The following is a 57,671-nucleotide window of genomic DNA, read 5'->3' as shown; positions in this document are numbered from 1 at the left end:
CAGTCCCCAGACCGAGGTCCAGGTCGGCTCGCAGCAACTGCCGGACGGGCGCGTGCTGGTGGAGATCCGGGACCACGGCATCGGGATGGACGAGGCCAAGCTGTCGCTCGCGAACAGCCACTTCGCCTCGGGCGAGGCGCTCGCGCCGGACGCGTCCGAGCACATGGGCCTGTACGTGGTCGGCCTGCTGGCCCGCCGGCACGGCATCGAAGTAGGGCTGCGGGCCGCCTCCTCCGGCACCTCCGCGCTCGTCGTCCTGCCGCAGGAACTGGCCGTCCGGGTATCCCCCCGGCCTGACGCGGCCGAAGTCGCCGCCCCGACGCTCCCGGCCGGCCCGTACGCCGCTCCGGCCCGGGCACGGACTCCGGAGGAGCCCGCGACGCCGGGACAGGCCCCGCCGACCGCCGACGAGGCGGCTGCAGCCGGTCCGGCATCCCCGGAGGGCGGGCGTACGCGTCCGCCGCAGCGCCCCGATCCCTCCGGACCGGGCCGGACCCGGGCACCCCGGGACAGCGACTTCGGTGTGGCCTCCGGCTGGACCGCCGCGGCGCTCCCGCCGCTGACCGTCCCGGACGCCCACGGCGTCCAGGACCGCCACGAGGAGGCCGCCCCGCCGACGGCTGAGCCCGCTGCCGGGCAGGACGCGCCCGACGGGCTGCCGCGCCGCGTTCCCATGGCCCGGCTCAAGCCCGGCAGCGTGGCGATGGAGGACAGCCCGTATGCCGTCGAGGACGTGCACGCCCGGCAGGGAGTGCAGCAGCCGTTCCAGCCCGGGGCGCCCGTGAGCGATCCCGCGGCGCCGCGCATGGACGCGACATCGCATTTCCACAGCACGTCCGCTGCGCCCGAGCGGCTGCGCAGCCGCCTCGGTGCCCTGCACCAGGGCATCACCCGCGCCGAGGACGAAGGCCGGCCGCAGCGCCACGAAGGAGGCCAGGCATGAACCTCGAACACCGTCTCTCCCCGGCGCGCAGCGCCCCGGCCGTGCCGACCACGGAGAGCCTCGACTGGATCGTCAACCGCTTCACCGACCGGGTCGTGGGCATCCGCTCGGCCGCCGTGGTGTCGGCGGACGGACTCCTGCTCGCCTCGTCCGCCGGGCTGGCGGGCGAAGCCACCCGGCTGGCGGCAGTCAGCAGCGGGATCGTGGGCCTGAGCAGCGGCGGGGCTCAGCTGCTCGGCCGTGGCGGGGTCTCCCGAACGGTCGTGGAGATGGCCTACGGCACCATCGTGGTCATGTCGGTCTCCGACGGGTCGCTGCTCACCGTGCTCGCCTCACCGCATTGCGACCTGGGTGTCGCGGGCTACCACATGACCCGTCTCGCGCGACAGTGCGGAGAGGTACTGACCCCCGCCCGACGGGATCCCTCGACCGTGCCCGCCATGGCCTCCTTCGCGCCGGGACTGCTGCCACAGGCGCCGGGAGCCGCCGCGTGAGCACCGCGTTCGCGGACTCCGGGGGCCCGGACTCCACGGCCGGCGACTTCGGGCCACGTCCGTACACCCTGACCCGGGGCCGCACCCACGCCAGCCGCCACATGCAGCTGGAGACCCTGGTGCAGACCGCTCCCGGCAGGCAGGACGCCGGCTCGCTGCTTCCCGAACACGACCAGATCCGCACCCTGTGCTTGCACCCGCGATCGGTCGCCGAGGTCTCGGCGCTGCTGGGGATCCCCCTCGGCGTCATGCGCGTACTGCTCGCGGACCTCGCCGACGCCGGCTTGCTCCATGTCCACGAGCAGACCGGACACGGCGCCCCGGCGACCATGCTGAACCGGCTGCTGCGCGGGCTGGAAAACCTCTGATGCCCTCACCAAGGAGAAGCGAGTGAACACGACGGGCAGTCGCCTGATCACCAGCGCCAAGATCGTCATCGCCGGGGGCTTCGGTGCCGGCAAGACCACGTTCGTCGGTTCGATCTCCGAGATCGAACCCCTGCGCACGGAAGCCGTGATGACGGCGGCTTCGGCGGGCGTGGACGCGCTCGGCCACACCCCGCTCAAGCAGACGACGACCGTCGCCATGGACTTCGGGCGCATCACCATCGACGAGGAGCTCATCCTGTTCCTGTTCGGCACCCCGGGTCAGGACCGCTTCTGGTTCATGTGGGACGACCTGGTGCGCGGTGCGGTGGGCGGTGTGGTCATCGCGGACACCCGGCGCCTCGAGGACAGCTTCGCCGCCGTCGACTACTTCGAGAACTGCGGGCTGCCGTACGTGGTGGCCCTCAACCCGTTCGACGGGCAGCGGCTGCACCGGCCCGACGAGGTGCGCAGCGCCCTGGGCGTGGCCGGCTCCGTGCCGGTGCTCTACACCGACGCCCGCGAGCGGCACGACGTACAGCAGATGCTGGTCGAGGTGGTCCGGGAGGCCCTGCGGGCCCATACCGGGGCGCATGTCTAGGCAGGAGGTGACCGGCGTGGAGGGAATGCATGCAATGCAGCAGATGAACCGAACCGGAGGAACACTTTTGAACAGCACAGCCGCTCAGACCGTCGACCTTCAGGCGGGGTTCTCGGGCTTCGTCTCCCGTACCCCGGGCATCGAGGAGGGCGTGGTGGCCTCCGGTGACGGCCTGGTCGTCGCCTCCTCGGGCGGTGTGTCCCGGGACCGCGCGGACCAGCTGGCCGCGCTGGCCACCGGCCTCGCCAGCCTGTCGGCCGGCGGGTCCGCCCTGCTCGGCGGCGGTGAGGTGGTGCAGACACTGGTGGAGATGGACGGCGGGGTGCTGTTCGTGACCACCGCGGCGGGCGGCGGGGCGCTGGCGTTGGTGGCTGAGCCCGGCTGCGACCTCGGCGCCGTGGGCTTCGAGCTGTCGGTTTACGCGCAAGGCGTGCCCGCCTCCTGACCGGCCGCGCACCGAAGCCGCCGACGGGCCGGATGAACCGGCCGGTCGGCGGCTTTTCGGCGTACCGCCGGGCCCGCTGCCGCCTTCAGCCGATGCGGACGCTCTGGTGCCCGGCAACGATCTTCCCGTTGGGGGCGGGCACCGGGTCGCTGCACGTCAGCACGGTGTCGCCGACGCGCGCCGCGGGCTTGCCGCCGATGCGCACGGTGACGCTGCCCATGAGTACGGTTCCGCTGTTCTGGGGAGGCTTCGGGAAGATCGCCGACGGCGGGGGGACGTGCGGGGGGCTGATCGTGGCGCTGGTGTCCTTCGTGGCCGCGGGCTTGCCCCCGATGCGCACGGTCGGACAGCAGCCCCCCGCCAGGCCGGCCTGGAAGACGAAGGGCAGGCACTGGATGAGGGGGCCGGCCGGCGTCTGGAACTGTACGAAGTGGTAGTCCGTGCCGACGACTTTGTCGCCGAGCCGTGCTGCCGGGGATCCGGGCATGGAAGATGTCCTCTCGCTGAAATGGCGGGGGTCGACGGGCAGTCGGGTCAACTGGTGGTGATCTTGGTGCGGAAGAGCGCAGTGGGGGTGCACGAGACGCTCGCCGAGCGGCACTGAACGGCCACCACGATCGAGTCCCCGCTCTTGAACTTCTCTCCGCCCGAGAACACGTGCCGCTTGTGTGTCAGGGTGGCGAGATCCTCTCTGAGCAGCACGGTGCTGTTCCGGCGGATCTCCAACGTGCCGGCGGAGCCCGTCGGGTTGTCGAGGATGACCTCCTGGGCGGTGATGGTCTGCCCCGGCAGGACCACGCGCTTGCGGGTCATGAACGCCGCGCTCTCCGACGTCGCTTGGCCCTGCAGGCGGATGTTCTCGGTGGTGGTCTCGGGGTCCCCGCCCGACGACCCGCTGCCGGTGGGACCGTCGTTCGCAGAACTGCCGTTCGTGGAACCTTTGTTCGTGGAACCGCCGTCTTTGGTGCCGCCCGAGCTCTGGGAGCCCTTGCCGCTGGCGCCGTTCGTTCCGCCGTCGTCGCCCGATACCGGCGACGCTTGTCCCGCGCCCTTCTTCCCTACGCCCTCACCCTTGGCGTCGTCACCCTCCGGCGGGTTCGAGGGGGAGCTGCCCGGACCGGGCGACTGCGAGGCACCGGGCGGCGGCGGAGACTGACCGCCGGGCGGATCCGAGAGCTCCTCACCGGTGATGGCCTTCGAGGTCGGCTCGGCATCGAGGACGCTGGGTCCGAGTACGGCCAGCAGGACCACACCGGCCACACAGAACGTCAGGGCCTTGGGCAGCCAGCGCGGCAGCAGGGCGGGCTGGACCACCATGCCGGCCGTCTCGATCTTCGTGCCGTCCGAGGCCGTCAGGCCGATCTCGATCGGGAACGTCTTGGGCTGCCCCGTCAGGAAGCGTCGCTTCATCCGCATGCGCAGCGGGATCAGCTGGGTGGTCCCTCCCGCCACGACGGTCTGGACCGGCTTGAAGCGGAAGTCCACCGCCCCGCTCTCGTCCTTGCCGGTGAACTGGACCGTGACCGGCCCGTTGCCGAGGTTGTCCACGGCCAGCTTCGTGCGCGCGGTACGGGCCCCGCGAACGGTGCGCGGGACGAGTTCGGCCGCCACCTCCGAGAAGCCGCCGACCTCGACGGTGCCCTCTTCGATCACCGAGCCCTCGGTGTCCTCCTGGGCCATGATCCGCAGGGCGAAGGCCTTCTTCCCGCACGGGATCTCGGCGGACCTCGGCGGCGCGAAGGTGACCATCACCACCGCGTCGTCGCCCGGGAAGACGTTGACGGTCTCCGGCTCCACCACCGTCCACTCGGCGACGTCCCCGAGCACGTCGAGGGTGAACGTGTCCACCGTGCGGCCGTTGTTGTGGAGGCGCACCGGGCAGGTGATGCTCTCGCCCGCCTCGACGGTGACAACTCGTTCGTCCAGCGATGCGATGACTCCCATGGAGCAACTGTCACAAGCGTCGGCGCCCGCGGAAATCGGCGCCCGGTCAATACGACGGGCACGCCTCCTTCGCCTTCAGGCAGGATGGCGGTCCGGCCCACAACAAGGAGGGCCCGCGCGGGGACAATGGGCTCATGGACATACGAAACGACCAGCCCACGACCTGGAACCCCGCCCGGCTCGTGGAATTCGACATCACGAGCAACGAAATCCGGGACGGACTGGTCGCATTCGAGGCCGACACCCTGGCATTCCGTTTCACTCCGCGGCCCCAGACGGGGCGCCTGGAGTGCACGGTGGAGCTCCGGGAGTACATCGGCGGCGGCATCTCGGGCAACGTGATGCTCGACGGCCGCACGACGACGGTCATCGAGCCCGACCAGACCGGAGAGATCTGGCTGTCCTTCGGCGGGTTCGGCTGGCAGGACGAGGCCCGCACCAGGCCGGTGGGCCTGTGCCACTACCGGGTGGAACTGGACGGCGACTCCACGGTACGGGTGGCGATCGACGGCGAGGACATCCTGCTGTAGCGGCTGCACGGCTGGCCTCCCGAACGGACAATCCTTCGCACCGGTTGCTCTAGCCTCCGCTTAACCTCCGCGGGCACACCATGGATACACCAACCGGGGATTGCGGTCCCAGCGGACCTCTCCCGGTGGTTTCTCCTCAGTACTCCGCTTCCGAGAGGGACTTCATGTCGCAGAGGATCGCTGTTTTCGTACAGGCCCTGGACTCCATTTCCGAGCTGGGCGTCATCGCCGCCCTCCGCATCCGGCCCGAGGTGCACATCGTGGACCGCCGCGACGCGGACCCCGAGGCGATCGCCGTGCTCGTCGTCGACGAGATCGACGACAACGCCATCGCCCTGATCAAGTCGACCCGGGGCCAGGGCACTCAGCGCATCGTGCTCGTCGCTTCGTCCCTCGAGGACGACGGCGTGTTCGCGGCCGCCGAGGCCGGCATCAGCGGCCTGGCCCGTCGCAAGGACGTCACCGCCGACGGACTGGTGCAGGTGATCAGCTCGGTCGACCGCGGGGCCGGAGTGCTCCCGCCCGACCTCGTCGGGACGCTGCTCAAGCAGGTGTCCCGGCTCCAGCACCAGGCGGCTGTCCCGCGGGGGCAGCGCTACTCAGGCATCACCGACCGCGAGGCCGACGTCCTGCGCCTGGTATCGCAGGGGCTGGACACCAATGAGATCGCCCAGGAGCTGTGCTACTCGGAACGGACCGTCAAGAACACCCTGCACGCCATCAACAACCGGTTCAACCTGCGCAACCGTCCCCACGCCGTCGCCTACGCCATCCGCGAGGGCCTCATCTGACCGCGACCGCCCGGCCACGGAGCGGGTGGGGCGGCAGAACAACCGTTCTGCCACCCCACCCGCTCCGGTGCGTACGGCCTTTTGACTCAGGGCGCCCGTGAGCGGGGGCCGTACCCGGCTCACGGAGCTGGGCGTAGGAAACACGGAAGCGTGCCGGACTGTCGCCGACCGGCCCAACCGACGCACGCGCAAGACGCCCGGCTGGGAAACCCCAGCCGGGCGTCTGCACAGACTCCTCGCGTCAATCGGACCGGTCCGCGGCATCACGGCCCCGGACCCGCACCTCGCGTTCGTGATGCCATCTCCGCAGCTCGTGGCGGGACTTCCGGCAGGTGCGCCAGTGCCGGTACATCAGTTGGATCATGATTCCCACGGCTGTTCTCCCTCGGTCGTGCGGGCCGCGACGGCCCGGCTGTTCGTCTCGCAGCGCAGTGCCTGCGGCCGGTTTCCGGAGCGGCGGGACACCACGGGCCCGCCGAAGGCGACGGTCACCCGCGCTCCCCCGGACGGCGCCGCGCTGAGCGTCAGGCGGCCGCCGGAGATCGTCGCCGTACGGCGGGCGATGTCCAGCCCGAGGCCGCTCGACCCGCCGGTGCTGCGCCCGCGTTCGACGACGCGGTGGTCGGAGAACCCCGGGCCGTCGTCGTCTATGGTCAGCTCGGCACCGCCATTCGCGGCCGCCCGCACCGTGATCCGCAGGCCCGCAGCCTCCGGGGTATGGGTGAACACGTTCTCCAACAACACGTCCACGACGGCTTCGAGTTCGGCCTGCTGGACGTACACCTGGCAGCCGGAGTCACGGATCGTCAGTTCGCAGGCACGTCCCTGTTCTTCGGCCAGGACCGTCCAGAACGCCACCCGCTCCGAGACGACCTCGTCCAGGCTTGCCGTCAGACCGCCCTCGGAGGCGATCGGCTTGCGGGCGTGCCGGATCACCCTGGTGACCTCGCTGTTCAAAGCGTCGAGGCCTGCGAGCAGCCGGTCGGCGCCGGGTTGGCCCTTGAGCGCCTCGGCCTGGAGCACCAGTGACGTGATGGGAGTGCGCAGCCTGTGGGACAGGTCCGCGAGCGACTCACGTTCGTTGGTGACCAAGGCGTCGATCCTGGCGGCAAGCGCGTTCAGCGTGTCGCCCAACTGGCGTAGTTCCGGCGGGCCTTCCCCGCCGAACCGGGCGTCCAACCGCCCCTGGCGCAGATTCGCCGCCACGTCGGTCAGTTCCCTGACCGTACGCACCAGCGACCGGGCCAGCCGGTCGGCGAAGGCGGCGGACACGGCGGGCAGGATGACGGCGGCAGCAACCAGGAAGGCCACGACGCGCAGTGTCGCCTCGTTCGCCCCCGCGGTGTTCACCGCCACGTCGATCTGGGCCTGGCCGCCGTCGGGCATCGCCACGGACAGGCTGGCGACGCGGTCACTGTGACAAGTCCACTGTTCGAGGTCGCCGGGGCGGTCGGGCTCCGGCTGCGGCGTGCACGGCACGGCGGCGCCGTAGCGCGTGCCCGAAGGCATCACGACCGTGGGGCGCACGGCGGCCTGCTGGTCGGCGATCCAGGAGCTGATCTGCTCGGTGCCGAGCTCGGGTGACTCGCGGGTCAGGGTGGCCAGGGTCTGGGCCTGCATGACGGCGTCGTGATCGACCTGGGCCACGTGGGCGTGGCGGGCGTAGAAGGTCAGCGGGACGGCCAGCAGGATGACGGCCAGGAGGGTGGTCAGCGCGCTGACCAGCGCGAATCTCTTCCTCATGCTACGCGGTGGGGTCGACGATCTTCACTCCGACGCCGCGCACGCTGTGGAGGTAGCACGGCTCTGCCGCGGTCTCGCCCAGCCGGCGGCGCAGCCAGGACAGGTGCACGTCGATGGTCTTCTCGCTCGCACCGAAGGCGTCGTCCCAGAGCTCCCTGAGGAGCTCGTCCTTGCTGACCACCCGACCCGCGTTGCGGGTGAGGTACGCCAGCAGCCGGAACTCCTTGGGGCGCATCTCCAGCTCCCTGCCGTCCAGGGTGGCGGTGTGGGCCTCAAGATCCACGCTCAGCCCACCGACGTGGTACGCGTTCTCCTGGCGGCGGTCTCCGGTGCGCCGCAGCACGGCACGGATCCGGGCGTCGAGGTGCTCGGCGGAGAACGGCTTGATGACGTAGTCGTCGGCGCCCAGGTCCAGGGCGCGGACGATGTGGCTCTCGTCGTCGCGGGCGCTGGCCACCAGGACCGGGGTGCTCACCGTGGCGCGGAGCATCTTGAGGACGTCCAGGCCGTCGATGTCCGGGAGCCCCAGGTCGAGGATGATCACGCCGCCCGGGGCGGCCGATGCGGCATGGCTGAGGCCGTCGGTACCGCGGGCCACCGCGTGCACGTCGTACTTCATCTTCCGCAGGGAGGCCGACAGGAACTCGCGGATCTCCGCGTCGTCCTCGATCACTGTCACGCGCGTCCAAGCCATGCCCGTCTCCGTGCCCTCGGTGGCGCCCGATCGGCACCCTCAGCAACAGAGTGCGCTCGGGAGGGTGTGCTCCGGATCCCGTGATCGAGGGAGCCGGACGGAGCGGCGAGGCCCTCCGGCCGGGGGGGCCCGGACCCCCCGATCGGCGGATCAGGGGCCGCACCGGCGCAGCCTCAGCCGTCACGCGGGCGGGTAGGTACGGGGGCGGGTAGGTACGGGGGCGGGTAGGTACGGGGGCGGGGCAGGATTCGGGACGGGATTCAGTCCAGCAGTCCGCGGCGCATGCCCTCGGCGACGGCGGCGGCCCGGTCCCTGACGCCCAGCTTTTCGTAGAGGTGCTGGGCATGGGTCTTGATGGTGCTGGGAGCGAGGAACAGCTTCTGCGCGACCTGCGGGATGCTCATGCCTTCGGCGAAGTCGCGCAGCACCTCCAGCTCCCTGGCCGTGAACACGGGACCGCCGGACTGCGCGCGCATCCGGATCTCGTCCGCGATCCCGCCCGCGAGGTCCGGGGGGATGACCGTCCTGCCGAGAGCGGCCTGGCGAACCGCCTCGACCAGCTCGGTCCGCTTGGCGTCCTTGAGCAGGTAGCCCGCCGCACCCTCCTCCAGGGCACGGAAGACGAGCTCGCTGTTCTGGAACGCGCTGACGATGACCACCCGAGTGGCGATCTTCCACTGGGCGACCGACCGGGTCAGGGCGATGCCGTCCATGTCCGGCATCCTGAAGTCGACCAGGGCGACCTCGGGCGTCAGCTCCTTGATCATCTTTAGGGCTTCCCGGCCGTTTGAGGCTTCACCCACCACGTCGATGGTCCCGCTCCAGGCCAGCGCCCTGCGCACACCCTCGCGGTAGAGGGGGTGGTCGTCCGCGATGACCACCCGGATCCGTTCCGTCATGGAGGAATCACCTCGGACTCGTCGGCATACGGCGGGGCGCGGGTGCGCACCTTCGAGGATAGTCCGCAGAGCCATCGTCGGCCTGGCAGCGGATCAGCGGGTCAGGGCCAGCCCCGCTGCCTGGCGGTCAGACCTCCCCAGATCCCGAAGGCCTCGCGGTTCTTCTCGGCGTACTGCTTGCACTCGGCACGCACCGGGCACCCGTGGCAGATCGTGAGGGCGACCGCGGAGGTCCTCATGGTCGTGGCGAAGAACGCCTCGACGTCCATGCCCTGGCACGCGGCGGCATCCGTCCAGTCGCCGTCGCCCCATCCGTCGTACCCCATGGCCGCCTCGCTTCCTTTCCGCTGCGCTCGCCGCCCACTGTGCAGGTCAGACGGCCCGCCCGGGTCGTCCGACCGGCCAGCAAGCAGGGGGACCTCCGGGCTCCACCTCTCGGCCCGGACCGGCCCGGCCGCCCACGCGCGCCGGTGGCCGGCGGCCCGACCGGACCGCCGGCCACCGGCGGACGAGGCATTCACTCGTGCCGCCCCCGCCGCTTCCCCTCCAGGAGCGGGGGCAGAAGGTGGATGCGGGCGGTCGGGTGCGGTGCCGGCGGCGGCTTCGGGAACAGCCCCAGCATCCCCAGGAGGGTCTCGCAGTCGGTGGCGTCGCGGGACCGGGAAGCCACGACGACGCGCGCGGCCTGCTCCTCCTGCTCGTCCGCGGGGCGTACCCGCAGCATGTCCTGCTGGAACATGTCGTGCCGGATCACTGTGCACGCTCCCCTTCTCAGCGGTTTGCGGACGCGACGCCATGGGACGCCAGGAACGCTTCCGGATCCATGCTGCTGGAGTGCGTGTCGGCCCTAGAGCCGACCTCGAAGTGGAGGTGGGCGCCGGTGCTGTTGCCCGTGCTGCCCACGAGGCCGATCCTCGTGCCCGCCTTCACGGGTTTGCCGACTTTGGTCTTGAACTCGCTCAGGTGTGCGTATCTAGTGAATTCCTGGGGCCCGTGCTGGATGACCACCGTCTTGCCGAAAGCCCCCTCCCAGCCCACGCTGTGCACCTTGCCGTCCACCGGGACGTTGACCCCTCTGCCCGCGGGCGCCGCGTAGTCAATCCCCGTGTGGAAGCCCAGGGCGTAGTTCCCTGCCTGCTTGTAACCGTTGGTCATCGACACGTCGGGACCGTCGACCAGTGCCACGGGCTTGCGATGCTTGCCCGGTTTCGACTCGGCAGGCTTCGTCTCGGCAGGCTTCGTCTCGGCAGGCTTGGACTTGGCAGGCTTGGACTCGGCACCCTTCGGCATGACGAACTTCTGCCCGGGCCTGATCTCGTTCGGGTCCTCGATCTGCGCGCTGTTCGCCTCGTAGAGCGGTTCCCAGCGGTCCATGGCGTGGGCCAGGGCGATGGCGGACAGGCTGTCGCCCGGCTTGACGATGTACGTACCGTCGGCCCGGTCCTTGCCACCGTCGGAGTTCTCGCCCGGGGCCTTCTCCTTGGCCCCGGACTGCCCGGACTGGTCCGAGTCTGCCGGCGGCTGCTTGTCGGGTTCTGCCGGCTCACCCGAAATGTGCTCCTGGCAAGCTCCCCAGGCACCGGCTCCCTGACCGGCGAGCACCTTCTCCGCGACGGCGATCTGCTCCGCCTCGGTGGCCTGGTGGGCGAGCGGGGCATATTTGTCGCCTCCGTAGGCCAGCCAGGTGGGTTCGGAGATCTGCAGCCCGCCGAAGTACTTGTTGCTGGCGTCTACTATGTCGAACCTGCCTCCGCTCTCGCACTGGGCCAGGTTCTTCCAGGCCTCGGCGCTCGCCGCCTCCGCGGTTCCACCGAGCAGCAGGGGAAGGGCTATGCCCGCACCCGTCACACCGGTCGCGGTGGCGACCCTCTGCGTACATGTGGGCTTCGGGCGACGGCGCCGACCAGGTCCTTTTCCGAGCATCGGTTCAATCCCTCCTGTGCCGCGGACGCGGCGTTCGTACCGTGGGGTGGTCACCTCCCCCGCGCAGTCAGCTGCGGTGTGTGAAAAGTGACTTGATGCCAAACTAGGCACTGGCGCCTTAACGGCTGCTTGCCCGGGTGCGGTCCGCGCCCCAACACGGTGCTCGGCCGGCTCAGAACAGGTATCCGCGGGTCGTGGTGGAGAATTCGAGCTCGGACAGGGCCACCATGCTGCCCGGACGGGAGCTGTACGTGCTCACGACCCGGACCTTGACCCAGTCGGCCATCCCGCGGGAGTCGAGCTTCACTGCCTGCGGCTCGCGCGCGTCGTCCAAGCTGACGGTCTGCTTGCGGCCGTTGGAGTACTCGAGCTCCAGCTGTCTGGCCCGGTCATAGGCCTTGAAATCATCATGGACACCATTGCGCACCACGAGGTGCGTCAGGTCCACCGGCCGGTCGAACTCCAGCTTGACGCCCTCGCCGTCCTCGGCCTCGGAGAGCCAGTAGGTGTCCGAGCGCAAGTCGAAGGCCATCGAACCCGAGTGCCTGGGGTCGCCGGATCCGTACTCCTCCACCCCGACGGGGTTCACCGGGGCGAACTCGGGCTTGACCGTCGCCTTCAACCGGGACTGCACCTCGGTCGCCTGCTGCGTCACGTGCACGCGGAAGGGTTCGTGGACCATGTACAGCGTGGTCACGGTCAGCAGTGCGACACTGCCGACGAGTCGAGTCGGGCCCACGAGCACGGACGGGCTGAAGCGCCGTTTGTCCCGCACGCCGGGCTGGCCCGGCCGCTGACCGGCTTCCAGAACGGCCGGACCCGGGAGGAGCCTGGCCCGCAGTCTCGGCCACCACGGCATGGTCGCGAGCTCGGCCTGTTCCAGGGACGAGCCGCACCTGCTGCAGAACTTCCGTTCCTCGTCGTTGTTCTCATCGCACTCGGGGCAGACGAGGTCCCCGGGCAGGGCGGACCGGGTGGCCCGCTGCCTCCGCGGAACGGGTCTGCGGCTCTCGGGTTCGGCCGGCGCGACGAGGCCGGGCTCGCGGTCTTCCTCCTCGTCGTCGGACCCGTCCTCCTCGTCGTCGTCCTCGTCCTCGTCCTGTACGACGTCGCCTCCGCCGTCCCCGTTCTCCTCCTGGTCCTCCCTCAGGAGGTCTTTCAGCCAGTCGTCTTCCTCCTCGTCCTCGGCAGCGACGGACTCCCCCTCGCCCTCCTTCGTCAGGAGGTCGTCCAGCCGGTCCTCGTCCTCATCTCCGCCTTCGTCCTCGTCGCTCTTGCCCGCGTCCCCGTCGTCCTCGTCATCGTCATCGTCATCGCCCTGGTTGTCGGCTCCGTCGCCGCCGTCCTTCTCGTCGTCCGCCAGGAGACCGGCCAGCCAGTCGTCTTCCTCCTCGTCGTCCTCGGCGTCGGACTCCTTCTCGTCGTCGTCCTCTTTCAGGAGGTCGGCCAGCCAGTCGTCGTCCCCGCCCTTGCCCGTGCCTCCCTGTTCGTCGTCCTCGTCGTCCTCGTCGTCCTCGTCGGACTTCAGGAGGTCGGCGAGCCAGTCGTCCTCTTCCTCGTCGTCATCCTCGTCATCCTCGTCGTCCCGGCCGGACCCGGCCTTGTCCTTGCCGTTGTCCTTGAGGAGGGACGCGAGGAACTTGTCGTCCTCGTCCTCGTCCTCGTCGTCGTCGAAGGCCGAGGGCCGCCCCATACCCGGAGGACCGCCCATACCGGGAGGACCGCCCATGCCCGGCATGCCCATGCCCGGAGGACCGCCCATACCCGGGCGACCCATGCCCGGAGGACCACCCATGCCCGGCATGCCCATGCCCGGAGGACCGCCCATGCCCGGCATGCCACCCATGCCGCCCATGCCGCCCATGCCCATGGGCATGCCGGGGACGCCGGCCGGTCCGGTACGGCCCGCCAGAGCGTCCCGGCTGCCCACATCGGCGTAGAGGCCACGCTGCATCCGCTGCAGGGCCGACGGCGCCGGTCCCGCAGCCTGCTGCTCGGCTTCCTGCCGCAGGTCATCCGGGAGGTCGATCTTCTGCTTCTTGCCGGTCCACTCCAGGAAGGAGCCACACGAGCCGCAGAACTTGTCACCCGCGTGGTTGTTGAACCCGCACTTACGACACGTGGTCATCGTTCGACAACTCCACGGACCACATGACATGTGCCGGTACAGCGCCGGCGATCAAGGTCTCGACTGCGTCCCGCCGGCCGGCGAGCGCCTTGGGCAGCAGGACCGTGACCCGCGGCTCGGCACCGGTCGGGTCGCACCCCCCCACCCGGTCGGAGCAGCGCACCCCGCCGCTGTCCCGCACCTCCAGCCACACTCCGGTCAGGGTGTGCAGCGCACCGCGCAGGCCTTCGTACGTACCGCGGACCACGAACGCCTCCGCCGCATGCTTGACCCGGGCGCGCCGGGCGGCCTCGGGAAGGGTCTCCTCCACCGTGACGCCCAGCCATGCGGCGAGCCACGGGAGGAAGTCCGCCGGCGTGGTGTCCGGGTCCGCGTAGGCCTCCAGCGAGTCGAGGACGGCGATCACCGGGGCGAGCACGTCGTCGAGACCGCCGGTGAAGCGCTGGGCGAAGGAGTCTTCCTGGTACACGGCAGGCAGGTAGCTGCCGATCGGGTAGGGGGTGACGAGACCGGGAACCGTTCCCCTCATGCTCCACTGCCTTCCACGAGGACCTGGTGCTCGAAGGAGAAGATCAGGCTGTCGCGGTCGAGCTTGACGCGGTCGGTCTCCTCGCCGCGCGCGCCGGTGACCGGGTTGGCGTTGAACAGCCGTACCTCCTCGACGATGCCCACTCCGTCGACCTGCTGGAGTACCCCGTACAGGTCACCGGCCTGCACCGGACGGCCGAACGGCCATCCGGTGCCGTCGGCACCGCCCGTGACGGGGTTGAGGTAGCGGTAGAGGGCGTCCAGCGCATCGTCGGTGACCCGGTCGGTCTTGGCGCCCGGCACCGCGCGCAGACGTGCCACTGCCGTCACGCCCCGGTAGAGGGGCGGCTCCACCAGGACGGTGGTACCCACCAGCCGGCGCTCGTCCAGTCGTCGGGTCACCGTGTCCAGTGTGCTCTGCCGGGGCTTGAGGTCGGCGAAGCGGGCCGGGCCCGGGCCTGCGGGCAGGTCGGGGACCACGAGCACCTTGACGCTACCGGCCGGCAGCCCGGCCTCCTGGGCCGGCAGACAGCGTACGCGGGCCAGTTCGGGAGCGACCTCCCGGGTGAGGACCTCGAAGTCCTCGGCCGTCACCGCGCGGCCGCGGGTGTGCATGAGCATCGGGGCGCGGGACTTGACCTCGTCGACGGTCTCCCCGTCCACTCCGCCCGTCGCCGGGGCGAGGTTCCCCACGCCCGCGATGAAGGGGATGGAGGACATCAGGGCCCGGATGGCGCCCTTGCCGACGTTGCCCACCGCCCCACCGCCGGTGGCGTACCGGCGCAGCCGCACCACCGAGTCCTTGGGGGGCACGGCACCGTAGTGGCGCATGGTGCCGTCCGCCTGCCGTACCACCGGGCCGAAGCAGACCGTTCCGTTGGTGCTGTCGATGACGTAGTGCCGGTCTTCGGAACCGCTCGCGGCGAAGTGGTCCACCTCGGTCCACTGGGTCCAGCCGTCCTCACCGCTCACTTCGAGGACCGCCGGCACCGCCGTGGCCAGGATGGGTGCGTGGGACGCCTGGAAGCGCTGGTTGCCGGTGCCGTCGGACACGCCGAGTTCGTCGTCGTGGATGATCTCGGCGTGGACCACGTCGACCGTGCCTCCGACGACCGACACGTCCATCGAGTCGATCACCGGCGAGGTGCTGTACACCGGGCGGTCAGGGCGGGGCTCGACCACCCGCGCGCGGAGCCAGCCCGCGCGCCTGCCGTCGAGGATGCTCGCGTGGTGGCCGGCCGGTACCTGCAGCACGATCGAGCCGGGGCGGTTGAGGCCGCCGGTGGCGTCGGAATGCACCCGGCAAACCTGCCAGTCGTCCCCGTCCCAGGCCTCCCACACCAACGGCGGATAGTCGGGGTCGACGCCCACCCCCTGGATGCGGCAGGTGAAGTCCAGGCTGACCATGGCCCGCGGCACCGCCTCCGTCAGGCCCACCAGGAGGCAGTCGTCCACGGCGGGACTCTGCGCGCCGAAGGCCGGGAACCCGACCTGGAGTCGGTGCTGCTCGTCGCGCGCGAGCAGCGTGCCCGTCGCGGACTCGAGGGTCATCAGGTGCTGCAGCGTGGCGGGCGGGAGCCTCAGCTCGTGCCGGGTGGCGAACACCACCGACCGCTCTGTCTCGGTGCGCAGGGTGGCGACGTTGGTACCCGCCGGTACGGACATCGCGGTCGTGGCGCGGGCTGCCAGCCAGAAGGTGACGGGGGCCTGCGCAGGTACGGGCGGCAGCAGCCGGGCACCGAGGAGGTCGAGGAACTTCACGTACATGCGCTCGGGGACCCGGTTGAGCCGGAACAGCAGCTGGTCCGTCATGAAGGCGAAGGTCTCGATGAGCGTGACGCCCGGGTCCGAGACGTTGTGGTCGGTCCATTCCGGGCAGCGGCGCATGACCATGCGCTTGGCGTCGTCCACCAGGTCCTGGAACCGGCGGTCGTCGAGATCGGGCGACGGGAGTGCCATCAGTAGTCTTCCCCTTCTTCCGGGATGGTGTAGAACGGGAACACCAGGTTGCGGAAATCGTTGGTCGCCTTGACGGCGTAGACGATGTCGATGTGGACCAGGCTCGGTTCGTCCGGGGCGGGGGCGGCCCGCACGCTGTGGACGTCGATCCTCGGCTCCCAGCTCACGAGGGCGGTCCGGACCTCTTCCGAGAGCATGGCCATCGTCTGGAAGCCGGTGTCCTGGAAGACGTAGTCGCGCAGCCTGCACCCGAAGCCGGGCCGCATGGGGCGCTCGCCCGGATAGGTCGACAGGATGATCTTCATTGCCTGTTCCAGCTCTGTTTCGCGCCGGACCAGCGCGATGCCGCCGGTGGCACCCACGCCCATGGGAAAGGCCCATCCGGCGCCTATGAAGTCGTCCGCTCTGTTCGCAGCCATGCCGTCCTCGTATCGCAGTGTCAGTTGAGATCGATCGTCGTACCGGTGACCTTGACCCTGGTGCCCTTGATCTCCAGGTCGCCGTTGCTCTGCAGCGCCAGCTTCTTCGAGGCCTGGAGAGTGATGTCACCGCCGGTCACGTTGACCGTGCCCTGCGGGCCGGCGTCGATGTTCACGGTGCCGTCGCCATTGGTGGAAATGGTCAGGGTGCCCCGGTTCTTTGCCTTGCCGGTCGTCGGCTTGCAGACGAGCTGTACCTGACCGGTCGTCTCGTTGATGGTCAGGCCCAGGTCGTTCAGGGCCGTCGCCAGCACGATGGACGACTCGTCGTCGGGCCGGGCCGAACCAGCCGGGACTTCGCGGAAGGCGAGCCTGCTGCCGCTGCTGCTGACCATGCCGCGGTGTATGACCTCGCCGGGCTTGTGCTCGTCTTCCTTCTTGCCCAACTCGGGTGGAGACCCCGAAGCCGAGTCGTGGGTCTTGCCCTTGGCGCCACCGCCCGGCGCCTTGTCGACGCCGAGCATGGTGCCCGCGCCGCTGCGCATCATGCCGCCGATCACAATCGGCCGGTTCACGTCGTCCCACTCGAACGCCACCAGGACTTCGTCCCCGACCTCGGGCATGAAGAGGACCGCGCCACGGTTGCCGCCCAACTGGACCACACGTGCCCAATCGGTCTTGTAGTCCTTCGACAGCAGGGGCAGACTCACCTTGACCCGGTTGACGCTGGGGGAAGCGGCCACCTCGGCGACGATGCCGTACATCATGCCGCGGGCCCGTCGGCCCGCGTCGGAGTCCCGACGGCGCGATACCGATCCGGACCCGGTATCGCGGCCGGTGACGAAGAAGCGGGTGAAGAAACCCCCTTCGTCCTCACAGAACGTGTGGCGTACGTTGGTGACGATCCAGTTCCCGCAGAACGGGCCGGGCACACCCTCGATCTGGACGTAACGGCCCGGCATGATGTGGCTGTTGCCGAAGGTGAGACCCTCCGCCTCGGCGGTCGTCGCACCGATCTGTTTCGCGATGCCGCCGGCGAGCACCTTGGCAGCCTTGAAGCTGCCGGATCCGGCACCTACGGGACGGTCCACGACGAGATGGGTGTCGAGAGGGAAAAGCTTGCCCTTCTGCTTCTTCCCGGCAATGGTCTTGAAGGGCGTTCCGGGCCGCCGGAACGCAGGGTTGACGTAATCCACCGCGGCGGTGGCGGACACGACCGTGGCGTTCTCCTCGTCCCAGGTGCGCACCTCCACCTGGTCGGGGAGCGTCTCCCGTGCCGACAGTCGGGGCAGGAAGGTGAGTAGGTCGTCCCCGAAGGTGAGGAGGGGTCGCTGGGCCACTCCGGGGGACGACGCGTTCGTCTGGGGAGGCTGCGCTCCGTTGTCGGTCGGGCCGAAGTGGAACACGTCTCCGACCATGCGCATCTCGAAGCCGTTGGCCCGGGCGCGGTCCTGGAGGAAGTCCCAATCGGTCTGCGCGACCTGGGCAAGGTGCCGGTGCGTGTATTCCAGTTCCTCGTGCTGGACGGTGCCGCCGTCGACCTTCAGCCCCGCTTGCTTCGCGATGTCGTTCGCGATGTCGGAGTCCGTCTTGTTGGGGAAAATGCGGGTGCGCCGGGACCGCTGCAGGACGTGGGAGAGGTCGTGCCCGCGGACGATGACGTAGGTCATCAGGTTCTCGCAGATCGCTTCCATCGACGTGACCGTGCCGTGGATCAGCACGCTGCGCGAACTGCCGGCGGGGGTGCTGATCTCGATCGTGTCCCCGATTTTCAGTTCCTCGGTGACCTTCTTCTCGCCCGGGGCCGTACCGCCGTCCTCGACGAAAGTGATCTCGAACGTGCCGGGCAGGTACCGGTGGGTGTCGACCACCACACGGATCGCCTTCCGTTCGGTCTGGGCGGAGATTTCCTTCCCGTCGATCGTGATGACGGCGCGGGCCGAGACGGGGTCGCTCGATTGGGCCGACGCAGCGGGGATGGCCGGGGGCTTCTGGGGCACGTGTTTCTCCGCAGGTCAGTCGAGCTCGTGGGGGTTGGGCAGGTAGACGGTCTGGCCCGGGCGCATGCGCAACGGGTCGTCGATTCCGTTGGCATCGGCGACCTTGCGCCAGTGCGAGGTGCTCCCGTACTGGGTCCTCGCGAGGTTCACCAGGTCCTCGCCCTCGGTGACGGTGTAGCTGCGCCGCCCCGGCAGGCCGCCCGACGTGGGGTTGGTGGGGAGCGTGCCCAGCAGGCTGGGCTGCTCCTTCATGTTGATGGTCGCCTTGGCGCGGATCGGGATCCCGGACGGGGTGAAACGCACGTAGTTGACCGTCACGCTGACCAGCACCACGTTGTAGTAGAAACCCAGCATGGGCGGGCCGTAGGTGAAGGTGACGACGGGTATCCGGTTGTACGAGCCCTCGTCGATGAGGCCGACCCTGCTGAGCAGGCTCCCCTTCTGCAACTGGGCGGCGGCGGCCGTCTGGCCCAGGGCTCCTCCGCCGGGGCTGATCCAGTTGAACAGCTGGTCGCACAGCTCCTTGGTCTCGGGGCCGGCGAACGTCACGTCGCTCAGACCGATCTTGAGAGCTTCGGCGCGCTGGAACGAGGTCCCCGTCTCGCCCTGCTTGTTTCCGTTCTTCGAGGTACTGCCGTGGGTCTTGTAGCCGAGCTCACGGCTCATCGAGATCTTGTCGGGGTTCAACAGGAAGGGGACTGCCCCGGGCATGGCCGGTTCGGTGCAGATCAGTGCCGCGTTGGTGTTCGTCATGGCGCTCTCCTACAGGAACCCCTGGTGGGCGAGCTCAAGCGTCTCCAGAGCGACCTTGTTGGCGTCCGAGTCGAGGTCGGGGCCCTTCCAGTTCTTCGGGTAGACGTTCCGCAGCTCCCAGTGGTAAACGGGGTTGTTGTGGGCATCCATCAGGGTGATCTTCATCCCGGTGCCCGGGTACTCCGGCCCGCCGAGTTCGTAGGCGTACCACTCCTTGGTGACCTTGCGCAGCCAGTCCTCGACCTTCTTCGTGTCGTCGGCCTTGATCGCCCGCACCAGGGTGACGGCGCCGTATTTCAGCCGCTTAGGGAGGAGGACGTTGTACTCGTAGTTGCCGCCGCACTCGACTTCGTCGTGCTCGAAGGAGACGTTCAGACCCCGGCACGAAGACCAGTGGCCGAGGTCCAGGCCGCCCACCTCGACCTTGAAGCGCATGGCCATGCCGAGCATGGCCTTGTTGGTGTTCCACTCGCCCTGAGCGCTCCCACCGGCCGCGGCACCGGCAGGCGTTTTCGAGAAGTCGGCCACGACTAGGCCACGTCGTCTTCGAGGAAGCCGAGGTGCTGGAGTTCCAGGGTCTCCAGCGCGACCTTGCTCTGCCCGGCCTCGAAGCTGGCGATGGACCACTTGACCGGGATGATCCGGCGCATGCTCCACGAGATCACCGGCTGGTTGTGCGGATCCATCAGGGTGATCACGCCGGTGTGCCCCTGGCTCTTGAACGAGTTGCTCGAAAGCCACTTCTGGACAGTCGTGGAATCCTTGCAAGCGGCCCGCGTCAGCTTGAGGGGGGTGTACTCGGTGAAACCGGGGAAGTACCAGCGGTCGTTGCCGGCGTCTCCGGCCCGGTAGTCAGCCATCTTCCACTGCACGTCGAGTCCCTGGACCTGGGCCCAACTGCCGAGGTTGTACTCACCGTTGTGCACCTCCACGGAGAACCGGTTGGCAAGTGCGAGTGTGCTGTCGTCGCTCAAAGGCATGCGTGTAGCTCCTAGTACGTGTATCCAAAGCGGTCACGGCGAGCGGCGTCGTCGAGGCGCTGCGCGCTGCTCCACAGCTCCCGGACCCGGGGGTAGACGCGCTCGGCCAGGTCGGTCACCTGGTCTTCCTTGAGCGCGTTGGCCCGGAACGCCGTGGTGAAATCGACTTCGTCCTTCTCCTCCGGCTCCTCCTTTTCGGAGGGATGGAGGAATCCGGCGGTGGCCGCCGTCCACAGCGAGCTCTTGACCTCTTTCCAGACGTCGAGCCCCGTGCCGGTGGTGCTGTCGGAACCGTCGCCGTCCTCGTCGTCCCCGCCCGTCACGTGGGCGACCGGGGGGAGCTGCGAGGCCCACGGTGGCCGCAGCCCGTTCTTCTGCTGCTCGGCACCGGTACCGAAGCCCTGCGGCCCAGTATGGCCACCGGCCTCCTTAACGGACTCCTGTGCGGAGGCTGCCGGAAGGCTGGACTTCTGCAGCCCCGTCGCGGAGCGTCCTGCCCCGGGAGCGGACGGTTGCGGGGGCCGGGCCGGTACGGGATTCCTGAAGGGGGGAGGGAGCGGAGCCTCGTCGCCGTCCTCGTCCTCCGCCGGGCGCCGGCCCCCGAAGAACTCCCGTACGGCATCGCGGCGCTTGCGATCCATGTTGATGCCGAACTGCGAGGCCAGCCCCTGTGCGAGGTTGAGGCCCACCTGGCCCTTGAGCCAGTGGATGTCCCGCTCCGGGCCTATGTCGTCGTCGTCATCGTCCGAGGTGAGCCTGCCGGTCCTCGCGGCCTCGCTGAGACGGAATTCGATCGCGTCCTTCAACGCCGGGTCCGTCTGCAGGTCTGCTGCGGTCAGCAGCGGACCGTCACCGCGCGTGTGGCGCTGCTCGTAGTTCCTCTCGGCGAGGAACTGCACGATGACGTCCTCACGGGTGCCCTGTGCGAGGAAGTGCTTCAGCCGGAAATCGATCATCTCCTGGTGCTGCTGGGTGGTCAGGTCGTCGCTCGTGAGGTTGGAGCGGTGGCCCGTGTCGTGGCGGGTCGCATGGTTGAGCTCCGCGAGGTACTCCTCGACGACCGTGTCCCTGGAGGCGCGCTGTACGCCGTCCACCAGGCCGGTCTCAGGAGTCCACGACATCTCCGGGAGTCCGGAGAAGGCCGGCTCGGACACGGGCGCGGCGGCCTGGGGTTCCGGTTCGGGCGCTGGAGGGGGCGGCGGCGCAGGAGGCGGTGTCGCGGGCGCCATCTGCGTGATCAGGCGCCGGATCTCCTCGGGATCGGGTGTGTCCGTGACGGGCTTGCGGTGGACCAGCGGCGCCGGAGCGCCGGGATCCCCGCGGAAGTGGCGCTCGGCGGAGACGGCCTCGGCCTCCAGGGCACGGCCGGCGGGCGAGTTCTCGGGCGGCAGGTTGTTGCCGTACCGCTTCTGCTGCGCGACATGGGTCAGCTCGTGGGCGATGAGTCCGCGGGTGCGGGCGGAATCCATCGACGCGGCGGTGTCGGGGAGGTACACCTCCGCGTTCTTGGTGAACGCCTTCGCCGACATGTCCTGGGCCATGCTGGTGGCCTGCGCGCCCGTGTGCAGTGTGGTGCCGGTGACGTCGATGCCGTGCAGGTTGGACACGGCGCGGGCCAGGTCGGCGGGGGCCGTGGCGGCGGGCGTGGCAGCGCGGTGGTGCAGCGGCGGCCGGGGCGGCCCGTCGGCTGCGGCCGGACCGCCCCGGCCGGCAGGGTCGGCGCCCTGGTGCGGGGCCGGGTCGGGTGCCGTCGCGGGCGGGGCGGGAAGCTCGGTGCGGTGCTCTGCGGGGGTGGGAGGCGGCCCGGCGGGTGCCGGGTCCGGCTCGGACACCGGGAGCGGGTGGAGGAGGGCGGCCGGCGGAGGCCTGCCGTCCTCCTCCCCCAGGGCGGCCGGGTCCGGGTGGGGAGTGTGGGACAGCGCCGCACCCAGCCCCAGGCGGCGGCTCTGCCCGAGGTTCCGCCGCACCAGGTGCTCGCGCGCGGTCGGCTCGGCCCGGGCGGCGGGATCCGGTACGGAGGCCGCCGGGGTGTCGAAGAAGGGCGAAGGCAGGTCGCCCGCCTGCGGGAACAGCAGCGAGGCGAGATCGGTGGCGGAGCCGACGGCGCCGGCGTTCATCCACGCCGGGGGGTGGGTGGACTCGGTGGCCCGGCGGGGCTCTCCGACACTGCCCTCGGTGACCCGGGTCAGGTCCTGCGCGGGCGGCTCCGGCGTACGCACCACGGGGACCTGCCGCACCGCAGGGGCGGCCGGCAGCTCCGGGGCCGGGAGGTCCGCGGCGGGCAGAACCGCGGCGGATGCGGCGGCGTCCCCTGTGCGGCCCTGCACGGGGCTGCCGAGTCGTGGGAGGGCCGGCGTCTCCGCGAGCCCGGTCTCCGGGGTCCGCCGCGGCTGCACGTGGCGCAGCGGGACCGCCTTGGCCAACCCCTCCACCCGGCCGGCAGGCACCTCGGAAGGCTTCTCGCCGCCGGCGGAGGGGGCCGCCGTGGCCAGCATCGTGCCGGCCGCGCGGAGGGTCCGGTCGGCGACCGGTGGTGCGGTGAGCCCTTGTGCGGCCGGGGCCGTCAGAGGTCCGGCGAGCGGAGGCAGGCGCCGCCATGCTGCGGGTTCGGAGGGCGGGGCGGCCGCCGCCGGGCCGCCGGGGGCGGCGGGCTGGGGGGCGGCGGGCTGCTGTCCGGATCCGGTGGGGTTGCCACCACGGCGGCGGAAGGGCCAGTTCATGTCGTTCCTTGTCGGCGGGGCGGATCGGCGGGGCCCGGGGTCACGGAGCGGCGGGGCCCGGGGTCACGGAGCGGCGGGCCGGGGTTCGCCCGTGTGAGGCGCACCGGCGGGCCCCCTCGTATCCCGGCACGGTCACTCTTCGGACAGCTGCCGGTTGATCTTGCCGATCTCCTCGATCATCCGGGCGCGGACGGGGTGCTCGAGGGCGAGCACCGCGTCCAGGGACCAGTGGAGGTAGTACGCCACGTACGCAGCCTCTTCCCAGAGGCGGTCGGCTGCGTACGTCAGCATTCCCCCGGGGCATCACCGGAGAGGTCCACCGCGAACTCGTGGCTGCACTCCGGGCACGCCACCGCGGCCTCGGTCGTCCCCTGCTGGTTGACCCGCTTGTACAGGTCCTGCAGGAACGCGAGGTCGGAGGCGAAGAGGTTCTCGATGACGTAGCCGTTGACCTCGGGAAGGTCACCGAGGGCGATGACGGTGCGCTCCAGGAGCAGGACCGTGAGGTAGGCGGGGTTGCCGCGGACGCGCGCGTCGGACTGCGGGGTGATCTCGTCGCGGGCCGTGGCCAGGCGCATGACGCCCTGGCGGTGGATCGCGCCGCTCTGGTCCACGTAGCCGCGGGGCAGGGTGAAGGGGTACTCGGTGCGCAGGGTGTCGTCCGTCATGCCGACACCCGCTGGATGCTTTCGCACACGAGGGTGGTGGTCTCCATCAGGACCTCGGTCGCGCCCGCCTTGAGCCCGCCGATCTCCAGCTTGGAGGGCCAGGCGTTGAAGAGGTAATAACGGGCGACCGGCTTGCCGTCGAAGCTGTACATGACCAGCGAGCAGCTCCTGCGGGCGCTCGTGATGTTGCCGGCCAGCACCGACTGGTGCCAGGCCCACAGCTCCATCCCGCCGGTCTTGCCGCGGCGGAGCACGACCGTGGGCGGCTTGGCCTTGCCGGGAAGCTTCTTGAAGATGACCTCCTTGTCGTTGGAGGACAGGTAGTCGACGGGCTCCACTTCGGTCGTGATGCCTGAAAGTTCGGAGAACGAGGCGATCTCGTGTCCGTCGATGGTGATGGAGAAGCGGGCCGCTGTGAGAGCGTCGTGGTCTCCGAGTCCTGCCGACACGGGCAGTCTCCCTTCGTGCAGGTGCGAATGGGGGGTGGGGCGGTGGGTGGGGCGTCTGCCGGTTCCCGGTGGGCCGGGAACCGGCAGGCGCCCCGGTGGGTACTACTCGTCCAGCGAGGCGCCTTCGGAGTACTGGGAGATGCGGAAGACGACGAATTCCGCGGGCTTGACGGCCGCGATGCCGACCTCGACGGTCAGGACACCGCGGTCGCGGCTGTCCTCCGGGTTGTTCTCCTGGTCGCACTTGACGTAGAACGCGTCGTCGGGGGTGCGGCCGTACAGCGCCCCGTCGCGCCAGACCCCGCGCAGGAACGACGTGATGGTGCGCTTGACCGAGTCCCACAGCTTGGGGTCGTTCGGTTCGAACACCACCCAGTTGGTGCCCTGGAGGATCGAGCTCTCGACGAAGTTGAACAGACGCCGGACGTTGAGGTAGCGCCACTCCGGGTCGCTACTGAGCGTCCGGGCGCCCCAGACCCGGATGCCCTGGCCGGGGAAGACCCGGATGCAGTTCACACCGAGTGGGTTGAGCAGGTCGTGTTCGCGGCGGGTGATGGCCAGTTCGAGCGCGAGCGGACCGCGCAGGGTCTCGTTCGCCGGAGCCTTGTGGACACCGCGGGTGTCGTCGTTGCGGGCCCAGATGCCGGCCATGTGGCCACTGGGCGGCAGGAAGCGGGGCTTGCCGGTGGCGGGGTCCATGACCTTGACCCACGGCCAGTACAGGGCTGCGTACTTCGAGTCGTAGCCGGCCTCGTCCACCCGCCAGTCGCGCACCTGCTGGGCATTGAGCCCGGCCGGGGTGTCGAGGACGGCGACGCGGTCGGACATCAGCTCGCAGTGTGCGATGACGGCGAGCTGGACGGCCTTCGCGCCGTCGCTGTCTAGCAGCCCGGCTTCGAGGGCCGTCATGGCGTCGGGCACGGCCACCATCGTGACGCCGTCCACGGCCTCCAGAGCGGAGATGCCCGTTCGGGCCAGGGCGTCACCGATGAAGTCGGCGGGGCTGAGCGTGGCGGGCACGGCCCCTGCGTCCACACCGCCCTCGCACTGCACGCCCTGCTGGGCGGGCGTGGCGGCGGCTTCCGTGACGGCCTCCAGCCGGATGAGCCGGGAGCGCTGGTTGACCGCCGCTACGGCCTTGGCCGCGGTGAGCTTGTCGAAGGACTCGACGGGCCTGCCGTCCTTGAGGACGGCGAGCTTGAAGAGGCCTTCGTCCCGGTCGTGGGCGGGCTCGGTCACGACCCGCAGGCCGTTCCCCGCCGCACCCGCGTCCGCGGCGTGGACCAGTAGCACCGCCTCGCCCTGAGCATCGCGCAGGACGGCCTGCGCGGACGCCGGCTCGGTCTCACCGCCCGAGGCCTCGATGCGCACGATGTACGCGCTGCCGCCGCCGTTCAGGAAATATCCGTAGACGCTGTGGGCTAGGTGGGAGTTCTCGGTGAACTCGCCGAAGGTCTGTGCGTACTGGGTCCAGTTCGTGACGAGTGTGGGCTCGTTCACCGGCCCCTGCTCGGCAAGGCCGACGAAGGCGCACACGGCGGTGCCGACGCCTTCGATGGGCTTGGACCCCGACGGCACTTCCTCGACATAGACGCCTGGTGACAGGTAGCTGGGCAATTCGTCCTCCGACGGTCGTTTCTCGTAGCTATACGATCGCCCGGGCAGGCCGGCGGCAGGAGAAGCGAACGGGTGGCCGGACGGGCATGGAATTGCCCCTTCGGGAATCCCTGAACGCGCAGCGCGAAAGGGCACCGAACAGGCATGACCTCCTGTCCTTCCGCCGGGCGCGGGAAGGGGAACGGGTGGCGCAGAATTCGGAGCATGATTCTCAGCGACGCCACCAACTCCCTGCGCCGGCTGCTGCAATCCCTTCTGCCGGAAGGCGAGTCGGTGTTCTCCGGTTCACTCGCCCACTGGCACGACGCCGCGATCGCGCAGCCCCACGGCATCGGCCTCTACCTGCACCGGATCGAGGAGACTCCGACCGGCATCGGCGGCGACTGGTACGACATGCGCGACGATGCGGGTCGCGTCGTCGCCCGCGGCGGGCCGGCCCGCCGCTTCAAGCTCGGCTACGCGCTGTGGGCCTGGTCCGAGGGGGACCCGGACGAGGAGACGCGCCTGCTCGGCGAGGCACTCGACCTCCTGGCCGGCCACCGGCAGCTGCCTGCCGGGTGCCTGACCGGCTCCCTCACCGAGGGCGCACCTGCCCGGCTGGCCGTGGCTCCCGAAGGCCTGCCGACCGCGGACGGGATGTGGGGCGCCGCCGGGCTGGCCCAGCGGACCTCCTTCCAGGTGATCCTGACCGCCGACCTGCTGCCCGAGCCGGTCGCCCCGGCCCCGCTGGTCCGCGAGCGCAGCCTGCACACCGCCACGTCTGCGTCCCGGTCGGGGACGGCCCGCGCCGGGGGCCGCAGCTACCCGGTCAAGGAGATGTGAGCACATGGAGATGGTGAAAGATGCCTACCGGCAGGTGACCACCGATCTGGAACAGTTCGACAAACTGTTCCTGGACGTCGCGAGCCTCGCCTACGCGCCGTACTACGAGTCACAGGGAAGCCCGTGGGCCGGCCTCCTCGTCGATTCCCATCAGATTTACACGAAGCACCGCATGACGATTGAGCTCACTAATGCGATCGGCTCCTTCACCCAGGTTCAGGGCCAAACCCAAGCCAAGAATCTCTGCGTTGAGGTGACGAAATTCCTCAAGGGATTTACGAAGGAATTCACCGAAAACTGCATATGTGAACGGGAAGACGCCTGGAAGAAAATCGGGCAGTACTACGCGAACAGCGAGAACGGGACCAGCACTGCCCTTCGTGAGGATCTCACCAAGGCGTACGAAGCGTTCCAGAAGATGCTGGAATCAATGGCGTCGATCGCCCGGAGCATGGAGTACTGGAAGGACTTCATCCGCTGCGATGACCTGCCCGAGCTGGGGGCGGAAATGGCCTACTGGCAGCAGTACGCGGGCCAGTGGTTCAGCTACGCGTGGAGCCACATACCGGTCGACGAAGCTCCGCCCCCGACCCCCAGGGGCGGGGGCGGCGGGCAGGGGCGGGTGGCGGATGTCGAGGTCAGGGGTGCCGGCATCAAGCCTGCGGGGAATCAACAGGCACACACCGCCTCGCAGGGGCAGGGGCAGGGGCAGGGGCAGCCGGCCGGTAGCACGCCGCCCGCCACACAGGCCGCGTCGTCCTCCTTCTCGCCGGGCGCCACCAACCGACCCCGTCCCCTCATCCCGGCCTTCCAGCCCGCCAGGAGCCGCAAGCCGAAACGGAGGGACAACAGCATCCCTGTCATCGGCCGCCTCCTCTTCACACGTGAATCCACCAAGTTGAAGGATGCGGACGCGGCAGCCATCGCGGACGCAATAAAATTCAACGTGATCATCATGCGCCTCCTGATGCGGCGCATGCGGAAAGAGATCCTCTCGGACCGGGGGTGCCTGGGGACCTTCCAGAACCACATCGAGCAGAAGGACTGGACTAAATCAGAATACCTTGGACTCGAAAACCAAAGATCAGAATTCACCCGCCTCCTCAATGTAGCCGAATCCGAAATCGACGAGTTCAAAAGATACGAAGAAATCATCAGGTCAGACAAGAACACGGGGGCGCTGCAGCCCACCTCCGACGCCGCGAATAAATGCTACGCCACACTCCAGGAGCTCGCAAAATACATCAATGAACACATCTCCAAGAGCATTTCACCCATGCCTGCGTCCAGGCTGATCCGTCGGGACAAGAACAGGCTGCTAACAGGTCCCGGAGGGTGGGAGCTCATAAAAGACCTCGAGGAAATCTCCAAGCAGAGTCGCATCGCCAACATTAAATGTGAGAAGCTCGTTGAACGCACCAACAAGATCATCACGGACAATGATTTTGAGCACAAATACATGCCTTACCAGGGAATCCTGCGCATCACCGGCTACCCGGCTGCCGCCGAGGCGATCACACCGAAGTGCATAAACCGCGCTCAAGACAAGGCGACGAAGGTAGCCGCGCAATCACGAGACCTCCGGACCCAGCTCGCCTCCGCAGATTGGACCGGCCGCTGACCCCTGGGACCGTGCGCCCAGGGGCCCCGGCGTTTGCCGGCGTCGTCCGATTCCGATTCCGATTCCGAGTGGATCAGTGCGGTCCGTGGGACGGTAACGCGCGTCAATACGGCGCCCGTGGATCATGGAGTCCTATCTCTTCAAAGTCCTTGATGTCGCCGTGTGCGTCCCGTCATCGCCCCTCACCGCATCCAGTGCGGTGTGGAAGCGGTGGTGTTGTAGGCGCGGAGGAAGTTCTGCCAGGGCTGCTGTCCGCTCATCGTTGGAGGTGTAGGGCCGCAGGCAGGCCCGCTCTTCGAGGAGGGTGCGGTTGAAGCGTTCGACCTTGCCGTTGGTCTGTGGCCGGTAGGGCCGGGTGCGTTTGTGGGCGATGCCGGCTGCGACCAAGGCCCGGGTGAAGAGCTTGGATTGGCAGCAGGAGCCGTTGTCGGTCAGAACGCGTTCGACGATGATGTCACGGGCGGCGAAGAAGGCGGCGGCTCGTTGCCAGAAGCTGGTCGTCGTGTCCTTGCGCTCGTCGGTGAGGACTTCGCTGTAAGCGAGGCGGGCGTGGTCGTCGACTGCGGAGTGGACGTAGGCGTAGCCGATCACCGGCTTGGAGCTTTTGCGCTCGGCGGTGGTGGCGATCTTGTTGTCCATCACGGTGCGACGGTCCATGACCTTGTGGCCGCCGCCGTCAGGGATCCGGCCGAGTTTCCTGATGTCAACGTGGATGAGTTCGCCGGGTCGGTCGCGGCGTAGCGGCGGACCGGCTGCCCGGTGGGCCGGTCGAGCCGGGCCAGGCGGCCCAGGCCGTGACGGGTCATGATCCGGTGCACGGTCGAGGCGGGCAGGCCCAGGATCGGGCCGATCCGGGCAGGGCCGAGCTTTCGGCTTCGGCACAGGTCACAGACCCGGGCTTCGACCGCGGTGGTGTTCGGTGAGGTGTCATGTGCGGGCGGCTGGAGCGGTCATGCAGCCCGGCGTCGCCATCGGCCCGCCACCGGCGGACCCACTTGTGGGCCGGTGGGCCTCGATATGCCCATCCCGGCTGCGACATGCGCGTCCGGCCGGCCGGCCAGGACACGTTCGACCAGGATCCGCGTTTGCCGGGTCGCGGCATCCGGTGCGGTGCATCTCCCCACTTGCGCGATCACGGACGAACTCGGCCGGATCGCCCTCCCCCGCCCGCCTGGCCATCCGCGGGCAGTTGGGGAATCGAGAACTCCTCGCACCACATCGGGGAAGGGCGGCTTCAAGTTCCGAGTAGGAGCGGGCTGTCCGTGCCATCCAAGATTCAGGTGGTGCTGTGTTCGCAAACGTCTCGGATCGTTCGGGTGGCCCTGGTGCGCTTGTCACGCTGATGATCGCCGATCACATCCCTGCGCCGGTGCCACCTGCCCCCACAGGCCGTGGACGATCTACGCGATCCCTGAACTTGCAATCGCTCTGCGGGCTCAGGAACCCGATGGCCTCGTACCGCCTTTGGGGCGGCCACGCTCCTCCGATCTCCCGACGGGCACACCTCCTCGGTCAGTCGTCACCGCCGAAGGAGCTGCTCTCTTCCGAGGAGCCGCTGTCGGTCACATGGGGGACCGCTCCGAGGCCGGGGGCCCGGCCGGGTGAGCGCCGCCGACAACGCCCGGGTCAGACCAGTACGCTCCGCGAGCAGCCGCAGCCTCAGCCGCGCCCTGCCCACATGCCCCTTCCCCCGACATCACCAGCTCACGTGCCCACTGAATACTTTGCATGTGAAAGGTGCCCCCACCCACTCACGATCCAAGCCATAGCCAAGCCGGATCGTCGCAGGTCAAGGGGCACCTTTTCCATAATGTGACAGACCGTCACCGCCCGGGGAATTCGCCCTGACGCCTCGGGGCCAGGAACGCGCCACACAGGCCACCCGCGACGACCCCGGAGAGGCCGGTCTGGTCCCCCCGCAGCAGCCACGAACCCCCGTCTCCTCCGGGCCCTAGTCCTCCCGCCACCCCGACGCAACCCCGAGCACCGGCTCTGATGGTCTCCCTGGCGGCGCCTCCACCAACACCGAGCCCGCCACTTCCACCAACGCCGGCACACTGCACCGACGCGACACCATGATCGGAAATCGCGACCGCGGCTGTCCACAGCTGCCGTGACGGGCACTGCCCTGAAATTTCTCCCAACGGCTACGACTATGAATTAGCCCTGGTCAGGAAGCAGTCCGCATGCGGTCGTGAAGCTTACTCAGCGCCGCGATGACGTTATCGATTTCCGTCTCAATATCCTGAGGAGTGGGGTTCGCATTCATGCTGGAGATCATGAGCGGGAGGGTCACCTCGGCGTCACTGATTCCGCAGTCCTGGAGAAGGCCGAGCAGGGCCTCACTCATCGTACGTGCTCGGGACCCCGGAATTCTCGTGTATTCATCCAGGAAGTCGAGGGCGTCGCCCGGATTCTTGCCCCCAAACGCACCGCCTATTTTCCTGCACCATTCTGCGGACGTCGACAGGGGGATCTGCTCATTCGATATGAGGATACTCGAACTCTCCCCGGGATCAGCCTTACTCAGGGTCGTTGTCTCAGCTGTCTTCCCGTAGGCGTCCGCAATGGCGTCGAACAGCTCACGAAGCGTCACACCGGCCTGGGGAACCACGACCATGCCGCGAGCAGCAGCCGCCTTCAAGAGAAAATTAATCTTCTTATTCTTATTGTCTTGGAACTCTTTCTCCAGAGCCTTTCGGGCCATCTGGAGCTTGTTCGCGCGACCTTTCCCTCCCGCGACGATCAGATCGATCACCTGGTCCAATCGAGCGGTGGGCCCCATTGTCTGGTTGATCCACTCAAGAACAGGTCTAGCCTTGCAGTTTGCGTCCATAAATTTCTGCGGGAACGTGGTCAACCCGAATTTACGGATATGTGTGGTGAGGAGGAAACCGAGACCGATATTGCCAGTATTCGTCTGTTCTGCAAGGAGCTCCAGAGCCTTCTCCGCAGCATCCAGTTTCCCGTTGACCGCAAGATCGAAAATCTGCCGGAAGCCCTGCGCGAGTTGCTCCTCCGTGATCTGATCAGCCGGTATAGTCGGGTCCAGGACGAAGGAACTCCCCTTTGTAGCGGCGCCCCGCTTCTGAAGAGCCTTTTGCCGCTTCACAGAACCTACCTTCGGGTTCTTCGGCTTCCTGAACTCGATATGCGCCTCGAGCTCTTCCCGCCTGGCCAGCTCTTGCGCCTTCTCCTGCTCGGTCCAGTCTTCAGGGATCTCGTCGTATACGACGTCCCAGGTGAAGTCGCTGGAGACCTTGAACTTGATCTCGTAGTCCTCCTGCACCTTGGCCAGGCCCCGGAGACCTGGAGCAAAGATATGCAAGAGCACCCTGATGTAGCGGCTTTCCCTCCCATCCGCATGATCGTCCGGAAAAACCTCTGCAGTTACCTTTAGCGGTTCCGAATTTGCATTGCAGGAATTGACGTGAGAGCCGAGATGGATATCGAGGGTGGTGATCTGCAGGTAGTCCGAGAGGACCGGGCCGTCATACGGAGCGATCGGTTCGCCCCTCTGCGCGGCACCCTCCCGATCGATCTTGTACTCGTCGTAAGGTATACCCACCTTGCGCTCAAACGGAGTAAGGTCGAATGTCATCTCCATCGGGACGACGAAACGCGTATGAAGCTCGAACTGCTCCAGCTTATGCTTATCGCCCTGGACGACCGCGTCATCCTTGGAATACATTGCCTGGTGGGCTACCTTCTGGATGTTGGTCGCCGCCCTCTGCACGGCACGCTTACCTGCCGTGATCGGGTTGATGGTCACCAGGGCACTGCGGTTCTTCGAATAGGTGAACTGAATCTTGAAGAGATTGGTGGCCTTCTTGACAGGGTGCCTGCCAAACGTGGTCCCACTGCCGAATCCGTCCTTGTTCACCACCTTGTCCAGGGTAGTGGTACCAACCGGCGGCAGAAGCTGAAAAGCACCATTCAGCATCTGGGCAGTATTCATCCCCGGCTGTATCGCATCGCCGACAAATTCCGTCATGAGGTCTTTCCTTTGTTCATCAAGAGGTGGCGGATCTAGTGGACGCCTAGCGACGGGTGAACGTCACATCGTCCAGATTGGGACTATCCTGGATCTCGAATTCGGCGTCTCGTTCAGTAAACCGAACAGAAAATACATCATCCCCGAATGAGTCCAAGGCTTCGAGTACCTTTTCGAAATGAGAGGGTGCGATGGGCTTGTTGTTGAATTTGCGCAGAACTCCTACGCACTTGTCATATTTATCGGTGTCTAGAGAGGGCTGCGACGAGTCTTCCCGGGGACCGGATTTCTCTCCTCCTACAGTTTCCGGCGTGCGAGTATCTGCGGCACCAGATTGGGCCCCACCGGCGGCAGGAGGAGCCGCCTTCGCGGCATACAGGGAGATCTGTTCGAGAGTGATGAACCGCTCGAATACTTCTTTGATAGTAATGTCGGCATTATCATTGAGCCATTGCGTCAGCCCATCCCGCTGAAGGGCAAATGTCGAGTCCGTGCACTCCTGCCACGCCTGCATGAGACGAGACACATCAGTCGCCTCATAGTGTTGAGACCAGTACGGCCGGTCTGCAGTGGCGAAGAGGTGATAAGGAGATCCGTAGTCGTATATCTCGCGCTGAATGCAGTTGTTCCTGACCGAAAGGGTAAGGAGCTCATAGAAGTGGGCCGGCATCGATTCTCCAATTGCATGTACGGGCGAAGGTGAAATGGTCGAGTTCTTGCGGAAATGATCTACGTGTACGAGACACCTCGCCGATCTGTAACAGCCTGCACCGACCCGTCGTCGGAGCACGCGGCCCAACGGGCAGTCACGGGAGCAGTCCCTTAAGCCAGTGGATCCGGATAGTGCTGTAAGCGATCAGATGGACGAAGATGCTCACTTCCGACAGTGAAGAGCGAGGAGCCCATGGGAGACAGTGGAGCTCGGCCAACACAAAAGGCACATCCGACAGGTACTGATGTACCGATCTTGATCGGGCAGTGCTGACCGGTACTACCGGTGAGGTTCGCGTAACTTGCTGGGTCGTTGTCCTGTCCAGGGCATCAGGCCCGGCCGACCGCAGGTGCGGACGCGGCGGCAGCTGATGGACGACATACGGTGGCGGACCCTGATCGGCGCCCCGTGGCGGGACGGGACGTCAGCCAAGATCCTCCCCGGCTCCAGACCGGGGCATACACAACGCACTGATCACCTGGGACGTCAACGTCGGCTCCACCGTCTGCCGGACCCACCAGCACGCCGCCGGGGCAGAGAAAAGGGGGGACCGCCGAAAGGAACCACCCGGTGGAAACGCCGTCCAGTCAGCGGACCACGGCCCCGGGCGCACCCGCGGCGGACTGACGATCAGAATCCACCTCGCCGTCACAAAGCCACGATCCCGGTCCCCGCGGACCGGGTCCGCAACCGGCTGGGACGCGGCTCGTACGGAGGTCTGCCGCGGACGTTCGGCAGAGACGACCAGAGCAGCGTGCTCCTCCTGCTGCTGCTCGCCCAGCCGCCCGCCCTGATCTGCCGATCGACCGTCGACGCCGTCGTACGCACCCACGACGGCCGCCTTGGCCGGACAGGCCCCGCGTTGGTTGTTCCCCGGCGCATGCGCGGGACGGCCCATGGAACCCTCCAGCCCGGCCCTGCACCTCAAGGCCCTCGGTATCCGGGTCCGCCCAGCACGCCACGCCTCGCTGATGGAGCTCGCCCGGGAACTGCCCGCGTACGTCTTCAGCCGGTTGCTCGGATTCGCCCAGCAGACCGCCGACCACTGGACGACGGAAACCGGCACTGCCAGCTCCTACGCCGCCGAGATCACACGGCGGGCTCCCGCCAGCGGTCGATCAGGCGGCACCACCGGCACCTGACCGATCGCACGCCGCCGGAGCGTCAGTACAGCAGCCGGCGGCTACGGCCGGTCGGTGAGCCGGGCCGCCCGGGTCCGGCGCGCCTCGAAGACCTCCTCGCGGTGCTCGGCCATCTCGCGCAGGACCCGACGGCGTTCCTTCCTGGACATCCGATCGAGGTAGATGATGCCGTTGAGGTGATCCACCTCGTGTTCCAGGCACCGGGCGAAGTACCCGGTTCCCTCGATGACGAGGGGTCGTCCGTCCATGTCGGTGCCGTGCACGGACACCCTGTCGGGTCGGGCCATCACGCTCTCGGCTCCGGGTACGGACAGGCAGCCCTCGGTGTGCTCGATGAGGTTCCGCGGTGCCGTCGCCGAGGTGTCGATCACCGGGTTGCACAGGTGTCCGACGTTGCGCACCCCGTCGTCGTCGACGCAGTCGAACACGAAGACCCGTAGGTCCGCTCCTACCTGATTGGCGGCCAGGCCCGCCCCCTGGGCGATGTGCATCGTGATGAACATGTCGTCGATCAGGGAGGCCAGTTCCACCGTTCCGAACTCCACCACCTCCCGGCACGGCCGGTGCAGCACCTCTTCCCCGGTCACCGTGATGCGACGCACCGTCGCATCGAACGCGCCGGGCGGGAGGACCGGGTACGAGTCGACCGGTCGCCCCTGGACGTATACGGCCGCCGCCGTCTCCGCGTTTTCCTCTGTTCCTGCCACAGTCCGTTCCTTTCTGCCCTTCTCCGGTACACGCACGGCTGCCGCCCGCCGGACCGCTGCCTCCCCGCTCACGGCTCCAGGAGCCCCGCCGCCAGGAACGCCTCCCTGACCCGCGGGTCCTCCAGGACCCCGAGGGAGGCGAAGTGGCGGACCGTCTGCTGCGCGGCGGACCGTACGAACGCGTCCACGGTCCGTGGGTCGTAGACCTCGGCGAGCACCTGCTCGGCCGCGTCGGCCGGCATCCCGTACCGGCGCAGTTCCGCACGCAGGGCCGGCAGGTCCGGGGCGAGGAAGCAGTGGATCAGCTGGGGTACCTGCCGGGCGGCCCATCCGCGGGTGGCCGGGTCCAGCGCGCCCCAGAGGTAGCGCAGCATGATGGCGAAGTAGGTGTGGTGGCGGCCCTCGTCGAGCGCGTGGTCCCGGATGGTGGCACGGACTTCCGGCAGTACCGCGCCCTCCTGCGGCACCGCCGACAGGCTCCCGGAGATGAGCGTTTCGGAGACGATGACGAAGAGGATCTCCAGCAGGGGCCGCATGGGCGCCGGGCTCGCCTCGCGCAGGGCTGCCAGGCGGGTGAGGAAGAAGGGTTCGCCGGGGAGCCTCGGTGCGATGCCGGTGCCGCCGCTGATCTGCTGCAGCAGGTCGACGGACATGAGCGCGTGGTAGCCCTCGTCGACATAGATCTTGAGCGCGTCCAGCCGCATCTCGGCGGGAAGCTCGAGCCCGACGGTGCCCTGCGATATGCCCAGTGCGGTCCGGTTCACCACCAGGTGTTCCAACTTCGCGGTGAAGTCCAGGTAGCGGTAGAGGTGCTGGACGATCACTTCGCGGCGGACGGCGTCCGGCAGTGCCCGCACGAGCGGGTGACGTGCCACCGGCACGAGTTCGGCGGGGAAGAACTCCGCCGTGTCCAGGTCGCCCCTCACCACGCGTCGTGGCGCGGTCCTGGTGGCAGCCCGCTCGTACCAGGTCCGGAACGGACTCCGGTAGGAATCCGCCCCCGGGCCGAGGGGCGCCCCGTCCTGTCCGAGGTCTTCCTCCTCCCCCGGCTCCCCTTCTTCCCCCCGCTCCTCTCCTTCCCCCGGCTCGTCCGCTCCGCCGCCGGCGGCCGCCCCGAACCGGTTCTTGGCAGGGCAGAAGCTGACCGCGGAGCACCCTAAGAACAGACCGACCGTGCCGCACATATGCCTTCTCATCTCTTTCGGGCAATTCATTGGCGCCGCCGGGAGGCTTGCCGCCCGAAGTCCACCGGTATGAAAGACGTAACGCACCCGCCAGGGGGAAGTGGACACTAACACGCGGCTACCGGACTTCCGCAATCGCTGCCAGGACCGAGAAGTCGAGCCGATGGGGGGAGTACCTTTCATCACCGCGCACCCCCTACCCGGGGGAATCCGGAATGATCCACCGTCACATGGTTGTCCGTCAGAAACTATTCTGGCAAGGTCAGTTCGGTCGTGTTCATGGGAGCAGTCCGGTGCACGGCGGGCCCTGACTTCGCCGATGGAATCCCGGCCCGCGCCCAGCGCACCCACCCCTCGAACGGTAAAGGAGAGCCCCCTTGGGCACCTCAGAATTACCCACGCCGGAAAACCATGTATTTGACGTCATCGGTGTTGGATTCGGACCATCCAATATCGCACTGGCCATCGCGATCGAGGAATTGAACCTCGACTCGGACGGAAGCCGGATATCCGCCCGTTTCCTCGAGAAACAGGACTCCTTCGGCTGGCACCGCGGCATGCTGATCGAGGGCGCCACGATGCAGGTGCCCTTCGTCAAGGACCTGGTGACGATGCGGCGGCCTTCCAGCCGCTACGGCTACCTTTCCTATCTGCACGAGACGGGTCGGCTGGCGGACTTCGTCAACGCGAACTCGTTCTTCCCGCTCCGGGTGGAGTTCCACGCCTATCTGGAGTGGTGTGCCGCCCAGTTCGCCCGTCAGGTCGGATACGGGTGTGAGGTGGTGGACGTCCGGCCCGTCTCCCTCGACGGGACGACGACCGCGTACCTCGACGTGGTGGTCCGTCAGGAAGGCCGGACCATCGTCCAGCGTGCCCGGAACCTCGTCATCGCGGCCGGCCTGGAGCCGGTGCTGCCCGAGGGCACGACCCCCGGTCCGCGCGTGTGGCACTCGGCCGAACTGCTGCACGAAGCAGCACGGCTGCCCGCCGAGGACGTCCCCCGCTCGTTCGTCGTGGTCGGGGCGGGCCAGAGCGCCGCCGAAGCCGTGGACTACCTGCACCAGCACTACCAGCACGCCGATGTGCACGCGGTGTTCGCACGATTCGGCTACAGCGTCGCGGACGCCACGCCCTTCACCAACCGCATCTTCGATCCGGCGTCGGTGGACCACTACTTCTCGGCGCCCCCGGCGGTGCGCCGGGCGCTCCTGGACTACCACGGCAACACCAACTACGCGGTCGTGGACGCGGACCTGATAGCCGAGCTGTACCGGCGCCACTACCTGGAGGGCGTGACGGGCCGTCGGCGCCTGCACTTCCACAACACCTCCCGGGTGAGTTCCCTGACCGTCGGAGACACCCGCGTCACCGCGCAGGTGGAGTTCCTGCCGACCGGTGAGCACACCGCGATCGAAGCCGATGCGATCGTCTACGCCACCGGCTACCGCCCCAGGGACCCGGTTCGACTGCTCGCCTCCGTGACGGATTCGTGCAAGTACGACGACGACGGCCGCCTGGACATCACGCGCGACTACCGGGTCTCCTGCGACGAGACGATGCACGCGGGGATCTACGTACAAGGACCGACCGAGACCTCGCACGGCATCTCCTCGGGGCTGCTGTCCAACATCGCGGTCCGGGCCGGTGAGATCCTCCGCTCCATCACGCGGAACGCCGTCCGCTCCCCCGGGCTCCCCGGCTGAGCCGGCCGAGCCGCACCGCCCGGAAGGCCGTGCCGACGGCCCCCGTCATCCGCGCTCGGCGCCCGCGCCGGCGTCCTCTCGCCCCATTCCCCTCCGGAGCAGCGATGTTCGTTCCCGAGCTCTACCGTCCCCCGAGCCGCGAGTGGCTCTACCGGATCATCCGGCAATACCCGCTCGCCGTCCTGGTGTCGAACGGTACCGACGCCCCCCACGCCACACACCTGCCCATCGTCCTCCCGGAATCCGCCTCCCCCGCCGGTCCCGCCGAGCCCCGGGACGTGCTCCTCGGGCACATGAACCGGAGCAACCCGCACTGGTCTCAACTCACGGACGGCCAGCACGCCCGCCTGGTGTTCAGCGGCCCCGGCGGCTATGTGACGCCCACCCACTACCGGACCACCCCGGCTGCCCCGACCTGGGACTTCGTCGCAGTCCACGTGGCCGGCACCGTGCACCTGGAGCAGGACCCGGAGCAGACACTCGGCGTGGTCAGCCGCACCGCACAGGCTCTGGAGGAGCGGTTCGGGCGCTCATGGGACCAGGAGCCGTCGCTCGACCACTTCGCCTCCCTCGTACCCGGCGTCGGGGCCTTTCGCCTCCGCATCGAATCGGTGGAGGGAATGTTCAAACTGAGCCAGGAGAAGTCACTGGAGATCCGCCAGCGCGTCATCCGCACGTTCGCGGACAGTGAGGTGGGCTCCCACCGGGAGCTCGCGCGGCTCATGGACGAACTCGGCCTCGGCCGGCCCCTGGCCGGTGTCTCCGGCGCGCCGTCCGGGTGCCCCGCATGACCGAGCCCCTCCACAACCCGATGAGCGTCCCGGGAACCCCCAGCCTCTTCGAGGAACTCGCGGCCGGCCGCCTTCCCTGGAACCTCATCACCGCCGTCCCCGCCCATGAGCCCGAGGACCTCGCGCGCGGGGCCCTGGTGGCCCGCGAGGCCGCGGACGTACTCGACGGCGCCCTCGGTGACGGGCCGGCCCCGTCGGACGCGCGCGAGGCGCTCACGGAACGCGTGCTGGGCGCGCTGCGGACGAACGGTCTGCTGCACCTGACCGTGGACAAGGCCCTCGGCGGCCGCGGCCTCTCCGCGGCCGCCACGCTGCGCACCCTCGAGGCGGTGGCCCTGCGCTCACCGGCCGCCGCGATGTCCCTCGGCTCCCACACCGGGCTCGGCCCCGCCACCTACCTTCCGGCGCTCGCCGACGGCCCGCTGCGCGAGGCGCTCTCGCGGCGGCTCGCGGCCGGCTGCTTCACCGGCGCGGCCGACTCCGAGCCCTCGGGAGCGGCGAACGTGGTCCGGGAGACCAGGGCGACGCCTTCCGGCGACGGCAGCGGCTACCTGCTCAACGGCCGCAAGCTGTTCATCGGCAACGCGCGGACCGCCGACCTCCTGACGGTCACGGCGCGGGTGGAGACGGGCAACGGACCGCGCAACTGGCTGTTCTTCGTCGACACGCGCACCGATGGCTTGCGCGCCGGACCGCCGCAGACCTTCATGGGCCTGCACGGGGCGCCGCTGGCACCGCTCGAACTGCGCGACGTCGCGGTCCCCGGATGCCTGGTCCTCGACGAGGAGGACCCCGCCGCCTGGCGGGGCGGCCGCCAGGTCTTCCCCCTCGGCGCCGGCCGGTTGCATATCATCGCCCCCTCCTCGCTGGCCATCGTGCGCCAGTGCCTCACATCCACCAAGGAGTTCGTCCTGCGGCGCACGGTCGACGGCCGGCCGCTGCGCAGTTACGACGAGGTCCGACGCGCCCTGGCCGCGAACCTGGCCGACCTCTACGCCATGGAGAGCGTGGCCCAGTGGGCGACGCTCGCCGGCACGGCCGGTCACCGCGTCAATCCCATCTTCGAGCAGTACGCCGCGAAGAACATCCTCTCGCTGCGGGCCTGGGCCACCGTGGAGCGCAGCATGAGCCTGCTGGCGGGCGAGGGGTACGAGACCGCTGCCAGCAAGCGGAACCGTGGCGTTCCCGCCCATCCGCTGGAGCAACTGCACCGGGACGCCCGCGGCCTGCGCGTCGCGGGCGGGGTCGAGTCCCTGCTCCGCGCCCGACTGGGGGCGATGGCACTTCTGGCGCCGTCCGCCAGGGCCGGGTCCCCCTACCGCCCCGGCACCCACAGGACGCCGGACCTCTCGCCGCGCAACCAGGGGCACCTCAAGGCCCTGGCCGCCCAGTGCGTCGAACTGCACCAACGCTGTCGCAGCGTCGTCGCGCTGCACCGCGACCCGGCGGCCCTGCTCACCAAGGGTCACCTCCTGGGCCTCGTGGGGGCGCTGCTGGAGGAACTGATCGCCATGGCCCTCACCCTCGCACGGGCCTCCCGGGACGTCCGGTCGGGCGAAGGCGACCACCAGGAACTCGCGGACCTCTACTGCACCGCCGCGCGGCACCGGCAGGGCGACCGGATGCGCCGACTGGTCCGGCTGGCCATCGGGGACGAGCCGGACGGCCGCGCGGTCAGCGAGGAGTGGCTGCTGGGCAGCCGCTTCGAGGCGCTCGTACACGGCACGGGTACGGCACCGGCGGCACCGGCGGCACGGACGTGAGGCCCGGGAGCGGCCGCGCGGTGCCCCTCACCCCGGGGCAGCAGCGGATGTGGTTCACCGAACAGCTCCGGCCCGCCGACCCCGCGCACGTGATCCAGCGGGCCGTCCGGCTGCGCGGCGCCCTGGACGTGCCCGCGCTGCGCCAGGCCTTCGGCCTCCTGCTCCGGCGGCACGACGCCCTGCGCACCGGCTACCGCTCCACCCCAGCCGGGGTGGAGCAGACCGTCCACCCGCCGACCCCCGCCGGGTGGGAGACCATGGACCTTTCCGCGGCCCCGCTGCCCGCCGGGTCAGCGGCCTTGTGGGCGGAGCGCAGGCGGCGGCGCCCGGCCGACCTCCGCGGCGGACAGGTGGCCGGCTTGGCGGTGCTGCGCCTGGGCCCGGACGACCACTTGCTCCTGCTCACCGTCCACCACATCGCCTTCGACGGTGCATCGACCGAGGTGTACCTGCGTGAACTGGGCACGGCCTACCGTGCGTTCGCCGACGGGTCCGTCCCGGACCTGCCGCCGGCCCCCGGCCACGCGCAATACGCCGCCCGTCTGGTGGCCGCCGAGCCGCCCGACCCGGAGCACCGGCGCTACTGGGCCCGGGCCCTGGCAGGAGTCCGGCCGGTACTCGCCCTGCCTCACGACATGCCCCCGCGCGCCGGCCTCACCTCCTCCGCCCACGCCGTACGGGTCGATCCCGGTCCCGACTCCGTCACACGGCTGCGGGACCTGGGGCGGGAGTACGCCGTCACCCCCTTCATGGTGATGCTCGCCTGCTACGCGGGGCTGCTGGCCCGGTGCGGCGCGGACCCCGACGGGTGGGCGGACGTCGTGGTGGCCGTCCCCAGTGCCGGGCGGGGACCCCGTGGTGCGCCGGACTCCCTGGTGGGGTTCGTCGCCAACCTGCTTCCCGTACGGCTGAACTTCTCCGTGCGGGAGGGCCTGGGCGCGCTCCTGCGCCGTACCCGGGAGGCCTGTCTCGCCGCCGGTGAACACCGCCTGCCGTACGAGCAGATCGTGGCGGCCAGCGCGGTCCGGCGCCTGCCGCACCGGCAGAGCCTGGCCCAGGTGTCCTTCAGCCTGGCCGGCGCCCCACCCGTGCCGGACCTGGGTGCCGGGATCAAGGTGACCGACTGGCCCCTGGAACCGACGAGCAGCCGCTTCGAGCTCGAAATGCACCTCGAGCACACCGCCGACGCCACCCACGGCCTCCTCCTGGCCTCCGCGGACCTCTTCTCCCGCGCGACCGCCGAGGCCTTGGCCGCGGCGTACGAGGACCTGACGTGCGTCTGGTCGGCGCGGCCGGACATCCCCCTGCTGGACCTGCCCCTGCCGGACCCGCCCCACGCGACCCCATCGGAAGACGTGAACCATGACTGATCCCGACCCCGGCCGTACCGACACCCTCTCGCTCGTGACGCGGGCCTGGAGCGCCGCGCTCGGTGTGGACGGCATCGCACCCGAGGAGAACTTCTTCGACCTGGGCGGCGACTCCATGGCCGCCACCGTCATCTCGGTCCGCCTCGGCCGGGACCTCGGCCGGGAGGTGCCCGTACGAGCCGTGTTCGACCACCCGACGGCCGCCGAGTTCAGCGCCGCGCTGTCGGAGGACGCCCTGTGACTCCGGTGAACCCGATGGCCTCGCTGTGGGGCGGCCCCTCGGACGCGCCGCGGCTGATCGACGTGCTGCTGGACCGGGCGCGCCGCATCCCCGACGCCACGGCCGTCGTCGACCCGCGGACCACGGTGACCTACGCCGAACTGCTGGCCTGGGCCGGACAGATCGCGGACCTGATCGCCGCGCGCGGGGTGTCGCCGGGCGAACCCGTGGCCGTCACGGGACCCCGCAGCGCCGACGCGGTGGCCGCCGTCGTGGCGACGCTGCTGGCCGGAGCGGTGTACGTCCCCCTGGACCGGGAGTACCCCGCACGGCGTCTCGCCCACATGCTCGACGACAGCCGGGCCCGGCTGCTGCTGCACATCGGCGCCGAGCCCGCCCTGGGCGGGGACCGGCTGGTGCGCGTCCCCGTACCGCCCCTCGACCGGAGCGCCGGGGCCCTGGCCGGCGGGCCCGCAACGCCACCGCCCCACCGCGGGCCGGAACACCCCGTCTACACCATCTACACGTCGGGCTCGACCGGCTGGCCCAAGGGGGTGAGCGTCACCCAGCGGTGCGTCGACGTGATGACCGCCTGGCAGGCCGCCCATTCGCCCCGACCGGACCTGCGCACCGCCCAGTTCGCCCCGTTGAACTTCGACGTGTTCTTCCAGGAGACGCTCGGTACGCTGCACGGCGGAGGCTCGGTCCACGTGGTCCCCGAGGAGCTGCGCAGGGATCCCTCCGGCCTCCTGTGGTGGCTGGAACACCACAGGATCGAGCGCCTGTTCCTGCCATGCCTCGCCCTCCAGATGCTCGCCGTCGCCGCGTCCGGCCGGCCTCGGCTGAACGGCCTCCTCCTGCGCGAGGTCAACACCGCGGGCGAGCAGCTGGTCTGCACGCCCGACGTCCGCGCCCTGTTCGGCCGGCTGCCGCTGTGCCGGCTGGTCAACCACTACGGGCAGAGCGAATCCGCCATGGTGAGCGCGCACGTGCTGAGCGGACCGCCCGAGCTGTGGCCCGACCTGCCGCCGATCGGGCTGCCCCTGCCGGGCTGCGAGGTGCTCGTCGACCCGGAGCGCCCGGACGACCCGTACGAGGGTGAACTGCTGGTCGCGGGGGCCCCCGTGGCGTCGGGCTACCTGAACCAGCCCGAACTCACCGCGCGGCGGTACACGGCCTTGCCGCCCACCCGCCACGGGCACACCCGCGCCTTCCGCACGGGTGATCTGGTGCGCATCGGCAGGTCCGGGCTCCACTTCCTCGGCCGCATGGACGAGGACGTCAAGATCCGCGGGGTCCGCGTCAACCTCCTCGAGGTCGACGCCCAGTTGCTCGCCCATCCGGCGATCCGCGCCGCCGCGACCGTGGTCCACGTGTCCCGCAGCGGGCTCCGCGGCCTGCGCGCGGCCGTGGTCCTCGCCCCCTCGGCGGCCGGGCTCGACGAGCCCGCTGTCCTGGCACACCTTCGGGACACCTTGCCGGAGACGAGCGTGCCGGTGAGCCTGACCCGCGTGGACGAGCTGCCCCGCACCCCCAGCGGGAAGATCGACAAGGAGGCGCTGCAGCCCGTGCTCGCGGCCGACATCGACCGGCGCCGTTCGGTGATCGCTTCCCGGTTCGCCGGACAGGGCGAGCCCGCATGACGGCGGCGCCCGAGTACCGCACGGCTCCCGCCGCCGGAGCGTCCCCGACCTCCGCCCAGCTCGCCCTGTGGATGGAGGAGCAGACCGGGCAGGGACCCAGCAACAGCGGATACCTGGCGGTGACGCTGCTGGGCGAGGTGGGCGTGGAGGACGTCAGGGCCGCCGCGCTGGACGTCGTGCGGCGCCACGAGCCCCTGCGCACCGTCTTCAGGCTGACCGCCGAGGGTGAACTCCGCCTGTTCGTCCTGCCCGCGGACGAAGTGTTCGTGTTCGGCGTCGTCAGGGAGGACTGCCTGGCCGGTGCGGAGCCCGAAGCCGTACTCCAGTGGGTGTCCCTCCACGAACGTCCGCGCCACTGGGACCTCGCCGTGGAAGGCCCGATCCGCTTCGCGCTGCTGCGCCACGGCCGGGCCCGGTGCTCCGTGGTCTTCTCCGTGCACCACAGCGGTTTCGACGGGCGCAGCAAGTTCGTGGTCGCGGAGGACTTCACCCGCCACCTCAAGCGGATCCGGGCCGGCGCCACGGAACCGGTCCTCCCCCTCGCCGGGGCGGTTCCCCGCGAAGCCGACGGCGCCACCACCGCGGCGGCGGTCCGGCACTGGACGCGTGCCCTGCCGGACCTGGCACAGCCGCTCGTCCTGCCGTCCACCACCTCGCGGGCCGGACGCCGTGTCGTGAGTTCACCGCCGAGGACCCTGGCCCCCCGGGACGTCTCCCGGCTGCACGAGCTCGCCCACCGCCACGGCGTCACCACCTTCACCGCCCTCGTCGCGGCCCTCGGGCTGCAGCTCGCCGCCTACGGGAACCGCGTCGTGCCGCTGGGGGTCGCCGCGGACATCAGCGATCCGGACACCTCGGGCATCGCCGGCGTCCAGATCAACGTCGTACCCGCGCTGCTCACCGTCGATCCGGACGCCGCGGGCACCGAGCTGCTCGCGGCGGCCGGTGCGGCCGTCGCCGACCTGCGGCGGTTCCGCCGGGTCCCCTTCGCCGACCTGACCCGCGCGCTGCCCGGCACGGGCACGGGGCAGGTGCTGACCCAGCTGGGCCTGTCCTTCCCCCGCGCTCCCAAAGACCTGGACCTGGCAGTACCCGGGCTGGACCCGCGCTGGCAGTTCTTCACGGAGAACACCGCCGGCACCTTCGGACGCACCTTGCAGGTCAGGGCCCTGTGGCCGCACTGCGAGATCCGGCTCGACCACCAGGGGGCCGCCACCGGTTCCCGTGGTGCGGAGCTCTTCCTCGATCACTTCCAGCAGGCCGTGGCCCGCTTGTCCGCGACCCCGCGGGCGAAGGTGTCGGCCTTCGGCCTGCCACCGGCCACGACCCGCCGCACCCGCGCACCCCTGCGCGCCTGCGAGCGCGTCGACCTCGCCGCCATGCTGCGGCTACGGACCGTCCTGGCCCCGGACACGCCGGCGCTCGTGCACGGGCGGGAGACCCTCACCAACGCCGACCTGGCCTGGCGCCTGCTGCGGCCGGACGCGGCGGGCGGCTCGGCGACGCGGGCCCTGACGGCGCCGCTGGCCGAGCTGATCGCCACGGATCCGGAGCGCACGCGCTCCCTGTGGAGCTCCGCGCTGTGCCTCACGACGGCACTGACCTCCGGCGAGGCCACCCGCTGGATCGGAGATCCCGGGTTCGAGGCGCTCATCGAGGCCGTGGCCGCGTGGCAGCGCGAGGCGGTCTTCCTGCTGGGCGAGGGACCCGCCGGGCCAGGGCGGGAGCCCGCGGTCCGGCTGTGCGGGCCCGGCGCGGCCGCCCACGCCGCCGTGCACTGGGCCGGGGCCGACGGCGCCGCCCCGGCCCGTCCCGACTGCTGCACTCCCCGGGAGGTGGTCGTCCCGTTCGACCAGTTGCGCCACGGCGTCGCCCCACCGGTCTGGCACCGCACTCCGGGCAACACACTGGGCTCCTACTACCGGGCGGCCGACGGGCAGCCGCTCGCCTGGGTGCTGCTCCCCGCGCAACCCGTCCATCCGCCCCGGCTGACCGCCCTGCCGGGGGTGCGGCTCTGCGTCCTGGACGCCGGCGGCCGCGAACTCCCCACCTCGGTGCCCGGACTGCTCGCGCACCGGGCCGGTGCGAAGTCTCCCCCGACCCTCACGGGCGACCTCGGCCGGGTCACCTCGGACGGCGTCGTGGAACACCTCGGGCGGGCCGGGCGGCGCTGGATCCGGCACCAGGGGTTCATCGACGTCCCCCTGGTCGAACGCGCGCTGAGCGCCCACCCCTCCGTCCTGGAGGCCCGGCTGGAGCTCCGCGACTCGCCCCGCGGTCCCTCCGCCGTGGCGACCGTCCGTCTGCGCGAGCGGTCCGGGCGGACCGATGCGGGGGAACTGCGGGCCCGACTGCGCCGGTCGATACCGGGCCAGGGCCTGCCCGGACGCATCGACATCACCACGGAACCGCTGCCGCCCGGGGCGGGCTGATCCCGCGCGCCGAGTTCGTACCGATCCCGCGCCCCGAGGTCGTACCGATCCGCCTCCCCCACACCACCGACACCCCTGCGAACCAAGGAACGACCATGGACCCCTTATCCGTCGCCGTCGTCGAAGGTGCTTCCGGCACCGTCCTCGAAGCCACGCCCGTCCCGCGCGAGTACCGGGCAGCGTTCACCCGGGCCGCCGACGCCACCATGTTCAGCGGCGTCAACGACAAGGACGTACGCAAATCGATCCACCTCGGGAACGTGCCGATGCCCGAACTCGCTCCGGACGAGGTGCTGGTGGCCGTGATGGCCAGCGGCATCAACTACAACACCGTCTGGTCGGCCACCTTCGACCCGGTGCCCACCTTCGCCTTCCTGCGCCACTACGCGCAGCGCGACCGCTGGTCCCACCGGCACGACCTGCCCCACCACGTCCTGGGTTCGGACGCCGCGGGCGTCATCGTGCGCACCGGGGCCGGCGTCTCGCGCTGGAAGGCCGGTGACCAGGTGGTCGTCGCGACGGCCTACGTCGACGCCGAAGACCCGGCCACCCACGCGGACGGCATGCTCGGAGCGGACCAGCGGGCCTGGGGGTTCGAGACCAACTTCGGCGGACTGGCCCACTACGCCGTGGCCCGGGCCAGCCAGCTCCTGCCCAAGGCACCCCATCTGACGTGGGAGGAGGCAGCGGCCAGCCCGCTCTGCGCGGGCACCGCCTACCGGATGCTCGTCAGCGAACGCGGAGCGCGCATGAAGCAGGGCGACGTCGTACTGATCTGGGGAGCCGCCGGCGGCCTCGGCGCGTACGCGGCGCAGTTCGTGCGCAACGGAGGCGGCATCGCCGTGGGCATGGTCAGCTCCGCGGACAAGGCGCACCTGGCCCGCACGGCGGGCTGCCACGTGGTGATCGACCGGTCCGAGATCGGCATGACCGGCAGCGAGCCGGCCGACCCCGCGCGGCACGGCAAGCAGCTCGGCCGGCTCATCCGCGAGGCCACCGGCGAGGACCCGCACATCGTCTTCGAACACGTCGGCAGGGCGACTTTCGGCGTCTCCGTGTACGTGGCCCGGCGCGGCGGAACCGTGGTGACCTGCGGGTCCAGCACCGGGTACGAGCACCACTTCGACAACAGGTACCTGTGGATGCGGATGAAGCGCATCATCGGCAGCCACGGCGCCAACCTGCAGGAGCAGTGGGAGACCAACCGCCTGATCACCCAGGGGCACATCCAGCCCGCACTGTCGGTCACCCACGGCCTCGACGACGTGGGAGAGGCGGCCAGGCTGGTCCAGATCAATGGGCACACCGGGAAGGTCGGGGTGCTGTGCCTCGCCCCCCGCGCCGGACTCGGCGTCACCGACCCCGAGCTGCGGGCGGAGATCGGCGAGGAGCGCATCACCGCCCTCCGCCGGGCTTGAGTCCCGGATGACCGCCACCGCCCGACCCGTGCCCCCATCCGGAACCACCAGGAAGCCCCGTTGACCACAACCTCCTCATCCCCGGAGCAGGATTTCACCCCCGTCCACCAGGCCGTCCGACGCCGTGCCAGCGCTTCCCCCGGCTCCGCCGCCGTGGTCCGCGACGGCGAGGTCCTCACGTACGGCACGCTCGACCACCGGGCCGACCGGCTCGCCGAGGTGCTCCTGCAGCGCGGCATCGGGCCGGAGGACCTCGTCGCCCTCTGCCTGCCCCGCGGGCCCGAGCTCGTGACGGCCGCCCTCGGCGTCCTCAGGGCCGGAGCGGCGTACCTCCCCCTGGACCCGGACCACCTCTCCGCCCGCACCGGGTCCGTCCTCGGCGGCGCCGGGGCCCGCGCGGTCATCACGGACCCGGACCTGGCGCCCGCGCTCCGAGACGCCGGCACTCCGGTGCTCACCCTCGGGGAGCGGCCCGGCAGCCCCCGGCCGACCGGCGGCGGACCGGCGGTGCGTACGACTCCGGACACGCTGGCCTACGTCATCTACACCTCGGGATCCACCGGCGCCCCCAAGGGGGTCATGGTCGAACACGGCTCGCTGGCCAACCTGGTCGCCTGGGACCGGGAGGAATCGGCCGTCACCGCGCGGGACCGGTGCACCCTTGTGGCCTCCCCCGGGTTCGACGCCTCGGTGTGGGAGATGTGGGCGCCGCTCACCGTGGGCGCGTCCCTGCACGTGCCCCCGCGCGAGACGCTCCTGGTCCCGGAGGCCCTCCGGGAGTGGCTGGCCCGCGAACGCATCACCATCACCTTCCTGCCCACCCCGCTGGCGGAACAGGTCATCGCGCGGGACTGGCCCGAACACCCCGTGCACCTGCGGCTGCTGCGCACCGGCGGCGACCGGCTGCACGTGCGCCCGCGGCCCGGCCTGCCGTTTCGCGTGCTGAACGCGTACGGGCCCGCGGAGAACACGGTCGTGGCCACCGCGGGCCCGGTGGAGCCCGCGGACCGGTCCGGCGCCCTGCCCTCCCTCGGGCTGCCCGCCGCCGGCACCCGCGTACACCTGCTGGACGACGAGCTGCGCCCGGTGCCGACCGGGGACACCGGGCAGATGTACCTGTCCGGACCCGGGCTGGCCCGGGAATACCTGGGCCGTCCCGACCTCACGGCCGAACGCTTCGTCCCCGACCCGGCCGCCGCGGAGCCCGGGGGCCGCATGTACCGCACCGGCGACCTCGCCGCGCGGCGGACCGACGGCACGGTGGAGTTCCGGGGGCGGACCGACGACCAGGTCAAGATCCGGGGGCACCGGATCGAGCCCGGCGAGACGACCGCCGCGCTGGCGTCCCTGGCCGGGGTCGCCGCCGCGCATACGGCGGCGCTCAGCGGCCCGGACGGCACGGACCTGCTCGTGGCCTACGTGGTGCCGCACGACCGGGGCGACACCGCGATCGCGCACCGCGTCTCCGCCGAGCTCGGCCGGCTCCTCCCCCCGTACCTGCGCCCCAACCGCTACGTCGTACTGGACGCGCTCCCCCTCACCTCGTCCGGGAAGATCGACCGCTCCGCCCTCCCGGACCCCCATGACGCCGCACCCGTAAGGGAATCCGTCCCCGGGACCCCCACCCAGGACCTCGTCCGCGCGGTGTGGCGCAAGGTCCTCGGCGTCGAGGAGATCGGCCTCGACGACGGGTTCTTCGACCTGGGCGGCCACTCCCTGCTCCTCGCCTCGGTCCTCCACGAGCTGGGGGCGGCCTCCGGGGGGCGGCCCTTGAGCCTGGTCGCCCTCTTCGAGCATCCGACCCCCCGCACGCTCGCGGCGCACCTGGACGGGGAGCCCCCTGCAGACCCCTCCGCCACGCCCTGGCCCCTGCCCGACACCCACGAGCGGCGCCGGCAGGGACTGGCCCGTCTGAGCCGAACCCGGTCCCGGGGCGGAACCGCCGGGACCGGAACGAACACGGGAGACCGAACGTGAGCGACCCCGTCCCCTCCGCCGACAGTACGTCCATCGCCGTCATCGGGATGGCCGGCCGGTTCCCCGGCGCGGCCGACGTGGACGAGTTCTGGGCCAACCTGTGCGCCGGGCGCGACAGCGTGGTCGAGCTGCCGCCCGGCCCGGGCGGCGCGGGTGCACCGGTGTCCGCGTACGGCCTCCTGGACGGCACCGAACTCTTCGACGCGCGCTACTTCGGGTACGCCCCGCGCGAGGCCCTCACGATGGACCCCCAGCACAGGGTGTTCCTCGAATGCGCCCACCAGGCCCTGGAGAACGCCGGGTACGCCCCCGGAGCCGACGGCCCCGACATCGGCCTCTTCGCGGGCGGTTCCACCACCCGCCACCGCGAACTGCTGGAGGCGCACCGGGCGGACCTGCCCTTCGTCGACGACTGGCAGATCCGGCTGGGGACCGCTCCGGACTTCCTCACCGCACGGGCGGCCCAGCGGTTGCGCCTCAAGGGGCCCGTCGCGTGCGTGCAGACCGCCTGTTCCACCTCCCTGGTGGCCGTCCACCTGGCCTGCCAGGCGCTGCTCGCCGGGGAGTGCGCGCTCGCCCTGGCGGGCGGTGCGAGCGTGCACGCGCAACCGCCGCGGGGCTCCTACACCGACGGCGGGGCCCTCACCGGCGACGGGCGGGTCCGCGCGTTCGACGCCCGGGCGGCCGGGACCGTCGGCGGTGGCGCCGCCGCACTGCTGGTGCTCAAGCCCCTGGACGACGCGTTGGCCGACGGGGACCGCATCCATGCGGTCATCCGCGGCAGCGCGGTCCACAACGACGGTGGGGACGCGGTGGGGTTCACCGCGCCGAGCGTGCACGGACAGGCCCGTACCGTCCGCGCCGCGCTCCTGGCGGCAGGGGTGGACGCCCGATCGGTGGAGTACGTGGAGGCGCACGGCACCGGGACACCGCTCGGCGACCCCATCGAGGTGGCCGCGCTCACCCGGGCCTTCCGCGCCGACACGGACGATTCGGGCTTCTGCCGGATCGGCTCGGTCAAGACCAACATCGGCCACACCGACGCGGCCGCCGGGGTGACCGGACTGATCAAGGCCGTACTGGCGGTGGAGCGCGGGCTGATCCCGCCCAGTCTGCACTTCAGCGAGCCCAACCCGGAGGTCGACTGGGCCTCCTGCCCCTTCACCGTCCCCACGGAACTCACCGCGTGGCCGTCTCCCGGTGCTCCCCGCCGCGCCGGAGTCAGCGCCTTCGGCGCAGGCGGAACCAATGCCCACGTCGTGATCGAGTCGCCGCCCGCGCGGGCCGCCCGGCGCGAAGACGATCCCTCTCCCCAGTTGCTCGTCCTGTCGGCGCCGGAGCCCGGGACCCTGTGCGCGCTGAGCGGCCGGCTGGCGGACCGGCTCGCGGCGGACGCCGGCACGACCCCGCTGGCCGATGTGGCCTGGACCCTCCAGAGCGGCCGCACGGCCCACGAGAACCGCGCCTTCTGCGTGGTCCGGGACACCGCGGACGCGGTCCGGGTCCTGCGCGGGCACACACCCGGTCGGTTCGTCGTCAGCGGGCGGCACGGCTCCGGAGGCGATCCCGTATTCATGTTCCCGGGGCAGGGATCCCAGCACGCCGGCATGGCCCGCGGTCTGTACGCCGCTCTGCCCGGGTTCCGCCGCGCCATGGACGAGTGCAGCGAACTGGCCGAGCCCCTGCTCGGCCGGAGCCTGAGCACACTGCTGTTCTCCGGCGAGCGGGAGCCCGCCGGGACGCTCCTGGACGACGTCTCCTTCAGCCAGCCCGCGGTGTTCGCGGTGGAGTACTCCCTCTACCGGCTGTGGCGCTCGTGGGGCGTGCGCCCCGGCGCGGTGGTGGGCCACAGTCTGGGCGCCTACGCAGCGGCCGTGGCGGCCGGCGTGCTGTCCCTGCCCGACGCGGTGCGGCTGGTCGTCAAACGCGGCGCCCTGCTCCGGGGCGTACCCACCGGCAGCATGCTCGCCGTCGAACTCTCCGAGAAGGACCTGCTCCCGCTGATTCCCGACGGGCTGACCCTGGCGGCCGTCAACGGTCCCGAGCGCTGCACGGTCTCGGGCCGGGAGCGGGACGTGTCCGCCTTCGCCACGGAACTGCTGCGCCGGGGTGTCGCGACCCGGACCCTGAAGATCCAGGGGGCGGGCCACTCCCCGCTGGTGGACCCGGTCGTGCAGCCCTTCGAGGAGTTCGTCGGCACGCTCTCCCTGCGCCCGCCCACCGTCCCCTTCGTCTCCGACCTCACCGGTTCCTGGGCCGGCGCCCGCGAACTCACCGACCCCGCCTACTGGTCGGCGCACCTGCGCCGGACGGTGCGCTTCGGCGACTGTCTGGAAACCCTGTGCGCCGAGGGCCAGCCGACCCTGCTGGAGCTGGGGCCGGGCCGCGTCCTCACCTCCCTCGCGCACCAGCATCCCGCCGTACGGCGCCACGAGGCCGTGCTCTCCTCCCTGCCCCACCCGCAGGACGACACCCCCGACCACGAGACCCTGCTCACCGCCGCCGGACGACTGTGGAGCACCGGTGTTCCGCTCGTCTGGGAAGCCCTGCACCGCCCCGGACGCCACCGCGCGGAGCTCCCGGGCCACCCCTTCGACCGCCGCCGCTTCGGCATCGACGCCGCACCGCGAACGGTCGGTGCACCGGCCGCCACCGGGTCGGAGGTCTTCCTCGGGGAGACGGCCCCGCGCTCCGGGCACGACCGGCCCGCCGACTCCCGCCCGGCCCCTCCCCCGCACCGCGGGGCGGCGGCCGGCCGGCTGGGCTCCCTGGTGGCCGGCAGTCTGGGAATGCCCGGCGTGGACGACCACGACGACTTCTTCGCCCTCGGCGGGGACTCCCTGATCGCCGCCCGGCTGGCCGCCGCGATCAGCGAATCGTTCGGCGTGCCACTCGAGGCCAGGGACATCTTCCTCAACCCCACCGTGCACGGCCTCACCGGCATCCTCCACGCACGCGGAGCGGCCATCGGCCCTTGAGGCCCGTACCGCCCCAACCCCCGAAGAAGAGACCCCATCCCTCATCGCCTCACCGAGAAGGAGGATCGATGTTCGAAGACGACGACGGACGCGCCTACCGGATAGTGCACAACGAGAAGGGAAACCACTCCCTGTGGCCGGCCGACCGGCCCGCCCCCGACGGCTGGTACCCCACCGGCTTCCTCGGGCCGAAGCGGATCTGCCTCGACCACCTCAGCGCCGTCCTGGGTCCGGCGCCCGCCCACCCCGGCGCCCCCGGCGGTCCGCGGTGAACCGCCCCGACGGACGCAGCCCCTGGGCGCTGTGCCGGACCCGGCGGCCGCGGGCCGCGCTGCGCCTGTACTGCTTCCCGCACAGCGGAGGCTCCCCGGGCGAGTACGTGCGCTGGGCCGACGACCTCCCGGAGATCGAGGTCTGGGGGGTGCAGGCACCCGGACGCGGGGCACGACTGCACGAGGAAGCCGTCACGGACGCGCGGACACTCGTCGGCCGCTTCCTCGACACCGTCGAACCGACCGCCCCCTTCGCCCTGTTCGGCCACAGCCTGGGCGCCCTCCTGGCCTACGAGACCGCGCGCGAGCTGCGTCGACGGGGCCTGCCGCAGCCCCGGCTGATGTTCCTGTCGGCCTGCCCCCCACCGGACCACCCGCGCGAGCAGCCCCGGATCAGCGACCTTCCGGACGCCGCCCTGCTCGACGTGGTCCAACGGCGCTACGGCGGGCTGCCCGAGGCACTCACCCGGGATCCGGCCCTGCTCGGTCTGGTCCTCCCCGCCCACCGGGCGGACTTCGCCGTGCTGGAGAACCACCGGCACGTCCCCGAGGCTCCGCTGGAGGTCCCCCTCGTCGTGGTCGGCGGTGACCGGGACATACCCCGGGAGGTGCTCGCCGGCTGGCAGCGGCACACGACGGGGCGCTTCGACCTGCACGTGCTGCCGGGCGGACACTTCTACCTCAGGGACGAAGCGCAGCACCGGGCGCTGATGTCACTGATCTCCCGGGCCGCCGACGGCGCTCCCGCGCCCGCCGCGGCCGCGCTCTCCCTGCCGAGGCTGCCATGAGCTCGCCGGGGACCTTCCCCTATGACGCGGGACTCCACGCCGGCGGGTACACCACCAGGCCCTGGACCATCAGGCAGCTGGCGGGGCTGGGCGATCCCGCGGACACCAACGCCCGCTTCCGCTACCTCCTCGAACGGGGGGAGACGGGGCTCTCCCTCGCCTTCGACCTGCCCACCCAGATGGGCCTCGATCCGGACGCTCCCCTCGCGGACGGTGAAGTGGGCCGGTCGGGGGTGTCCATCGCGACCGTCGACGACCTCGCCGCCGTCTTCGACGGCATCCCCCTGGACAGCGTGTCCGTGTCCATGACCATCAACGCCACCGCGCCGGTGCTGCTCGCGATGTGGATCGTCACGGCCGAGGAATCGGGAGTGGATCCCAGGGTCCTGCGCGGCACCCTCCAGAACGAGATGCTCAAGGAGCACCTCGCCCGCAACGCGTACGTGTTCGAGCTGGACGACAGCTTCCGCTTCTCCCTCGACGTGATCGAGTACTGCGTCCGCCACCTGCCCAAGGTCAATCCCGTGTCGATCTCCGGCGGCCACGCGCGCGAGGCAGGGGCCGACCGGCCCCTGGAGGTGGCCCTCGGGATCGCGGACGCCGAGCAGTACCTGCACGGCATGCTGGCCCGCGGGTTCTCCGTGGACGAGGTCGCCCCCCAGTTCAGCTTCATCTACGGCGCACACCTGGAGGTCCTCCGCGAAGCCGCCAAGTTCCGTGCCGCGCGCCGCCTCTACGCCCGTCGCATGGCGGAGATCTTCGGAGCGCGCAACGAGCGCTCCCAGCGGATGAGGATCCAGGTCAACACCTTCGGTTCGGCGCTGGCCGCGTCGGAGCCGCTGAACAACATCGCCCGGACCACCCTGCAGGCCGTGGCCGCGGTGCTCGGCGGGGTCCAGTCGCTGCACGTCTGCGGATTCGACGAGGCCGTCCAGACCCCGGGCCGGCTGGCCGCCCGCGTCGGGCTGCGCGTCCAGCAGATCCTGCTGCACGAGACCGACCTCGCCCGTCATGCCGACATCCTCGGCGGATCGCCGGCGGTCGAGCGGCTCGTGGACGAGATCGAGGGCGAGGCCCTCGGCTGGCTGGACCGCATCGCCGAACAGGGCGGCCTGATGGCCTGCCTGCGCACCGGCTGGCTCGAACGGGAGATCGAGGAGATGGCGTACCGGTCCACCGGCCCCACCGTCGGTGTCACCGACGCCGAACGGTCGGATCCCGAGCTGGAGCTGTTGCGCAGTCAGCGCGCCAGCGGCGTGGTGCCCGGCAGGCGGCGCGCCTTCACCCACCGGCCCTGTCCGGCGGAGCTGGCCCGGATCAGCCGCGCGGCCCGCGACGGGGACAACGTCCTGCCCCCGCTCATCGACGCCGCCCGGGCCAGGGCCTCCCTCGCCCGGATGGTGTCCGCCCTGGGCGCCGGCATCGCCGCCCGGGGGCCGAAGGACTCCGGGGGCCGCTGAGGCCCCGGGGGTGTCCGGGAGCCCGGCTCCCGGACACCCGCACGAAGAACCGCACGAAGAACCACCGAACCGACCCGGCCTGCCCAGACCAGGCCAGACCAGGCCAGACCAGGCAAGAAGGAGCGACCCAGCATGTGCGGCATCGCCGGACTCGTGGATTACCGCAGCCCCGCCCCCGACCCCCGCGACGTGATCGCGGCCATGATCCGGACCCTTCACCGGCGGGGCCCGGACGACGAGCGGACATGGCACGGCGGACCCGCCGCCCTCGGCACGCGCCGCCTGTCGGTCATCGACGTCGAGGGCGGCGGTCAGCCCATCGTCCATGCCCCGCCCGGACAGCCCCCGGTGACCCTCGCCTACACGGGCGAGGTCTTCAACCATCGCGAACTGCGCTCCGAACTCCGCTCCCGGGGACATGAGTTCACCACGACCAGTGATACGGAGGTGGTCCTGCACGCCTTCCTCGAATGGGGCGCGGACTGCGCCGAACGACTGCTGGGGATGTTCGCCTTCGCCGTCTGGGACGGACGCAGCGGGGAACTCTGGCTCGTCCGCGACCGGTTCGGCATCTACCCCATGTACTACGCGCAGACGCCCGGCGGGATCGCCTTCGGGTCGGAGATCAAGGCGCTGCTCGCCCATCCGGCCGTGGCCCCGGAGGTGGGGCTCGAAGGGCTGCGGGCCGTCATCGGCTTCATGAAGCCCCCCGGTTCGGGGGTCTACCGCACCGTCCGGGAACAGCTCCCCGGGACCGTCGTCCGCGTCGCCGAGGACAAGGTGTCGGTCCACCGGTACTGGTCCCTGACGGCCCGCCCGCACGAGGACGACCTCGACACGACCGTCTCCACCGTCCGAGAGCTGCTGGAGGACTCCGTCACCCGGCAGGTCGTCTCCGACGTGCCCCTCGGTGCCTTCCTCTCCGGCGGCCTCGACTCCAGCGCCCTGGCGGCGCTCGCGGTGAAGGCGATGCGGCCGGAGGGCCGGCGGCTGCGGACGTACTCCGTGGGCCTCGGCGAGCCGGACCGGTTCCGGGCGGACGACATCCGCACCACGCCCGACGGGCCCTACGCCCACGCGATGGCGGCGTACCTGGGGACGGACCACACCGAGGTCGGCGTGAACGGTGCCGCCCTCATGGACCCCGCGGCCCGCGCGGCCGTCCTTTCGGCCCGCGACGTGCCCACGCCCCTGGGGGATCTGGACACGTCCCTCTACCTGCTGTGCACGGGGTTCCGCAAGGACTGCACGGTGGCCCTCACAGGTGACGGGGCCGACGAACTCTTCGGCGGCTACGACTGGTTCCTCGACCCCTCCCTGCGCCGCACGCCCCAGCTGCCGTGGCTCGCCTACGCCCGCCAGAAGGCCGGAGTGGGCGCGGGCCATTACGCCTCGCTCCTCGACCCCGGCCTGGTCGGCTCGCTCGGGCTGGAGGAGTACGAACAGGACCTCTACCGCACGGCGGTGAGCGAGGTACCCACCCTCGCGGGTGAGGCGGAGACCGACCGGGACATCCGGCGGATGACCCACCTCAACCTCACGGGCTATCTGAGGATCATCCTGGACCGCAAGGACCGCATGGGCATGGCGGCGGCCCTGGAGAGCCGGGTGCCGTTCCTCGACCACCGGCTGGTCGAGTACGTCTACAACGTGCCCTGGGCCATGAAGTCGTTCGACGGCCGCGAGAAGAGCCTGCTGCGTGCCGCCGTCCGGGACCTGCTGCCCCCCTCCGTCCTCTACCGCAAGAAGGCCGGATACCCGCCCACCCAGGACCCCGCCTACGCCGCCGGGCTGCGCGCCGCCGTGGGCCGCCTCGCCTCCGATGCGCAGTCGCCCTTGCACGGGCTGCTGAACGTGCCGGCCGCGCGCGCGTTCGCGCACGACGTCGCCGGTCCGGGCGCCCGCGTCAACCGGGCGGGCGCGGAACTCGTCGTCCAGATGGACCGCTGGATGACCGACTACGGGGTCCGTCTCGTGCTGTGAGGCCCGCTTCCCGGCAGGCACGGGGACGGAACCCGTGACAGGCGTGCCGGGCCCGTCTCCCGGCGTCGGAGGCAACCCGGAGGGGCTGAATGCCTGGCCCGAGGGGCGGGCTTCCGGCGCGCGGCCGGTCCAGAATTGCCGGATCGAGGAAGCAGGAGGACACGTGGAAGCCGTCAGATTCACGGAGCAGGCAGCGGCATCGGTCGAAGGCGCGCTCAAGGCCGTGACCGACGCGTCCGCGCTTCTCACACACGTGTACCCCGCCTGCAAGCCGTGGCGACTGGAACCGGAGGACCTCGCGTTCCCGCCGGACCTGCTGTCCCTGGAGCCATGGGACGAGCGCATGGACCTCGGCACCGGCACCTGGCTGGTGGCCGCAGCGGTCCGCACCCTGGACACGGTCCTCGAGGGCGTGTGGCAGCAGGACGCCTTCGCAGCGTCGGTCGAGCTGTTGGAGGCGCTGCGCAACAGCCCTGACAGGACCGTGCCGGGAATACGGTCGGCCACCACCCAGGACCTGTTCGCAGCGCACCGGATGGCGCGGAAGAAGGCACACGGGGTCCTGGCCGTCCTCGGCAGGGCCAGCACCTACCAGTTCAGGTACGAGGACCTGAAGAGCGAGGCCGACCGGATCTCCTGCCTGACCTTCCACCAGGGGGCGCCGGACCAGCCGCCGCCTCCGGGCGAGGGAGAGCTCGGCCCGGTCGCCGGATGCCTGACAGCCACCCATCAGATGCTGGAGCAGATGTCGGAGACGTTCTACCGGCTGGCCCGCGAAGGCTTCGTCCAGAAGGGCCCCGCCCTCACGTACGTCGACTCCATGACCGGCCCGGCACCCGACCCGGCGGACCTCACCTGGACGTCCCCCAAGCGCATCGCGCGGAAGCTCAAGGACATCACGAACGACCTGGACTTCCAGGCAGAGGGCTGCGCCGCGGTGAACACGGCGGTCATCGAGTCGCTGAAGGGCCGCCCCACGGTGCCGATCCGGCGGCCGCGGACCGGCGAGCGCTGGCCAACGAGCGGCGCGAAGCAGCTCTACGGCAAGGAGGGCAAGACGGTCGAGGGGATGGACGCACTGGTGCGCCACATCACCGC

50 protein-coding genes and 2 pseudogenes (2 of these 52 running past the window's edge) are annotated in these 57,671 nt (G+C 70.3%); 26 read left to right on the top strand and 26 right to left on the bottom strand.

What is annotated here, in order from left to right:
* From OG904_RS33720 to OG904_RS33700, 5 genes are all read left to right on the top strand, one after another.
* On the top strand, positions 1 to 943 hold the 3' end of the coding sequence (locus OG904_RS33720; RefSeq protein WP_405497642.1) for a nitrate- and nitrite sensing domain-containing protein. Its footprint begins 1,757 nt before the window's first position; 943 of the gene's 2,700 nt are visible here — the last part of the coding sequence; the start codon falls outside the window, past its left edge; its stop codon occupies positions 941 to 943.
* Entirely contained in the window at positions 940 to 1,437 is a 498-nt protein-coding gene (locus OG904_RS33715) for a roadblock/LC7 domain-containing protein (protein WP_405497640.1), read from the top strand. Before OG904_RS33720 ends, OG904_RS33715 begins: the two co-directional genes overlap by 4 nt.
* Entirely contained in the window at positions 1,434 to 1,805 is a 372-nt protein-coding gene (locus OG904_RS33710) for a DUF742 domain-containing protein (protein ID WP_405497638.1), read from the top strand. The genes OG904_RS33715 and OG904_RS33710 overlap by 4 nt, the downstream gene beginning before the upstream one ends.
* A gap of 22 nt (positions 1,806 to 1,827) precedes the next feature.
* The gene (locus OG904_RS33705) at positions 1,828 to 2,403 is read left to right on the top strand and encodes a GTP-binding protein (RefSeq protein WP_405497636.1); all 576 of its coding nucleotides are present in this window, start codon (positions 1,828 to 1,830) and stop codon (positions 2,401 to 2,403) included.
* Between the two features lie 67 nt (positions 2,404 to 2,470).
* Positions 2,471 to 2,848, top strand: a complete 378-nt coding sequence (locus OG904_RS33700) for a roadblock/LC7 domain-containing protein (RefSeq protein ID WP_405497634.1) — start codon at positions 2,471 to 2,473, stop codon at positions 2,846 to 2,848.
* Between the two features lie 85 nt (positions 2,849 to 2,933).
* Here OG904_RS33700 and OG904_RS33695 read toward each other — a convergent pair whose 3' ends face one another.
* Both OG904_RS33695 and OG904_RS33690 read right to left on the bottom strand, forming a co-directional pair.
* On the bottom strand, positions 2,934 to 3,335 hold the full coding sequence (locus tag OG904_RS33695; protein WP_405497632.1) for a PAAR domain-containing protein: 402 nt from the start codon (positions 3,333 to 3,335) through the stop codon (positions 2,934 to 2,936).
* 47 nt (positions 3,336 to 3,382) lie between these two features.
* A complete protein-coding gene (locus tag OG904_RS33690; RefSeq protein WP_405497630.1) occupies positions 3,383 to 4,792 on the bottom strand; it encodes a hypothetical protein in 1,410 nt (469 codons plus the stop codon).
* A 134-nt stretch (positions 4,793 to 4,926) separates the two neighbouring features.
* Here OG904_RS33690 and OG904_RS33685 point away from each other — a divergent pair, with 134 nt between their 5' ends.
* Complete coding sequence (locus OG904_RS33685; RefSeq protein ID WP_405497628.1) at positions 4,927 to 5,322, top strand: hypothetical protein; 396 nt, start codon at positions 4,927 to 4,929, stop codon at positions 5,320 to 5,322.
* Between the two features lie 164 nt (positions 5,323 to 5,486).
* Positions 5,487 to 6,113, top strand: coding sequence for a response regulator transcription factor (locus tag OG904_RS33680; RefSeq protein ID WP_405497626.1), 627 nt, complete (start codon positions 5,487 to 5,489; stop codon positions 6,111 to 6,113).
* 360 nt (positions 6,114 to 6,473) lie between these two features.
* Here OG904_RS33680 and OG904_RS33675 read toward each other — a convergent pair whose 3' ends face one another.
* The 19 genes from OG904_RS33675 to OG904_RS33585 form a co-directional block, all read right to left on the bottom strand.
* The gene (locus OG904_RS33675; protein ID WP_405497624.1) at positions 6,474 to 7,856 is read right to left on the bottom strand and encodes a sensor histidine kinase; all 1,383 of its coding nucleotides are present in this window, start codon (positions 7,854 to 7,856) and stop codon (positions 6,474 to 6,476) included.
* A gap of 1 nt (position 7,857) precedes the next feature.
* Positions 7,858 to 8,550 (bottom strand): response regulator transcription factor, encoded by a 693-nt coding sequence (locus OG904_RS33670; protein WP_405497622.1) that lies wholly within the window; start codon positions 8,548 to 8,550, stop codon positions 7,858 to 7,860.
* A gap of 260 nt (positions 8,551 to 8,810) precedes the next feature.
* Positions 8,811 to 9,449 carry a response regulator gene (locus OG904_RS33665; RefSeq protein ID WP_405497620.1) on the bottom strand — a complete coding sequence of 213 codons (639 nt, stop codon included), beginning with the start codon at positions 9,447 to 9,449 and terminating at the stop codon, positions 8,811 to 8,813.
* A 101-nt stretch (positions 9,450 to 9,550) separates the two neighbouring features.
* Entirely contained in the window at positions 9,551 to 9,775 is a 225-nt protein-coding gene (locus OG904_RS33660; protein ID WP_405497618.1) for a WhiB family transcriptional regulator, read from the bottom strand.
* 191 nt (positions 9,776 to 9,966) lie between these two features.
* Positions 9,967 to 10,203: a hypothetical protein gene (locus OG904_RS33655; RefSeq protein ID WP_405497616.1), complete on the bottom strand. Its 237-nt coding sequence runs from the start codon at positions 10,201 to 10,203 to the stop codon at positions 9,967 to 9,969.
* Positions 10,204 to 10,220: 17 nt separating this feature from the next.
* On the bottom strand, positions 10,221 to 11,297 hold the full coding sequence (locus tag OG904_RS33650) for a peptidoglycan DD-metalloendopeptidase family protein (RefSeq protein ID WP_405497614.1): 1,077 nt from the start codon (positions 11,295 to 11,297) through the stop codon (positions 10,221 to 10,223).
* Positions 11,298 to 11,544: 247 nt separating this feature from the next.
* Positions 11,545 to 13,500 (bottom strand): NADase-type glycan-binding domain-containing protein, encoded by a 1,956-nt coding sequence (locus OG904_RS33645; protein ID WP_405497612.1) that lies wholly within the window; start codon positions 13,498 to 13,500, stop codon positions 11,545 to 11,547.
* Complete coding sequence (locus tag OG904_RS33640; RefSeq protein ID WP_405497610.1) at positions 13,484 to 14,029, bottom strand: phage tail protein I; 546 nt, start codon at positions 14,027 to 14,029, stop codon at positions 13,484 to 13,486. Before OG904_RS33640 ends, OG904_RS33645 begins: the two co-directional genes overlap by 17 nt.
* The gene (locus OG904_RS33635; RefSeq protein WP_405497608.1) at positions 14,026 to 15,987 is read right to left on the bottom strand and encodes a putative baseplate assembly protein; all 1,962 of its coding nucleotides are present in this window, start codon (positions 15,985 to 15,987) and stop codon (positions 14,026 to 14,028) included. Before OG904_RS33635 ends, OG904_RS33640 begins: the two co-directional genes overlap by 4 nt.
* On the bottom strand, positions 15,987 to 16,406 hold the full coding sequence (locus OG904_RS33630; protein ID WP_405497606.1) for a GPW/gp25 family protein: 420 nt from the start codon (positions 16,404 to 16,406) through the stop codon (positions 15,987 to 15,989). Before OG904_RS33630 ends, OG904_RS33635 begins: the two co-directional genes overlap by 1 nt.
* Before the next feature lie 20 nt (positions 16,407 to 16,426).
* Positions 16,427 to 18,406, bottom strand: coding sequence for a VgrG-related protein (locus OG904_RS33625; RefSeq protein ID WP_405497604.1), 1,980 nt, complete (start codon positions 18,404 to 18,406; stop codon positions 16,427 to 16,429).
* A 15-nt stretch (positions 18,407 to 18,421) separates the two neighbouring features.
* The gene (locus tag OG904_RS33620; RefSeq protein ID WP_405497602.1) at positions 18,422 to 19,159 is read right to left on the bottom strand and encodes a hypothetical protein; all 738 of its coding nucleotides are present in this window, start codon (positions 19,157 to 19,159) and stop codon (positions 18,422 to 18,424) included.
* 9 nt (positions 19,160 to 19,168) lie between these two features.
* Positions 19,169 to 19,687 carry a phage tail protein gene (locus tag OG904_RS33615; RefSeq protein WP_405497600.1) on the bottom strand — a complete coding sequence of 173 codons (519 nt, stop codon included), beginning with the start codon at positions 19,685 to 19,687 and terminating at the stop codon, positions 19,169 to 19,171.
* Positions 19,688 to 19,689: 2 nt separating this feature from the next.
* A complete protein-coding gene (locus OG904_RS33610) occupies positions 19,690 to 20,139 on the bottom strand; it encodes a phage tail protein (RefSeq protein WP_405497598.1) in 450 nt (149 codons plus the stop codon).
* 11 nt (positions 20,140 to 20,150) lie between these two features.
* Entirely contained in the window at positions 20,151 to 22,859 is a 2,709-nt protein-coding gene (locus OG904_RS33605) for a DUF4157 domain-containing protein (protein WP_405497596.1), read from the bottom strand.
* A gap of 132 nt (positions 22,860 to 22,991) precedes the next feature.
* The gene (locus OG904_RS33600) at positions 22,992 to 23,150 is read right to left on the bottom strand and encodes a DUF6760 family protein (protein WP_405497594.1); all 159 of its coding nucleotides are present in this window, start codon (positions 23,148 to 23,150) and stop codon (positions 22,992 to 22,994) included.
* Complete coding sequence (locus OG904_RS33595; protein ID WP_405497592.1) at positions 23,144 to 23,527, bottom strand: hypothetical protein; 384 nt, start codon at positions 23,525 to 23,527, stop codon at positions 23,144 to 23,146. The genes OG904_RS33600 and OG904_RS33595 overlap by 7 nt, the downstream gene beginning before the upstream one ends.
* The gene (locus OG904_RS33590) at positions 23,524 to 23,976 is read right to left on the bottom strand and encodes a phage tail protein (RefSeq protein ID WP_405497590.1); all 453 of its coding nucleotides are present in this window, start codon (positions 23,974 to 23,976) and stop codon (positions 23,524 to 23,526) included. The genes OG904_RS33595 and OG904_RS33590 overlap by 4 nt, the downstream gene beginning before the upstream one ends.
* Positions 23,977 to 24,078: 102 nt before the next feature.
* The gene (locus OG904_RS33585; RefSeq protein ID WP_405497588.1) at positions 24,079 to 25,593 is read right to left on the bottom strand and encodes a phage tail sheath family protein; all 1,515 of its coding nucleotides are present in this window, start codon (positions 25,591 to 25,593) and stop codon (positions 24,079 to 24,081) included.
* Positions 25,594 to 25,797: 204 nt separating this feature from the next.
* Between OG904_RS33585 and OG904_RS33580 the strand changes: the two genes are divergently transcribed.
* Positions 25,798 to 26,415, top strand: coding sequence for a Pvc16 family protein (locus OG904_RS33580; protein ID WP_405497586.1), 618 nt, complete (start codon positions 25,798 to 25,800; stop codon positions 26,413 to 26,415).
* Positions 26,416 to 26,419: 4 nt separating this feature from the next.
* Positions 26,420 to 28,036 carry a hypothetical protein gene (locus OG904_RS33575; RefSeq protein WP_405497584.1) on the top strand — a complete coding sequence of 539 codons (1,617 nt, stop codon included), beginning with the start codon at positions 26,420 to 26,422 and terminating at the stop codon, positions 28,034 to 28,036.
* Positions 28,037 to 28,168: 132 nt separating this feature from the next.
* Here the strand turns inward: OG904_RS33575 and OG904_RS33570 are convergent.
* From OG904_RS33570 to OG904_RS33560, 3 genes and pseudogenes are all read right to left on the bottom strand, one after another.
* Positions 28,169 to 29,138: pseudogene (locus tag OG904_RS33570) on the bottom strand (IS481 family transposase).
* Between the two features lie 1,068 nt (positions 29,139 to 30,206).
* Positions 30,207 to 32,030, bottom strand: coding sequence for a hypothetical protein (locus OG904_RS33565; protein ID WP_405497582.1), 1,824 nt, complete (start codon positions 32,028 to 32,030; stop codon positions 30,207 to 30,209).
* 46 nt (positions 32,031 to 32,076) lie between these two features.
* Positions 32,077 to 32,700, bottom strand: a complete 624-nt coding sequence (locus OG904_RS33560; RefSeq protein ID WP_405497580.1) for a hypothetical protein — start codon at positions 32,698 to 32,700, stop codon at positions 32,077 to 32,079.
* A 533-nt stretch (positions 32,701 to 33,233) separates the two neighbouring features.
* On the opposite strand from OG904_RS33560, the pseudogene OG904_RS33555 reads away from it, so the two are divergent.
* Together OG904_RS33555 and OG904_RS33550 are read left to right on the top strand one after the other, a co-directional pair.
* Positions 33,234 to 33,392: pseudogene (locus tag OG904_RS33555) on the top strand (IS5/IS1182 family transposase); the annotation flags it as partial.
* A 246-nt stretch (positions 33,393 to 33,638) separates the two neighbouring features.
* Entirely contained in the window at positions 33,639 to 33,884 is a 246-nt protein-coding gene (locus tag OG904_RS33550; protein WP_405497578.1) for a hypothetical protein, read from the top strand.
* 41 nt (positions 33,885 to 33,925) lie between these two features.
* Here the strand turns inward: OG904_RS33550 and def are convergent, their stop codons facing one another.
* Positions 33,926 to 34,591 (bottom strand): peptide deformylase, encoded by a 666-nt coding sequence (def, locus tag OG904_RS33545; RefSeq protein WP_405497576.1) that lies wholly within the window; start codon positions 34,589 to 34,591, stop codon positions 33,926 to 33,928.
* Positions 34,592 to 34,659: 68 nt separating this feature from the next.
* Complete coding sequence (locus OG904_RS33540; protein WP_405497574.1) at positions 34,660 to 35,520, bottom strand: diiron oxygenase; 861 nt, start codon at positions 35,518 to 35,520, stop codon at positions 34,660 to 34,662.
* 632 nt (positions 35,521 to 36,152) lie between these two features.
* On the opposite strand from OG904_RS33540, the gene OG904_RS33535 reads away from it, so the two are divergent.
* The 15 genes from OG904_RS33535 to OG904_RS33465 all read left to right on the top strand — a co-directional run.
* On the top strand, positions 36,153 to 37,478 hold the full coding sequence (locus OG904_RS33535; protein WP_405497572.1) for a lysine N(6)-hydroxylase/L-ornithine N(5)-oxygenase family protein: 1,326 nt from the start codon (positions 36,153 to 36,155) through the stop codon (positions 37,476 to 37,478).
* Positions 37,479 to 37,582: 104 nt separating this feature from the next.
* A complete protein-coding gene (locus OG904_RS33530; protein WP_405497570.1) occupies positions 37,583 to 38,269 on the top strand; it encodes an FMN-binding negative transcriptional regulator in 687 nt (228 codons plus the stop codon).
* On the top strand, positions 38,266 to 40,032 hold the full coding sequence (locus OG904_RS33525; RefSeq protein WP_405497568.1) for an acyl-CoA dehydrogenase family protein: 1,767 nt from the start codon (positions 38,266 to 38,268) through the stop codon (positions 40,030 to 40,032). Before OG904_RS33530 ends, OG904_RS33525 begins: the two co-directional genes overlap by 4 nt.
* 20 nt (positions 40,033 to 40,052) lie before the next feature.
* Positions 40,053 to 41,402 carry a condensation domain-containing protein gene (locus tag OG904_RS33520; protein WP_405497566.1) on the top strand — a complete coding sequence of 450 codons (1,350 nt, stop codon included), beginning with the start codon at positions 40,053 to 40,055 and terminating at the stop codon, positions 41,400 to 41,402.
* A complete protein-coding gene (locus OG904_RS33515) occupies positions 41,395 to 41,643 on the top strand; it encodes an acyl carrier protein (RefSeq protein ID WP_405497564.1) in 249 nt (82 codons plus the stop codon). The genes OG904_RS33520 and OG904_RS33515 overlap by 8 nt, the downstream gene beginning before the upstream one ends.
* Positions 41,640 to 43,265, top strand: a complete 1,626-nt coding sequence (locus tag OG904_RS33510) for an AMP-binding protein (RefSeq protein WP_405497562.1) — start codon at positions 41,640 to 41,642, stop codon at positions 43,263 to 43,265. The genes OG904_RS33515 and OG904_RS33510 overlap by 4 nt, the downstream gene beginning before the upstream one ends.
* On the top strand, positions 43,262 to 45,697 hold the full coding sequence (locus tag OG904_RS33505; protein WP_405497560.1) for a condensation domain-containing protein: 2,436 nt from the start codon (positions 43,262 to 43,264) through the stop codon (positions 45,695 to 45,697). Before OG904_RS33510 ends, OG904_RS33505 begins: the two co-directional genes overlap by 4 nt.
* Positions 45,698 to 45,792: 95 nt before the next feature.
* Positions 45,793 to 47,115, top strand: a complete 1,323-nt coding sequence (ccrA, locus tag OG904_RS33500; RefSeq protein WP_405497558.1) for a crotonyl-CoA carboxylase/reductase — start codon at positions 45,793 to 45,795, stop codon at positions 47,113 to 47,115.
* A 60-nt stretch (positions 47,116 to 47,175) separates the two neighbouring features.
* Positions 47,176 to 49,092, top strand: a complete 1,917-nt coding sequence (locus OG904_RS33495; RefSeq protein ID WP_405497556.1) for a non-ribosomal peptide synthetase — start codon at positions 47,176 to 47,178, stop codon at positions 49,090 to 49,092.
* A complete protein-coding gene (locus OG904_RS33490) occupies positions 49,089 to 52,070 on the top strand; it encodes a type I polyketide synthase (RefSeq protein ID WP_405497554.1) in 2,982 nt (993 codons plus the stop codon). The genes OG904_RS33495 and OG904_RS33490 overlap by 4 nt, the downstream gene beginning before the upstream one ends.
* 68 nt (positions 52,071 to 52,138) lie before the next feature.
* On the top strand, positions 52,139 to 52,342 hold the full coding sequence (locus OG904_RS33485) for an MbtH family NRPS accessory protein (protein ID WP_405497552.1): 204 nt from the start codon (positions 52,139 to 52,141) through the stop codon (positions 52,340 to 52,342).
* The gene (locus OG904_RS33480; RefSeq protein ID WP_405497550.1) at positions 52,339 to 53,130 is read left to right on the top strand and encodes a thioesterase II family protein; all 792 of its coding nucleotides are present in this window, start codon (positions 52,339 to 52,341) and stop codon (positions 53,128 to 53,130) included. Before OG904_RS33485 ends, OG904_RS33480 begins: the two co-directional genes overlap by 4 nt.
* Positions 53,127 to 54,590, top strand: coding sequence for a methylmalonyl-CoA mutase family protein (locus OG904_RS33475; RefSeq protein WP_405497548.1), 1,464 nt, complete (start codon positions 53,127 to 53,129; stop codon positions 54,588 to 54,590). Before OG904_RS33480 ends, OG904_RS33475 begins: the two co-directional genes overlap by 4 nt.
* A gap of 132 nt (positions 54,591 to 54,722) precedes the next feature.
* Positions 54,723 to 56,573, top strand: a complete 1,851-nt coding sequence (gene asnB, locus OG904_RS33470) for an asparagine synthase (glutamine-hydrolyzing) (RefSeq protein WP_405497546.1) — start codon at positions 54,723 to 54,725, stop codon at positions 56,571 to 56,573.
* Positions 56,574 to 56,736: 163 nt separating this feature from the next.
* Positions 56,737 to 57,671, top strand: the 5' portion of a protein-coding gene (locus OG904_RS33465) for a hypothetical protein (protein ID WP_405497544.1). 256 nt of this gene lie beyond the right edge of the window; only the first 935 of its 1,191 coding nucleotides appear in the window; it begins with the start codon at positions 56,737 to 56,739; its stop codon lies off the right edge, out of view.

Origin of the sequence: Streptomyces sp. NBC_00096 (assembly GCF_045041305.1) — a bacterium.
Lineage (GTDB): Bacteria > Actinomycetota > Actinomycetes > Streptomycetales > Streptomycetaceae > Streptomyces.
The sequence above is the reverse complement of the archived record's forward strand: the minus strand, read 5'-3'. Positions and strand labels throughout refer to the sequence as shown.

Bases quoted from the DNA above. Each gene is read 5' to 3' on its own strand.
- OG904_RS33680 (WP_405497626.1), top strand. From the start codon at position 5,487: ATGTCGCAGAGGATCGCTGTTTTCGTACAGGCCCTGGACTCCATTTCC.
- OG904_RS33530 (WP_405497570.1), top strand. From the start codon at position 37,583: ATGTTCGTTCCCGAGCTCTACCGTCCCCCGAGCCGCGAGTGGCTCTAC.
- OG904_RS33605 (WP_405497596.1), bottom strand. From the start codon at position 22,859: ATGAACTGGCCCTTCCGCCGCCGTGGTGGCAACCCCACCGGATCCGGA.
- OG904_RS33505 (WP_405497560.1), top strand. From the start codon at position 43,262: ATGACGGCGGCGCCCGAGTACCGCACGGCTCCCGCCGCCGGAGCGTCC.
- OG904_RS33560 (WP_405497580.1), bottom strand. From the start codon at position 32,700: ATGCCGGCCCACTTCTATGAGCTCCTTACCCTTTCGGTCAGGAACAAC.
- OG904_RS33675 (WP_405497624.1), bottom strand. From the start codon at position 7,856: ATGAGGAAGAGATTCGCGCTGGTCAGCGCGCTGACCACCCTCCTGGCC.
- OG904_RS33580 (WP_405497586.1), top strand. From the start codon at position 25,798: ATGATTCTCAGCGACGCCACCAACTCCCTGCGCCGGCTGCTGCAATCC.
- OG904_RS33595 (WP_405497592.1), bottom strand. From the start codon at position 23,527: ATGACGGACGACACCCTGCGCACCGAGTACCCCTTCACCCTGCCCCGC.
- asnB (WP_405497546.1), top strand. From the start codon at position 54,723: ATGTGCGGCATCGCCGGACTCGTGGATTACCGCAGCCCCGCCCCCGAC.
- OG904_RS33695 (WP_405497632.1), bottom strand. From the start codon at position 3,335: ATGCCCGGATCCCCGGCAGCACGGCTCGGCGACAAAGTCGTCGGCACG.
- OG904_RS33475 (WP_405497548.1), top strand. From the start codon at position 53,127: ATGAGCTCGCCGGGGACCTTCCCCTATGACGCGGGACTCCACGCCGGC.
- OG904_RS33640 (WP_405497610.1), bottom strand. From the start codon at position 14,029: ATGAGGGGAACGGTTCCCGGTCTCGTCACCCCCTACCCGATCGGCAGC.
- OG904_RS33670 (WP_405497622.1), bottom strand. From the start codon at position 8,550: ATGGCTTGGACGCGCGTGACAGTGATCGAGGACGACGCGGAGATCCGC.
- OG904_RS33485 (WP_405497552.1), top strand. From the start codon at position 52,139: ATGTTCGAAGACGACGACGGACGCGCCTACCGGATAGTGCACAACGAG.
- OG904_RS33645 (WP_405497612.1), bottom strand. From the start codon at position 13,500: ATGACCACGTGTCGTAAGTGCGGGTTCAACAACCACGCGGGTGACAAG.
- OG904_RS33600 (WP_405497594.1), bottom strand. From the start codon at position 23,150: ATGCTGACGTACGCAGCCGACCGCCTCTGGGAAGAGGCTGCGTACGTG.
- OG904_RS33550 (WP_405497578.1), top strand. From the start codon at position 33,639: ATGGAACCCTCCAGCCCGGCCCTGCACCTCAAGGCCCTCGGTATCCGG.
- OG904_RS33515 (WP_405497564.1), top strand. From the start codon at position 41,395: ATGACTGATCCCGACCCCGGCCGTACCGACACCCTCTCGCTCGTGACG.
- OG904_RS33715 (WP_405497640.1), top strand. From the start codon at position 940: ATGAACCTCGAACACCGTCTCTCCCCGGCGCGCAGCGCCCCGGCCGTG.
- OG904_RS33665 (WP_405497620.1), bottom strand. From the start codon at position 9,449: ATGACGGAACGGATCCGGGTGGTCATCGCGGACGACCACCCCCTCTAC.
- OG904_RS33525 (WP_405497568.1), top strand. From the start codon at position 38,266: ATGACCGAGCCCCTCCACAACCCGATGAGCGTCCCGGGAACCCCCAGC.
- OG904_RS33660 (WP_405497618.1), bottom strand. From the start codon at position 9,775: ATGGGGTACGACGGATGGGGCGACGGCGACTGGACGGATGCCGCCGCG.
- OG904_RS33685 (WP_405497628.1), top strand. From the start codon at position 4,927: ATGGACATACGAAACGACCAGCCCACGACCTGGAACCCCGCCCGGCTC.
- OG904_RS33575 (WP_405497584.1), top strand. From the start codon at position 26,420: ATGGAGATGGTGAAAGATGCCTACCGGCAGGTGACCACCGATCTGGAA.
- OG904_RS33565 (WP_405497582.1), bottom strand. From the start codon at position 32,030: ATGACGGAATTTGTCGGCGATGCGATACAGCCGGGGATGAATACTGCC.
- OG904_RS33610 (WP_405497598.1), bottom strand. From the start codon at position 20,139: ATGCCTTTGAGCGACGACAGCACACTCGCACTTGCCAACCGGTTCTCC.
- OG904_RS33630 (WP_405497606.1), bottom strand. From the start codon at position 16,406: ATGGCTGCGAACAGAGCGGACGACTTCATAGGCGCCGGATGGGCCTTT.
- ccrA (WP_405497558.1), top strand. From the start codon at position 45,793: ATGGACCCCTTATCCGTCGCCGTCGTCGAAGGTGCTTCCGGCACCGTC.
- OG904_RS33635 (WP_405497608.1), bottom strand. From the start codon at position 15,987: ATGGCACTCCCGTCGCCCGATCTCGACGACCGCCGGTTCCAGGACCTG.
- OG904_RS33620 (WP_405497602.1), bottom strand. From the start codon at position 19,159: ATGACGAACACCAACGCGGCACTGATCTGCACCGAACCGGCCATGCCC.
- OG904_RS33690 (WP_405497630.1), bottom strand. From the start codon at position 4,792: ATGGGAGTCATCGCATCGCTGGACGAACGAGTTGTCACCGTCGAGGCG.